The sequence below is a fragment of the Arthrobacter sp. H20 genome, from assembly GCF_000520515.1.
Lineage (GTDB): Bacteria > Actinomycetota > Actinomycetes > Actinomycetales > Micrococcaceae > Arthrobacter_D.
This window is the reverse complement of the sequence record NZ_KI914718.1, coordinates 9,732-67,402: the sequence shown is the minus strand read 5'-3', so window position 1 is coordinate 67,402 and position 57,671 is coordinate 9,732. Positions and strand designations below refer to the sequence as shown.

Sequence of the window (57,671 nt, the reverse complement as noted above, 5' to 3'; positions counted from 1 at the left end):
TCCCTCCCCCATCCTCGTCGCGCCGATGGCCGGAGGGGTGTCTACCCCTGCCCTTGTCACAGCCGTCGCCCGGGGCGGTGGCCTCGGTTTCCTCGCTGCAGGCTATAAACCGGTGGCGGCCATACAGTCCGAGATTTCCGAGGTAAGAGCAAATGGACTGGCCTTCGGAGTCAACCTGTTCGTTCCCGGGCCGCCGACGATCGATACGGTTGCGCTCCAGGCCTACCGGACCAGTCTGGGCGCCATGGCAGCCCGTTTAGGCGTCGCTCTCCCCGAGCCTACGTACGACGACGACGCCTGGGGCGCCAAGATCGATTTTCTGCTGGCTGAGCCGGTGCCATTCGTGAGCCTGACGTTCGGCCTTCCTGACCGTGAAATCATCCGGGCGCTCAAGGAACGTGGCACGGTGGTGATCGCGACAGTGACCCGCCACTCGGAACTCCTCAGTGCCCAGGATTACGGGGTGGATGCTGCGGTGCTGCAGCACAGTGCAGCAGGGGGTCACAGCGCAGCCTTTGCTCCTGACGCTCCGCCCGGCGCCCCCTTCACCGATGTTGCAGCCCTAACGTCTGAGCTCTTCCCCCACTCAACGATTCCACTCATCGCAGCGGGCGGACTGACCGGTGCCTCGGACATCAACGAAGCACTCGCAGCCGGCGCTGCAGCGGTTCAGCTCGGGACTCTTTTGGTCCGCACCCACGAGAGCGGCGCACCTCAGCTGCATAAGGATGCGCTCGCCTCCCCAACCTTTCAGGGAACCGCACTGACCCGGGCGTTTAGCGGACGGCCGGCACGGGGGCTTGAGAACCAGTTCATGCGCGACCATCGTGACGCTCCGGCGGGCTATCCTGAGCTGCACCACGTGACGTCACCGCTACGGGCGGCAGCAGCGACAGCGGGCGATCCTGACGCAATGGCCCTGTGGGCGGGGACCGGGTATCGCGCTGCTCCATCAATGCCGGCAGCGGAACTGGTCAGCCAGCTGGTGGCCGGTCTTGACCGATAGGGTGGAGGTCAACCGCCGTCGTTCACGAGGAAGTGGCTTGACCATGGCTGAAGAGGCCCCACCGGATCCAGCAGCCACCACCACGCGCCCCCGCGACCCGCTGGTACTCGATCAGACTGACCAACTGATTCTCAGGGAGCTGGTAGCCGACGCACGGATGACCAATGCGCAGCTGGCCGAACGGATCGGGGTAGCGCCATCAACTGCCCTTTTACGGACCCGGCAGCTCGTTGAGCGCGGAGTGATCAGTGGATATCACGCGCAGCTGGACTTCGGAGCGGTGGGACGGGCAGTGCAGGCAATGGTTTCGGTCCAGCTCAAGGGACATAACCGCGAAGAGATCGACCGTTTCACGGCCCGGGTGCCCAATCTCCCCGAAGTGGTTTCAACCTTCCATGTTGCGGGGTCGGTGGATTATCTTCTGCACCTAGCGGTGCCGAGTACCGACGTACTCCGAGACTGGGTGCTTGACCATCTGACGACAGACCCGGTTGTGGGCCACACCGAAACCACCCTCGTGTTCAACCACCTGCCGGGTAACACCGGCGTGCTGCCGTAACACCGCACCGCGTCGCCACCGTTCCGGAGAAATCCTCCACCGCGGTGATGACGCGCAACTCAGGGCCACAGGCCCGAGTGCCGGGCGGCGGCGAGATCCCTCCGCCTCTCGTCATGGGCGAGCACTGCCTCACTGTAGCGGGCATGTTCTCGAGCCAGCCGCTCTCCGGTGGAGACCAGACGGCGGCCCACCAGGATGAGCAGGGCGTCAAAACCCGTGGGGCGGATGGACGGGGAATACGTGGCGAAGGTGGTCATGGTTCTTTCTTTTCTTCTTCATGCGACTCGGGTGGAGCCGAGGATTGCTGATGGTGCACGGGCGTATCAAATTGCCCCTGCAGGATTGGGAAGGCATTGAGGTGCATCTGAACGGCGCGCGCGGCCGGGTCCGTGGCAGCGCCATCGCGGTATGGTGCGAGAAGTGCTCTGGCATGGCTGAGCATCTCCTCGGTGATGTGGGCCAACTGTTCCGCAGTCAATCGCGCATTCAACGTAGCGATCACCGAGCCTTCGAACCACTCTTGCGGGAGGTAGTCGTAGCCCTGTTCCATGAAGTCCTGCAACAGCACGGCCCGGTGGTGCTCAAACTCCCGGTTGACTATCTTCGAAGCGTGCAGGGCCGCTGGGTCCGAGGCGAGATCGCTGGAAAAGAGACTGAGGGCGCCAGGGGGACGCTCCCACCATCGCTCCCTCGCCGATCCCCTTCCTTCAACCTCCCGGACCAAAGAATGTTTGGCCAGTTGCCGAAGGTGATAGCTCGTGGCCCCGCTCGATTCCCCGAGCCGTGCCGCGAGCGAGCTAGCGGTTTGGGGACCAAGTTGGGATAGCTGTTCCAGCAACTGGATTCTCAGTGGATGGGACAGCGCCTTGAGCCCGGCCAGATCAAGAGTGCGGTCAGCTGATGCGGGGCTGGGCTCAGGATGTGAAGTCATGAGTCAAGGATAAGACTGCAAAGATAACTTTGCAAGCATTTCTTTGCAGAGTTATCTTTGCACTCAGTGGAAGTGAGGTTTCACTTCCCCCGACGCTCAGGCAGCCCGCTTACGACATGCCTAGATCGACTGAGAACGAAGCGCGCGGCGCAGGTTCAGCACAGCCAGCCCGAGACTGGCGAGCGCGATCAAGCCCGCGAAACCCGCCACCGATTGGTCCAGCCCCCAGATCTGCGCCGCAGCACCAAGCCCTACAACGGGGAGAGTGCTCCCCAGATACGTAAGGACGTAGAGGGTGCTGATGATCTGGGCATGTTGTGATGCCTCTACCCGCAGCGAGACCTCGTTGAAGACCGTGCGAAACGCCATTCCTTGCCCTGCACCGGCGGCAGCGCAAGCGAGCACTAGGAGTGGAACACTGTTCAACGCCCCCGCGACCGGAATCAGGGCTACCCCCAGGCCGAGCACGGCCAGCCCCGACCCTACGACATGCTTTCCGCGTACCCTCATTAATTGGCTGAGTGCGGACGATGCCAGGACCAGCGCGGCCAGCACGCCAATCAGCGGCCGCGAGTCGGTGTCAGCAAGTGAGGCAAAGTACGTCGGCGCAAGACTGAGGGTGAATCCGAAAACAGCGAAGCTAAGAAATCCGACTGCAGATGCGTTCCAGAATGCTCGCCCCGCAGCCCGCGACACGGCGGGACGCCGTGGTTTCAAAGCGTTCATCGGCGAGGACTGGTCGGCTAACCGGATGGCCGGCCTGGCCCTCAGCACTAACAGGGGAATCAGTTGCATCAGCAAGATCACCGAGTACAGGGCGAACGGCGTGCGGGTCGGGTCTGGCAGGAGGGAGAGCAAACCACCGATGATCGGCCCCGCGGCGACACCTCCCGCCGACGCCAACAAAGTAAACCGTGAGGCCCAATCCGGCCGATGGGGCAACAGATCCCGTAGCGCCGCAGAGCTTGCTCCGGTCGCCAGTGCAACCGATGCCCCCTGGAGGCAACGCCCGAGCACCAGCATGGGCAACGAGGACGCCGCTCCGAATACTCCTGCACCAGCGAAACCAATCACAATTGCCAGGACAAGCGCTGCGCGCCGCCCAACGTGATCGGACCAGTGCCCCACCAAAAGCAACCCGACCACGAGCGTCACCACGTAGGCAGAGAATGCCACAGTGACTTCCAATGACGAGATACCGAGTTCAGCCTGCAGCAGGGGATACAGCGGCGTCGCCAGATTGGCGCCGATCAGCAGGGAGGAAATCACTGTTGCGGCAAGAATCAGCCGACTCTTCAGCGACGCGTCCCAACTCCAGCGATCCTTATCCGAAGGTTTCATCCGCAGCTCGCTGAGAAAACTCACGCTGCCTCCATACAATAGACCAGACAGCACATATCCCCATTATTCTCCGTCCCAAAGGGGTGTTGGGAACATCTGTGACAGTAAACTTGATCAAAATGAGCAAATTCGGACTCTCCTATTGAAAGGAAGTGCACGTGATGAGCAAGTTGGACGGCGTCGACATCCGGCTCTTACTGGAACTGGTCCGCGATCCGCGAGCGCAAATCGGTGAGCTCAGCGACCAGCTGGGCGTTGCCCGCAATACAGCACAGTCCCGAATCCGACGGCTCCTGCGGTCCGGGACCCTTCGATCCGGTGGCCGCGAACTCGATCTCGAAGCCCTCAACTATGACGTAGCCGCCTTCGTTACCATTGAGGTAACCCACCGCGAACTCGATGGAGTTATTGCTGGTCTGCGCCGCCTCTATCAGGTACTTGAGGTTCATGAGATCTCCGGCCGCGGCGATATCTGGTGCCGCGTCACCGCAACTGACACTCATCATCTCCAGTCGGCACTCCGATCGATTCTTCGAATCAAGGGAGTCATCCGCACCGAGACAGTGCTTGCTCTTCACGAGCACATCCCGTATCGAACTGAACCGCTGCTACGTTCCCTCGCCGAGGAGCACTGAAATTCCTTCCGAGCTCTCATGTGCATCTCGTTTTTAGGGGAGATACTTAGGAGATAGGATCCTCTCGCTCCATCTGTGGCTAGTGGGCGGCGTGTGCGTAAGCGGTGCGGTAGCCGCCGGCGTAGGCCTGATGGGATCCCTGGCAGATCCAGTCCCAGGGGATTTGGGCTCATCGTTTACCGAATCTGTAATTCCTTCCAGGGAAACCGGGCCCGTCCCAGCGTCCTCCCCGTCCGGCACGGGAGCGACCACCGATCCCAGTCCAGAACCGGAGAGAACCCCCGACGTTCCCCTCCAGCCTGCTGAAGTGGTACCTCAGCTCCCTCCCGTCCCAGGAGGCGTCGATGATGACGACGGCCTGGAACTGGACGACGACGGTGACGACGACCATGACCTGGAACTGGACAACGGCGGGGCGACGACGACGGCATGGACGATGGCTAGACCTCCGCATAGCCAGGGCACTGACCTCATTCGCTCCTCCACCGGGGCCACCAACGATCATCTGTCGCGCCAGCCTGCCGCTGTCCGCAGCCGCCCCGGCGCCCGCACGCGCAGCGCAGGAGACCGAAGAGCCGGACACCTTAAGGCCTGTCGACGTCGAGCCTTCGCGAGCCGCTGAAGGCCAGCGCCGCCGCTGGCAGCGGATTTCCTCGGCGCTGCGCGGCTATTGGACGGTCAGAACGCGTGTGCTCGGGGCGGTCCTCGCCCTCTCTGCTCTGGGACTAGTCGTGGCAGGATCTGCTGCTATGCGCGGCAGCAAAGCGATATCAACGCTGACATGGACAACTCGCTGGAACGAAACTTTCTCGAATTCGAGTCGCTTCTCGACACCGGGATCGATCCGACGACCCGCGAGGACTTCACCGAGGCGCAGGAACTGATCTTCGTTGCAATGCAGCGCACACTTCCGGCGCCCAACGAGGGCATGCTGGGGATGAGCGACGGCGAGGCGGTTCTGCTCGCTAACCCAGCCGTGCAACTGAGGCTCGAGGACGACGCCGAGCTAGTGGGCTACGTAGCTACCCAGGCAGATCCTTCACGGGTCAGCATCACAAGCATCGCCACAAATGAGACCACCTACCGGGCGCTGATAGTACCCGTCCAGTTGTCAGCAGATGCCTCACCCAGCCAGTATGTTTTGGCCTATGACGCTCGCGCTGAACACGGTCAGCTCAACGAGACCTTCACAGCCTTTGCGTTGATCAGTTTCGGCACCCTCGTGTTCATCGGCGTCGTTGGCTGGCTGCTGGTCGGAAACCTTCTCATGCCGATCCGGCTGCTGCGCAACACCGCTCAGCACATTGGGGATTCCGATCTGTCCGAACGGATACCAGTGTCAGAAAACGACGACCTTTCCGACCTCACCCGGACCGTCGACGCGATGCTCGAACGGCAGGAGGAGTCCTTCACCTCACAACGTCAGCTGCTGGACGACGTCGGGCATGAGTTGCGGACCCCTATCACTATCGTGCAGGGACACCTGGAACTTCAGGACTCAACTGATCAGGCCGACGTCGCAACGGTACGCGGTATTGCCTTGGACGAACTGGACCGAATGCGCCTGCTGGTTGACGACTTGGTAACCCTGGCGGGCATCACCCGGCCCGGCTTTGTGAGACCTGAGCTGGTGGCGGTTGGACGGCTGACCGATGAGGTTCTGGATAAGGCACGTCCACTGGGAGCCCGACGCTGGACCATTGATGCGCGAGCCGAGTCCACCTGCCTGCTTGACCAGCGTCGATTCACTCAGGCCTGGCTACAGCTGGTCGTCAACGCAGTGAAATTCTCAGGGGAGGACTCCACCATAGCTGTCGGTTCTCGGATGGATCGCACCGGGTTGTCGCTCTGGGTCCGGGACGAGGAAATCGGTGTGCCCGCTGAGGATCAGGACCGCATCTTTGATCGTTTTGTCCGGGGTGCCCACGGACAGAGAACCGAAGGCTCGGGCCTTGGCCTGACGATTGTCAATGCAATTGTGGGTGCCCACGGCGGCACGGTGAGCCTCAAGTCTTCGCTGGGCAGGAGACTTCGAGCTCATCGTGCTCGACCTGGGCCTCCCGGACCAGGATGGATTCACTGTGCTCCGGCGCCTCCGCGAGTCGAGGAACACCACACCGGTCATCATTCTGTCTGCGCGAAACTCAATCGACGACACGGTAGCGGGTCTGGAAGGTGGTGCTGACGACTATATGGCCAAGCCCTTCCGCTTCGAGGAACTCCTCGCCCGGGTCCAACTTCGTCTCCGGCAGGACGCCCCCACCACCGACAGCTCGGTCCTGGTTCACCAGGACCTGCAGCTGGACCTGAGAACCCGTCGCGCGGCGGTCAGCGGCAGGGAAGTGGATCGTTCGGCGCGTGAATTTGCGCTAGGCGAGACGTTTCTGCGGAACCCCGGCCAGGTGCTGAACCGTGAACAGCTGCTATCCCGGGTCTGGGGCTACGATTTTGATCCAGGATCAAATGTGGTGGACGTGTATGTGCGCTATCTGCGGAACAAACTCGGAGCACAACGGTTCACAACTGTCCGCGGCATGGGATACCGATTGGCGTCCGACGAGTCCTGACCCCATGAGACGAGGAAGCGGCGGGATTCCGGAGTGTCTGGGGGAATACTCCGGAATCCCGGCTGATAGGAGCGCTCCCGGGCTGGGAACCAACCGCGGGTGTGGCTAGTCACCGCTGGCGGCGCTGGGGGCCGACACGACGCTGGGGGCCGAATAGCCCGAATCCGCTGGCCCACCCGGGGGCGGCATAGGGCCTGGAGCAGGGACCACGGCGGGCGTCGGAGGAGGTGCTGGGGGTGTCGAAGCGGACGCGGAGCGAACCGGTGGCAATCCAGATGTTTCGCTTCTGCATGGTGGGGCCTTTCACGATCAGCGGAAGTGGTTGGACTACCCACTCTGCTCCGCGTTTGTGAGATGGAAAGGAGCTGATTATGAGAGACGTCTCATAATCGACTAGCTATCGAGTGCCTCCGCTTCTTCGACAAGATTCTCGGCGATCGCTAGTCGCTGCAGGGCATCGGACCGCCAGGATGTCCGGTCCTCTGCAGTGGCTCTGTGCTTTGCACCTGCCACAAGGGTCAGGGCAACCCCTGCAGCGCGGCCTCGGAGCGCTGCGGGGTGTACCTGGTGGTCAAACACACTGAGGAAGCGGTGCAGCGCCGCTGGGACATGGACGTACCGACTATCGAGGGCAGGCAGGACGGCGAGATGTCCGATAAAGCAGGCCAGATCGTCGACCAGATGTCCCGGGCCGAGCGCATCGACATCCAGCAGCCCTGAGACCTGGTCACCGGCGACCAGCAGGTTTGCCTCGTAAAAGTCACCATGTGAGGGAACCCTGGGACCCGCGTCAACCGAGGACACCACCCGGTACACCTTTTCCGCCAACGCCGAGATCCTCTGCTTCTCTTCGGGCAGGGCGGCGGCGGCTCCCTTGGCATAGTCCCACACCCGTACAGCCCACGCCTGATGCTCAGGCAACAACATGGACTCGGCGGGAAGCCGCTGTAACAGGTCCACAAGGGTTCGTGGATCCAACGCCTGCGCCCCATCCCTCATGAGTTGTTCGGCGAGAGGCGTACCCGCCGCTGGATGCATGGCGAGGACGTCCTGCGCTGGCACATCGATCAGGACCGGCGCAGGGATCCCGGCGTCCGTCAGCAGACGATGACGCTCAGCCAGGTGGGCTCCCTGACCACCACGCAGCACCTTGAGGTAGCGGCGCTCCCCGCGAAAGTCGGCAGTGATCACAGCCCGCCTCAGCGGGCGATAGCTGACGGTCGCCAGCACTGGTGCCGCATTATCCGCCGGGTCTGCCCGCTGGGAGTCGGTGAAGAGAGCCTGACCGACCTGGAACGCATCACAGGCCCAGGGTAAACCCGGCAGCAGTGGATCGTTGGGGTGCTGCCACACGGTCAGAATAGTTCCATCAGCGCTGCGCCGCTGCACTGTCGCTGGAGTACTTTCCGGCAGGTTAACCGTGCTGATGCAGAGGAACTCGGTGCTTTGGTCACCATTCTCGGCGTCGACCTGCACCTGATAGATCCCAGTCGCGCCGGCGCCCGGTCGGTGATGTACCTGGACCACCGACCAGCTGACAGGTCGTCTTCCGAAGGTAGCTAGTGCGAGGCGGATCGGCTCGGCAACGCCATCGCTTTCCAGCAACCTCAGCTGAGCTGTTTCAGCCCCCGGGCCGGGTGCTTCGGGGTCAGGCCCGGCGACGCTGCAGGACGTCATCGAGGTTCATCCTGCCGGTTGTGGGATTGCTGGCAGGGCTGGGGCCCGATGACGTGTCGGGGCTTTCAATTACCGGCGGAACCGCGCCCTGCTTGAGGGAGGTCCCGGCCTGTGCCTTCGGAGCATCGGGGAGTTCCAGTGGGGCTGGCGCCTGCCGCTCGGCTTTCGCTGCCGCAACGTACATGGGCTTGGGCACCTCGACTGGCTGCCAGGTTCCTGATGGTTCCGGAACCGTCTCCGGGACGGTAAGAGAAGGCTTGGCAGCTGATGGACCAGCGGATGGGGCTGCAGCACTCGCTGCGACGGCAAGCGCCGCCTGGCGTAGGTCGGTGGCTGTGAGAGTAGGCGCAGCAGATGTCGGGTGGTCCCCGACCGGAGAGCCCTCGTCGTTGGCGGGGACCGAGGTTTCTGCATCGAAAAGCCTGGTCTCCCGTCGTGGACCGGGCACGGCTGGAGCTCTGGGAGTCACGGCGGCGGGGCGGGAAGAGGAAATGGCGTCGGCGAATGCCGCATCAACTTCACGCCGCCGGTCCCGGATGGCAAGGCGGCGCAGGCCAGCCACGGCCAGCAGGGACACGACGAACGCCCCCAGCGGCAACAGCGCCGGGACGACTGATAGCGCAGCGAGGGGAACACAGATAACTGCTGCAATCAGCGCTACAGCACCGACCGCCGCTATTGATGTACGGCCGCGCCGAATGGTGGGTCGTTCAGTACCCGGCTGGATCCCGCTGGATGATCCAACGGTCCGGGTATCGGAGGCGCCATTGCTGTGACCGGACATTTCCATAATGCTCCCCTGAGAGACTCGGCTCTCGGCTCTTGCGGGTGGGACTAGGGCAGAGGTGGCAACCGTTTCGGCCAACACTGCTGGCCTGCGGATACGTAGAACATACGGGCCAACCCAGATCAGCCAGAGTCCGACGATCGCGGCAAGTACCACCGAGCTGTTCATAGAGAAGTCCACGTCTAAAACGGTAGGTCGTCCACGCTGATCAGGGCAGTATTACGGGCGGTGTGTCGTCAGCGGGTTGCCCGGTGGCCGTGTCGTTGCGCCTCAGTGCCACCTGTTCCTGCCAGCGCACCAAGAGGCCTTGAGGAGCCTCCTCGCGGGTGAGCGCAAAACTCAGGTGGTCAGCCCACTCTCCGGCGATGTGGAGATAGTTCCGGCGTAAGCCTTCATTCCTGAAACCGAGTTTCTCAACGACCCGAAGGCTTGCTGCATTCTCGGGACGGATATTGATTTCCATCCGGTGCAAACCCAGGCTCTGAAAACAGTAGTCAGTCGCCAAAGCCACGGCGGTCGGAGCGATACCACGCCCGGCACGCTCGCGGTCCACCCAATAGCCAAGCGTCGCGCTCATCGCTGACCCCCAGACAATTGTCGATACCGTCAGTTGGCCCACGATGGCTGTCGCCCGGAGATGGGCACTGCGTTCAGTAATCAGAAAGGGTAGCCCCGTTGCTCCCCGTGCCTGTTTTCTGAGCGACCTGACCATCTCCGGGTAGCTGGGGAGGTATCCGCCTGGCGCCGGGTTGGAGGCCTCCCATGGGGCAAGCCACTGGGCGTTGCGCTGTCGGACGGCCGACCATTCCTTCTTGTCCCGGAGACGCACTGGCCGGAGGACCAGATTGTCCGTCTCCAGAGTCACCGGCCAACTGAAGTGCCCGCTCACTTGCTCAGGCTAGCCGTCGAGGCTGTGGGTGAAGCTCTTCAGCCACGCCTGAAGGTCGGGTCCCAAGTCATCCCGTTCCGACGCGAGGGTGACCACGGCTTTGATGTAGCTCAGCTTGTCACCGGTGTCATAGCGTCGTCCGCGGAAGACTACGCCGTACACGCCCGATCCCTCCCCATCAGCTGACGCAAGGGTCTGCAGCGCATCGGTGAGCTGGATTTCCCCACCTCGCCCCGGTCCGGTTGTTTCCAGGACGTCGAAAACGCGTGGGTGCAGCACGTAGCGTCCGATGACGGCCAGGTTGGACGGCGCCTCATCGACGGCTGGCTTCTCGACCAGCTCACTGACCTGAACATAGTTTTCGCCGTCGATCGGAGAGATGTCAGCACACCCGTACGCGCTGATCTGGTCTGGATCAACCTCGATCAAGGCAATCACCGACCCGCCGGTCTTTTCCTGTACCTCGATCATGGTCTTCAGGAGGACATCCCGCTCGTCGATGAGGTCATCGCCGAGCAGGACGGCAAACGGCTCATTGCCTACGTGCAGCTTCGCCCGCAGCACAGCGTGTCCGAGACCCTTTGGGTCGCCCTGCCGGAGGTAGTGGATATCTCCTAGTTCCGATGGCCGACGGACCGCGGCGAGCTTCTCGTGATCGCCCTTTGCCTCGAGTGTCTGCTCGATGAATGGGACCCGGTCGAAATGGTCCTCGAGCGAGCGCTTGTTTCGACCGGTGATCATCAGGATGTCTGTCATCCCGGCGCTGACTGCCTCTTCGACCACGTACTGGATCGCTGGCTTGTCCACCACTGGGAGCATCTCTTTGGGCATCGCCTTAGTGGCGGGAAGAAAGCGCGTGCCAAGTCCCGCAGCGGGGATGACAGCCTTGTTCACTCGTGAAGTCATGGCACCACACTACATAACAGCAGTGCCCTTACAACGCCACAGCGGAATCCACACACCTTGGCGCGCTCAGCTTCGGTACAGTGTGCCGGTATGGGACCGATGTCGATTGCGGCGAGCAAAGAGGAAGCCAGGGCACACTTTCGCGCCCAACGGCAGGCAATGCCGCCGGCCGTGCGCGCCCGTGCGGCTGACGGACTGCGCACGCAGGTCCGACAGTGGCTGCGTGACCAGCGGGGACCGGCCGACGGCGAGTTGGTCGCCGCGTACCTGTCAATGGACCCTGAGCCCGGAACCACCGGACTCCTCGAGTCCCTCACCCGAGATGGGTACGAAGTAGTAGTACCCATCTGCGAGCCGGACTATCAACTGTCCTGGTGCAGGTGGCACACCGATAGTGAGCTGCGCCGGAGCGTCCGCGCGCCGTTGCTGGAACCCGTGGGACAGCGCTCCCACTTTTCGGAGCTCCTCGATCACCACGGAGCCTTCTCCCTTGTGCTGGTGCCGGGCCTCGCTGTTGATCGCAGCGGCACCCGCCTCGGCCAGGGTGGCGGCTACTATGACCGATTCCTTGCGCAGCTGCGGACAATAGTGCCGGACGTCCCAGCCGCCGCTTATGTCTATGACCATGAGCTGTTGCCGGGACTGTCTCTAGGGAGGACGGAGCTGGATATGCCGCAGACCGGAGTCTTCACCCCGTCCGCGTTCCACCTGCTCCATCCGGGCGGTGAGGCGGTGTAGACTTGGCACTCGGGACCCTAGAGTGCCAGTCGAACCGGCTTGGGTGATCAGGCCCCAAGAATAGAGCTTGTCCAGGAGGATTCCCTTTGCCTACATATGCCTACGCCTGCAAGACCTGCGACCACGCTTTCGACATCCACCAGGCTTTTTCTGATGACTCGCTCACCGTGTGCCCGGAATGCGAGGGGTCGCTGCGGAAGAAGTTCAACAGCGTAGGGGTTGTCTTCAAGGGATCAGGCTTCTACCGCAACGATTCCCGTGACAGCAAGAAGTCGGTTGACGTTGGCGCCAGCGGTTCAGCCGCGCCAGCCGGCACCAGCACTGAATCGTCAGCCGGTAGTTCCGGCCAGGGAGGCAGTTCCGCTCCTGCCAGTAAGGACACCGCCGCTGCCGCGAAGAAACCTGCAGCGACGCCAAAGACCACAGCGGCTGCAAGCTAGAGACTTCCCCTCCACCTCTTGCGGCCATGAGGCACCTTCTCCACATAGGCGCCTCCCATGTCCCAAGGCCCCCACTGCGGACCTAGCGTTGGTAAATGGTTTCCGCAACGAGCCCGCAGCAGCGCGCCAGACCCTCGCAGCGCGCCAGCCGCTTCCTGTTCCGTAACCGCAGGTTGTTGGCAGCTCTGTTGTTCTGCCTGGCCTCGGCGACGGCCGTCGAGGCGTTGATCCCGCCCGACCCAACCCGTGTCAACCTGGTAGCGGCCGCGATCGATCTGCCGGTCGGGACAGTCCTGACCGCCGAGAAGGTCATCATGACAGACCTGCCGCCAGAAGCGGCCCCCTCGAGATCGTTCGCTGACCTGAGGGAGGTACTCGGGGAGCAGCTTGCCACTCCCCTGGTTCGCGGGGACATCCTCACCGAGTCGTTCTTCGTCGGATCGGGGCTGCTCGCCGGGGCTCCCCCTGACACGGTAGCCGTGCCGGTGCGCCCGGCAGATCCCTCAACCGTCCAGCTCGTCTCACCGGGTCAGCATGTGGAGGTGGTCCTCAGCGCCGGGAACGGTTTCGACCAGCCGGCCAAGACAACTGTTCTCGCCAGGGGGCTGCCGGTGCTGTGGACGTCAGCGTCGTCGGGCGGCGGAGCCAGCGGATCCTGGCCGGGCGCCGTCGACAGCGACGGACTGGTGGTGGTCGCCGCAGATCCAGCCGACGCTGCAGCTCTGGCCGGGGCGTCCAGCAGCGGAAGTGTTCACCTTGTCCTCACCGGAGCACCGCCTTAGCACATCAGCTGAACACCACCACTGCTGTGCGCAGGGGTGGTGTTCATCCCCAAGGCAGTCAGTTCCAGTGCGGCGGACGCTGCTCTTTCAACCACGCCTCATGGGAGTCCTCAGTTTCGCCCCACGAGCCCGCCTCATCCTCGGCAGCGCGCTTCGGCAGCACACTCTCGGACGAGGAAGCTCCTGCGACCACTGGCTGCGCTGGCGCGTCCTTCAGATCCGGCTCAAGGCCCTGGCTGCCTGGTGAGCTCATGCCCGTCCTGCTCTGCGAGTCTGAATGTCGACCGCGCCCAGAAACCTCGGCGAGTCCAAGATAGCTACCGATCAAGTCGGCGCACCCGTTGGGGTCGGTGAACACCTCAATAGTCCACAGGGGCATGTAACGCCAGCCCATCCGTTCCAGCAGCTGGGGGCGGAGCCTGCTTCGCTCCCTGACTGTCATCGTCCGGTACCTGTCGGTCCCGTCCGATTCGATGGCCATCGGCGGTATCTGCGCTTCTGGGCCTGACTCGGCGCCCGCGGAAGCAGCGATAGCTGTGGTTCCAGGTCCGGCTGTGGCAACGATGTCGAGGACCCCGTCGTAATGATCCAGCACGTGCGCACCCCGATCGCGGAGTCGGTTCACCAGATCAGCTACCAGCGGATCGGTATTCGCCGTCGCCGATGGCACAACGGGCTGAGGCTCGGTCACCTGCTCCGGCGGTTGTTCTCCAAGCTCACGCTCGAGCAGGCCATAGAAATCGAGTGCCCCGTTATCCAGTCGGGTGGGGTCCAGATCGCTGGGCAGGAAGCAGGTCACCACGTGAAGCCGATGGCGCGCCCGTGTCATAGCAGTCACAAAACGGCCACGGCCATCGGGGCCGGACAACTGCCCAAAGTTGTGCAGGGCCCTGCCGTGGGGAGTGCGTCCGAACCCAAGGGAAAAGATCACGCAATCGCGGGTGAGCCCCGCCGCGCGTTCCACCGGGACCACACGGAATGACTCTCTTCCGGGAGCGAAGAAGTCGGCGGCCCAGGGTAGGTCAGCCATCCGCTGTCTGATGGCCTGACCCACGCGCCCGGCGTGCCGGGCACTGGCCGTTACCACTGCCAGTGAGCTGCTGGGCCGGCGGCGAATGTGTTCGAACACAAGATCCACTACCCTGCCAACCTCGGCGGCAACACTCTCCACGCCCGCCTGATCGGCGCTGGGCATCCCGGTTCCGTCGGGCAGATACTCGACAGTGAGTGCCCGTCCTGTGCTGGCGATTTCGGAGCCATGCGGCAGCCGCGAGAGCCGACCATCATAGAAAGCGTCGCTGAGGTAGCCGGTGAGGGCCTTATCGACGCCGCGATAGACCTCGTTCAACGAGATGGTCGGCAGGATGGCGGACAGAGCCCGGTAGGCACTGGTCAGCTGATCAGGTTCCTGCGGTAGCTCAGCCCCCGCCCCGACGCTGAAGCCCTGGGGGCCACCCAGGCGGTCATCCCCAAACGCGATGACCTGGGTCGCCCGCGCCAGGGCAGGAACAGCCGACTGCAGGGAAATCGAGTCCGCGTCGAGGACGATCACCGCGTCGAAGGTCCTGTCCACGGGTAACACCGTGGGCAGCATGAGCGGGCTGGCAGCCCAGACCGGCACAAGTGCCGTCACCAGGTCGTCATCCTGGGCACTGAGCCCCGCAAGATCGAGGGTTCCTGTCCGCAGGAGCTCCCGCAGCTGCTCTGCCTCTGCCGGGTGCGCGGCGAGCGCTGAGCGCCACCGCTCAGCCAGGGCAAACCGGAGCCTGCCCGGGCCGGATGCGATGTGGGCGTTGTCAGCCAGACGGTAGTCAGCCTCCAACCGCCGCAGGCTTCCGCCGTCGGACATGGCAAGATAATCGTCACCGCTGATCATCGCGTCGAGGGCCGACTGCCACCAGGCGAGTTCAAGTTCGGCGCCCACTTGTCGCGGACTCACTTCGCGGCGGGCCAGGTCATCGAGGAGTTCGCCCAGCCCGTGCTCCCGCATCTCGTCGAGCAAGAGGGTGCGTTCCGGCAGGGTAGCGAGGGTCTGCTTGTCTCTGGCGAGCTCGGCCAAACGGTTGCCGAGCTCCTCCAATGGCATGGCAGCAAGGTCTACCTGGCGCGGTGTGCTGGCGAGGACCTGAGTGAGTTCGTTCAGCTCCCGCCCGATCTTGTGGTGGAAGCTATTGATCTCGGCGAGACCGGTGGGCACTGAGGGGTGGCGTTCGGTGGTCGCGTACTGGGTCCACAGCGTCCGCTGTTGCTGCACTTCCGCCAGGGAGGTGTGCAGGTCGGCGATATGAACCCCCGGGCGCACATACTCCTTGGCTACCCTGCGCAGTCGCGAACGGGTCATCGAGCTCATCTCGATTGCCCGTTCCCGGCGCCAGGAGGCTGAAGCGGTGGCAGTGATCAGGTCAGTGACCGGCCGGTCGAAAATATCAGGCGTGAACTTGTCAAGACTTGCCCGGACTGCGGCAAGGAGTTCCAGTTGCTCTCCCCACTCAGAGAACGAGCCCCCGAGACTGATCTGGGAATGCTCGGCCACCCGCAGCACTTTTTCACGCAGGAGCGGGATATCCCGGGCCAGACCGACGGCCAGCTCGTGAGCGTGCTCGGTTTCCTTGCGGTTCAGCAGCTTCGCGCCGTACCAGGGACTCTCGACGGCTGAAGCGCTGAAGCTGCCCAGCTCGGCTGCCCTGCGGAGCCGCCCAGTGAGTTCAGCGCGGTCGGGGATGTTGTCCATTACGCTGCGCAACAGACGCACAGTTGTCGCAGGCGCGGGGTTCAGCGAGGTGAGGTCAGCGAGGGACTGCATGGCCTGGTAGGGAGAGCAGCCCCAGCGGCTTCGGACGTTGTGCAGGGACTTCACATGGTCCTGCAGCTGATGGCGGTGGTCGACAAGCGTCTGGTGCAGGCCGGCCAGCTCGGGCCGGGTTGCTTTCTCGTTCCGCACGATAGCGCGGATCAGTTGATCCTTGAGCTGTTGTTCGTTGATGTTGGCATTGAGCTGCAGCATCAGGGAGCCAAGGTTGAGCGAGTCGAGTTCCCGCACCATCTCGTTGAGGGTGCCGCGGCGCTCCGCTACCACCAGCACGCTCTTGCCCTGTTCGGTGAGCGCTGCGACAGCGTTCAGCGCCGTCTGGGTTTGGCCTGATCCCGGGGGGGCTGACACAACAAGTGAGTGTCCCTGAGCAATCTGGTCCAGAACCAGTTGCTGGGAGGAATCAGCATCTTTGATCAACAGCTCATCAGCTGGGAGCCGGTCGTCAACTGGCGTTCCGGGGTCGAGAGTCTGGGTTGCTGCGGGCGCCGATTGTCCATCTTTTGCGGCATTCATCAGAGCGGCCAGCACTGGGTGATCCGCCCGGATCGCCGGATCGTCGGCGACGTCGGCGAGATCGGCGAAGGTGGAGACCAGAAGATGATGCTCTATCGCCATCCCCCGGACACCGTCAGTCAGCGCGCGGAGCCGATCCAGTACCGGCAGCGGATCAAACCTGGCCGTGCCGTACGCGAGTTTGGCGACAGCTCCGGCGTCGATCGCCACGCCTTGCGCGGAGCGCAAGTGGCGGACCAGGGCAGGATTCAGGCGTGCGTGCTCGGTGAGCTGCAGTTCATAGTCGTCCTGTGACGCGTGCACAGTCAGGGACACTGCCGTCAGGAGCACTGGCGCGGTGAGCGATTCGGGCCGCCCATCATCGTCAACGCTGCGCCAGGCGGCGGTGCCAGCGGCCAAGTAGCCGACGTCGATCCCTCGTTCGGTGCCGAGTTCGTAGATTTTTGCTCGGAGTACCCGGGCCGCCTTCATGGCCGCCGCGTACTGGCCCGGGTCGCGGAGGAGTGTGGACAGGCGGGTGCGGCGGCCGGCGAGGAGCTGGGCCAGACCCGAGGGGTGGGCATGGGTGAGATCGATAATGTTGGTAGAGGCCGGCGAAAAGTGGAGCAGGGTGTCTGTGCCCGCGTGAGCACCAAGCTGCTTGAGCCACGGCAGCAGAAAGTTCCCAGCGGAGTCCCCGGGATCCTGCACTGACACGATGGTCTCCTTTTCTGCGGTTATTTTCGACACTCTCGACCAGATGGGCATGTCTTCCAAGCTATCCGACAAGGGACCTTCGGGTGCTCCCGCAACACCGGGAACAGGTAAATACCCGTTCCCGTCCGATGGTCGGTTACTCCCACTCGATGGTGCCGGGAGGCTTGCTGGTGATGTCCAGCACCACCCGGTTTACTTCCTCGACCTCGTTGGTGATCCGGTTCGAAATCCGGGCCAGCAGGTCAAACGGCAGCCGCGACCAGTCGGCCGTCATTGCGTCTTCACTCGATACTGGGCGCAGCACAATCGGATGGCCGTAGGTGCGGCCATCACCCTGGACCCCGACACTGCGGACATCCGCGAGCAGGACCACTGGCATCTGCCAGACTTCGTCGTCCAGTCCTGCGGCGGTCAGCTCTGCTCGCGCGATGGCATCAGCGCGGCGCAGCAGGTCCAACCGCTCCTGAGTGATGTCGCCGACAATCCTGATTCCCAGACCGGGGCCGGGGAAGGGCTGACGGCCAACAATTTCGGCGGGGAGCCCCAGCTGCGCTCCAACCGCACGGACCTCGTCCTTGAACAATGCACGGAGGGGCTCCACCAGTTCAAACTGCAGATCCTCGGGAAGGCCTCCCACATTGTGATGGCTTTTGATGTTCGCAGCACCTTCGCCACCACCGGATTCGACGACGTCCGGGTAGAGCGTCCCCTGCACCAGAAACCTGATCTTCTCCCCGTGGGCTTGTGCTTGGGCGATGATCGCCCGTTCGGCTTCCTCGAACGCGCGGATGAACTCGCGGCCGATAATCTTTCGCTTGGTCTCCGGGTCGCTGACTCCAGCGAGCGCGTCGAGGAAACGCTTCTGTTCGTTGGCAACATACAGGTTAACCCCGGTTGCTGCGACGAAGTCGCGCTCCACCTGCTCAGCTTCGCCCTCGCGCAGGAGTCCATGGTCAACGAAGACACAGGTGAGCTGGTCCCCCACTGCGCGCTGCACCAGCGCGGCGGCGACCGCCGAGTCCACACCGCCCGAGAGCCCGCAGATCACACGTGCGTCACCAACCTGCGCACGGATGCGTTCGACCTGCTCCTCGACGATGTTGCCGGTGGTCCAATTGGCGTCAAGGCGGGCTCCCTTGAACAGAAAGTTCTCCAGGACTTGCTGTCCATGGCCAGAGTGCTTCACCTCGGGGTGCCACTGCACTCCATAGAGACGGCGGTCTTCGTCGGCGAACGCGGCAACCGGTGCGCCCGCTGTGCTCGCCAGTACCTCAAACCCGGCCGGTGCTGCCTGCACACTGTCTCCGTGGCTCATCCACGCGTTCTGGTGCTCCGGGACGCCGTCAAGTAGTGATCCACTGTCGCCCGTCGCGACGACGTCAGTTGAGCCGTACTCCCTGAGCCCGGTCTTGGCGACTGTCCCACCGAGCGCTGAGGCCATCGCCTGGAAGCCGTAGCAGATACCCAGAACCGGCACGCCAGCTGAGAACAGGTCAGGGTCCACCCGCGGGGCCCCCTCAGCGTAGACGCTTGACGGTCCGCCGGACAGGATGATCGCTACCGGATTCTTGGCCAGCAAGTCAGCTGTGGTAAGAGTGTGCGGCACTACTTCTGAATACACATCTGCGTCGCGGACACGGCGGGCAATGAGCTGGGCGTATTGGGCACCGTAGTCCACCACCAGCACTGGCCGGTGGCCTGTCTCGGAGCTCCCCTCGACTGAGGCAGTGGTGGAGTCGGCTTGGCCTGAAATTCCGGGTCCGGGTGCGGGAATAGTCACCCCCCAACAATAGTCGCCGCAGGCACCCGACCGCACATTAGGACCAGCTGAGGGCCGCTAGTACCTCGAGGCCGCCTCGGGGTGGGCAGCGAGTTCGCTCTCCACCTGCCGGTGGATCCGGCGTTCAACGATAAAGGACAGCAACGGCACCACTCCTCCCAGTGCCATGACCAGGAACTGCTTGAACGGCCAGCGCATCATTTGCCACAACCGGAAGTCGGCGATCAGATACACCACATACATCCACCCATGGACGATCAAGACAGTGGTGGAGAAATTGAATCCCTCTGCGGTGTCCGAGAAGTCCTTATCCGTCAGCGATAGCAGCCCCTCGGGTCCCCCGATCATAATGTGGGAGTGCATGCCGTAGGCGGCAATCATTTCCACCACCACCAGGAGCAGCATGAACCCTGTGGCGTACGCCAGCACCTTGTAGAACGTCACCGCCGAGAGGATCTGGGCGTGGGTGCCACCGAACCGCCGTCTGGTTTTCTTCGCGGCACCAGGGGCGCCGGCGGCTGGTTTGTTGACATCTGGCGTGCTCACTGTCGTACCTCATTCGTAGTTGTTTCGGGCTGGGGAGAGTCAGCATCGTCGGCATCAGCATCTTCTGCGCCTTCTGCATCTTCTGCATCTTCTGCATCTTCTGCATCTTCAAGCGAACGCCGGTGATCGTCGGCAACCAGGCGCCACCACAGGAAGAAGGCGAATCCTGCGAAGACAAACCATTCGATTGCGTAAAAGATGTTCAGCCAGTTCAGTGGGGTGTCCTGCGGCTGGGGCCCCACGGTGACGACCTCCAACGGGGCCTGAGGGACAAGCTCGGCACCGTCGGCCGTGGTCGAGGATGACACGATAAAGCCCGCATAGATCGGGCTGTCCCAGCGATTGGTGAGGTCCGACGTCGCCAGCGTCGGGATCTGACCCTCCACCGGGCGTTCGGCCAAAGGACCCTCTGAAGGCAGCAGGCGCCCCACCACAACCGCCGGCCCCACCGGTTCGGGGACTTCGGCAGCTGCTGCCGGATCAGGAACCCAGCCGTGCACTACCGGGATGACCGTCGGGACGTCGGACCCCGGTGGCACCTCGCCGCCGTCGACGGCGAAAGCTGATAGGAGCCAGAACCCCTGCCTATCATTCTGGAGCCGATCCTTGACCAACACGGCGGTATCCGCCAGAAATTCGCCGTCCATGGTGATCATTTGGTCTGCAATCGGCGCAGTCATCGGAACGCCCGGGCTGAACACGTCAGTCAGCGGTCGCACCCTCTCGGTGCTGCTCGGCGGCGGCGGTGCGTCGTCCTGCGAGCTGGAAAACTGCCATTGGCTCAAGAGCACAAAGACTGCCGCAATCACCATGGCGAGGATCAGTGAGAGGATCCAACGGGGTTTAAGCGCGGTTTTGAGCACCCCTTAACGGTACTTCGTCACGGTGTAGAAAACCGAATGCCCGTTTGAGCCGCCCGCGTCAGGACCCGGCATGGACCAGTGATTGGGAGTTGTCTATCACTTTGCCCTGAAGGGGCTAGGATGGTTGATCGTGCGCGCGTATCCCTATCCCGACCCCGGCCCCCCAGACCTCCGATCACCTTCCCGGTATCTACTCTGGCTGGCATCGAAGCAAAAGGCGACGCTGTTGGCCGGTGTGCTCTTCGGCACCGTCTGGATGGTCGCCCAGGCAGTGATGCCCTACGTGCTGGGACGGGCCATCGACGAAGGGGTGGTAGGCGGAGACTTTGACCGCCTCTTTTTGTGGGTGGGCGTCCTGATCGGCCTGACTGTCCTTCAGGCAGGTGCAGGCACGCTGGAACACCGCACGGCGATCAGCGGCTGGCTGCAGGCGGCTTTCCACTCCATCCGCCTGATCGGATACAAGGTGACACGCACCGGTGACGCACTCCCACGGAAGCTCTCCACCGGCGAGGTGGTGTCCACTGCGGCATCTGATGCCACCCGGCTCGGGGAAATTTACGCGGTGTCGGCCCGCCTGGCCGGCTCGATCGTTGCGTGGCTGGTGGTGTGCGTGTTGATCGCCCAGACGTCGCTGCTGCTCGGCATTATTGTCCTGGTCGGTGTGCCGGCCTGTTGCGCCCTGCTCCTCTTCGTGGTACGCCCCTTGCAGGCGCGTCAACGTGAGCAACGGGAAGCGTCAGGAAAGATGACAGCGGTGGGGGCAGACACGGTCGCCGGGCTTCGTGTACTCAGGGGAATCGGCGGCGAGCACATCTTTGTGAACCGCTACCGTGAACGGTCCGCCACAACCCGGGACTCGGGCATCCGGGTGGCCTACTCCCTGGCAGACCTTGAGGCTTCGCAGGTGTTCATTGCCGGCGCCTTCAGCGTGCTGTTTACCTGGGTCGGCGCGAACCTTGCCCTCTCCGGAGACATCGAGCCCGGCCAGCTGGTGGCGCTGTATGGGTACTCGATCTTTCTGATGACCCCGATTCGGGCAGCAGCTGACAGCGTGGCCCGGTTCATCAGGGCGCACGTCGGGGCACGCAAAATCATAGCTGTCCTTGTCGTTGAGCCTGACGTTTCCGATCAGGGCTCGACGGCGCCCGCCCCACCCCCCGGGTCAGTCCTGCACGATGCTCGCACCGGCACCCTCATCCACCCGGGCCGGATGACAGCTGTGGTGTCAGTGGACACCGCCGCTTCGGCCGAGCTGGCAACGAGGCTGGGACGCTTCGAGGACGAGGTTCTCGACCAGGCCGAAGTCCGCTGGGGGCCCGTTCCGTTACACAACATCGCGCTCGCGGATATTCGCCGTCGAATTGTGGTCAGCGAAGCGAACCCGCAGTTGTTCACCGGCTCACTGCGCTCTCAGCTGGACCCTCAGTCGACCCATGATGACTCACTGATACTCGCCGCCCTCGACGCGTCAAGCGCCCTGGACATCCTGGACGGCGTCGACGACGGTCTCGATCACGAGGTGACTGAGCGCGGCCGCGGCTTCTCCGGCGGGCAACGCCAGCGGCTGGTCCTCGCCCGGGCTCTCCTGACCGAGGCCGAAACCCTGGTGCTGATAGAACCGACCAGCGCCGTGGACGCCCATACCGAATCCAGGATCGCTACCCGCCTGAAAGGCATGCGAGGAGGAAGTGATCAGACGACCGTGGTGGTCACCGCCAGTCCCCTGATGCTGGGCGTCATGGATCACGTTGTCTATCTCGAGGATGGCCAGGTGGTAGCCGAAGGCACCCACCAGGATCTGCTGTCCAGCCAACCCGCCTACCGAAACGTGGTTATCCGAAGTGAGTGAAACAACTGTCGGCACCGACACCTCCGGGAAGCTCCCGGTCGCTGAGCCGTCGCAGGTGCGCGCCGAGGCTTCTCAGCTGATCAGGCACCACCGCGGCGGACTGTCACGGGTCGTCGCCCTCTATGTTGGTTCGGCGATAGCAGGTCTGGTGGGCCCGGTATTGCTCGGGCGCGTGGTGGACGCCGTCGTCGAGGGAACAACCTCCGACTACATAGCGACAGTTTCCCTCATCATGCTCGCGTTCCTGATCGTTCAGGCACTCCTCCGCCGCCTGGCGGTCCGCGCCGGAATGGTCTTCGGTGAAACGGTCTTCGCCGAACTGCGCGAAGACTTCATGGAACGGGTCACCTCCCTGCCGCTGTCCACAGTGGAGAAGGCAGGCACCGGGGATCTGGTCTCACGTACCACCAACGACGTCGACGCCGTCTCGCATACCGTGCGGTTCGGCGTACCGCAGGTGGTCGTGTCGCTTGTGACCATCCTGCTGACCATCGGCGCCGCAGTCATCACCTCGCCGGTGCTGGCTTTGGCGCTACTGGTGGGCCTTCCCGTCCTCTATCCAGTGACCCGGTGGTACCTCAAGCGGAGCTCGGCTGGCTACCAGAAGGAGCGGGAGACCTACGCCGTCGTCAACGGTTCGATCACCGAGACCATCGAGGGCGCCCGGACTGTCGACGCCCTCGGACTCGGCGCGCTGCGCCGTGATCGTATCGATGGAGCGTTGAGCGGCAGTTACCGGGCCGAGCGGTACACCCTCTGGCTCCGCACCATTCTCTTCCCGGCAGCCGACTTCGCCTTCTGGCTGCCCGTGGCGGGAGTGCTCCTGTGGGGTGGCTGGCTGGCATCGCAAGACGTCGTCACACCGGGAGTGGTTGCAACAGTGGCCTTGTTTGCTGTGCGACTCATCGACCCAGTGGATCTGCTGATCATGTGGACTGACGAGATCCAGGTGGGCGCGGCATCGCTGGCGCGCATCGTCGGCATCAAAGAGGTCAAGCCGGATCGGCAGGCGACCGACCATGAGCCGTTGAACGACGACATTCTGGTGTCCACGGCACGGTACGCCTACCGCCCCGGTCACGATGTTCTGCACGGCGTCGATCTTGAGCTGCGCCGCGGGGAGCGACTGGCAATGGTCGGCCCATCCGGCGCCGGCAAATCGACGCTTGGACGGCTCATCGCTGGAATTCATCCACCCACCGCGGGCTCGGTCACTGTCGGTGGGGTACCACTGGTCGACCGTCCGCTCAACGCCCTGCGCCGTGAAGTGGCCCTGGTCACTCAGGAACACCACGTGTTCGTCGGCTCGTTGGCTGACAATATCCGGCTGGGCAAGGATGATGCGACTGAGGCAGAGTTGAAGCAGGCACTCGACGACGTCGGCGCTCTAGGCTGGGCCCACGCTTTGCCGCTTGGCCTTGAGACCGAGGTCGGATCGGGTGCCCACGAGCTGACACCAGCCCAGGCGCAGGAGCTCGCGCTGGCGCGGCTGGTCCTCGCTGACCCGCACACCCTGGTGCTGGATGAGGCGACATCGCTCATCGATCCGCAAGCCGCACGTGATCTGGAACGCTCACTCAATGCGGTTCTGGAGGGGCGCACGGTAGTTGCTATTGCCCACCGACTGCATACCGCCCACGACGCCGACCGGGTAGCCGTGGTTGAGAACGGCAACATTACGGAGCTCGGCTCCCACGACGAACTGCTCGCTCTGGACGGCTCCTATGCGGCGCTGTGGAGGTCCTGGCGCTCCGAATACTGATTGGCGAAGAGCCGAACTCTGGTCAATCAGTGATCGAGAACAAGCTCTGGTGGTGAGCAATCCGGACCGCCGAGGTCAACCTGAACCGTTGGGAGGGATAGGCGTAGCTTGCCCACCGATGTCAAGTTACTCATCGACCCGGCGACGGCGTGCTGGCGCCGACGGCAGCGGGTGTCCCCGACGATAACGGGCCTCCCTCACCGACGAGGGGCATCAGTGGTCGAAAAACACCAGTGTCGAGTTGATCAGCTCGGCAATCACCTCGGTGTCGTGGGCACGCCTGAGAGATTCCCTGAAATTTTCCTTGAACAGGGAACGCGCCAGGGTGGCCAGCACCTCAAGGTGCTCGGAGAAAGACTGCGACGGGGTGGCGATCAGCAGGACAAGGGTCGCCGGCCCGTCGACCGCGCCGAAGTCAAGACTGTGACCGTACTTCGTGACACCCACCGCAATGCTGGTCTGGGTGACATACTCGCTGCGCGCATGCGGCAACCCGACCCCGCCGGGCAAACCCGTGGCCATTTGGTGTTCGCGTGAATTGACCTGTGCCAGAAATCCATCGAGTTGCGAGATCCGCCCGTTCTCGAACAGCTTCCCGGCAAGCTGTGCCGCAGCCTCTTCCTTACTATCGGCTACCATCTCAAGAATCACCAGTTCAGGTGTCGTCAGAATGGCATCGTGCAATTCCATGGAACGCTCGGTCACGGTAGACCTCTCGCGGGTTGCGTTGGACAGGTGGCGCGGCGTCCAGACCGCAGTTCTAGCTTAGCGGCACAATATCTTCGACTCCCATTCGGGCACTGTCCGCCAGTACGTCGTCGGGCTGCTCCTGGCTCAATCGCTCGGCCTCGACGCGGGCGAGGTAGTGCTTGACCTCACGGTCAACCTGCGCGTCACTCCACTCAAGGAACGGCGCCATCAGCGCTGCGACCACCGGCGCTGCCGACACCCCGCGGTCCCATGACTCGATGGAGATCCTGGTGCGCCGGGTCAGCACGTCATCCACATGGCGCGCGTTCTCGTGGGTGACTGCGTACACCACCTCTGCCCCAAGGTAGTCATCTGCCCCCGGCAGAGGCTCACCCAGCGACCTGTCCTCGCGGATCAGCGCAAGGATGTCCTCGGCGTGGCTTCCGTAGCGCTGGAGGAGGTGCTCCACCCTGGCGACGTGAACTCCTGAGCTTTCAGCCATCCTGGCCCTCTTGTTCCAGGCTGCTTTGTATCCTTCAGCTCCCAGCAGCGGGACCGTCTCGGTGCAGCTGGCGGGGACCCTTTCATCAAGGGCCCTGGTCGCCTCATCCACCGCGTCCTTGGCCATCACCCGGTAGGTGGTCCATTTACCCCCGGCCACTACCACCAGGCCTGGCACAGGGTGCGCCACCACATGCTCCCGGGAGAGCTTGGCGGTGGAGTCACTCTCTCCGGCCAGCAAGGGGCGAAGCCCGGCATAAACACCCTCTACGTCCTCCCGTGTGAGAGGCCGGCGCAGCACTTTATTGACGTGCTCGAGCACGTAGTCGATGTCTTTTGACGACGCGGCCGGGTGCGCTTTGTCCAGTTCCCAGTCCGTGTCAGTAGTTCCGATGATCCAGTGGCGCCCCCAAGGAATCACGAACAGCACAGACTTCTCGGTGCGCAGAATCAATCCAACAGTGGACTGGAAACGGTCCCGCGGGACAACCAGGTGGATGCCCTTCGACGCCCTGACTTTCATCTGACCCCGGTCGGTGACCATGGCCTGGGTTTCGTCGGTCCAGACTCCTGTCGCATTGATGACCTGCTTGGCGCGAATATCGAACAGGTCGCCGGTTTCCTGGTCCTTCACGCGGGCACCAACCACCCGTTCCCCCTCGCGAAGGAAATCAACCACAGCGACCCGGTTAGCCACCCTGGCCCCGTAGTGATCCGCGGTGCGCACCATGTTCACTACATACCGCGCGTCATCAACCTGGGCGTCGTAATAGCGGATCGAACCGACCATTGCGTCCTCTTTCAGGCTCGGGGCAGCCCGGAGGGTCCCACGCCGGGAGAGGTGCTTGTGCATGGGGACCCCGCGCGAGTTGCCTGATGTCATGCCCATCGTGTCGTACAGCAGGATGCCGGCGCCCACGTAGGGTCGCTCGACGAAGCGCTTGGTCAGTGGATAGAGGAAGGGCACCGGACGGACCAGGTGTGGGGCGATCCGCTGAATCAGGAGACCGCGCTCCTTCAAGGCCTCCTGTACCAGGGCAAAGTCGAGCATCTCCAGGTACCGCAGACCACCGTGGATCAGCTTGGACGACCGGGACGAGGTGCCCGAAGACCAGTCACGGGCCTCGACCATACCCACCTCAAGTCCACGGGTCGCAGCGTCGAGCGCCGAACCTGCACCGACGACGCCGCCGCCGACAACCAGGATATCCAGCTCCTTGCCGGACTCCGAGGTGGCTTTCAACGCTGCGAGCGCGTCTTCACGGTTCTGGGGGCTAAGTGCACCTGATGACATGGCGGCGATCCTTCGTCGGTCCGATACTACGTTCCCCAACCTTAGCAATCAGCCGTTGGAAAGGTAGGGGGAAAGGACCACTTCCACCCGCTGGAACTCCTTCAGATCCGAGTAACCGGTGGTGGCCATCGCCCGGCGCAGGGCTCCGATCACGTTGGAGGTTCCATCAGTGTGGTGGGAGGGCCCCCACAGCACCTCCCTGAGCGGGCCAACCGTCCCGATATTCACCCGGTCACCCCGGGGCAGCTCATCATGGTGGGCTTCCTGCCCCCAGTGCCAGCCCTGACCGGGCGCTTCGTCGGCGCGGGCGAGCGCCGAACCGAGCATGACGGCGTCGGCGCCCATGGCAATCGCCTTGACAATGTCGCCGCTGGCGCCCATTCCGCCGTCGGCGATCACGTGCACGTAGCGGCCGCCTGACTCGTCCATATAGTCACGCCGGGCGGTTGCCACGTCGGAGATGGCCGAGGCCAAAGGCGCATGGATCCCCAAGGCTCGCCGCGTCGTCGTCGTCGCTCCCCCGCCGAACCCAACCAGCACCCCTGCCGCACCAGTGCGCATCAGGTGAAGGGCTGGGGTGTAGCCGGCTGCCCCGCCGACGATGACCGGGACATCGAGTTCATAGATGAACTGTTTGAGGTTCAGCGGCTGGTCGTTCTTCGAGACGTGCTCGGCGGAGACAGTGGTGCCTCGGATCACGAAAATGTCAACCCCTGCGGCCAGGACTGTCTTGTAGAACTGCTGGGTGCGCTGCGGTGTCAGCGAGCCCGCCACCGTAACACCGGCCTCCCGGATTTCGGCAAGCCTGCTGGTGATTAGGCCTTCCTGGATCGGGGCGCTGTAGATTTCCTGCATCCGTCGGGTCGCCGCCGGGCTGAAGTTCTCCGTGCTAAGACCCGCAATCTCGTCGAGGACTGGCTGGGGATCCTCATACCGGGTCCATAGGCCCTCAAGGTTGAGCACACCGAGACCGCCGAGGCGGCCAATGGCGATGGCAGTTGACGGGGACATGACTGAATCCATGGGCGCAGCAATCACCGGCATCTCAAACTGGTACGCATCGATCTGCCACTGCACTGACACATCATGCGGATCACGGGTGCGCCGCGACGGGACCACCGCCACGTCATCGAGTGAGTATGCCCTGCGTCCGCGCTTGCCTCGGCCAATTTCTATCTCGTTAGTCACGCTTCAAGGTTATCCCAGCGGCGCGGGCAAGGACTCCGCGGCGGTCCGCTCCAAGCTGACTGCGCTGTCTGGGGAGGCCATCGGGCGACTTAGACTGAGAACTCCGACTGACCACAGGTGGTAAGCGTGCTTTCTTTTCCCGTCCCGAGGGGACTAAAGTGGATGGCAGCCTAGGACAGGAGCCTGCACGGTCCGAGTTCCACCGATCTTCACCAGTGAAGGAAGTGTTGACATGCAGGAGCTGGAGCAATGGCCCACCGGGAGGCTATTGACCACTGCGGCGCGTTTGGTTGATCATGCCTGGAACGCGGGCTTGAGTGATCTCGGCCTCACCCATGCTGGTTTTACAGCACTACGGGTGCTGCAGGATAACGGCCCCATCAATCAGACCAAACTTGCCCAGCTGATTCGTGTGCAGAACCAGACCATGGGCAAGACCATTGAGAAGTTACAGGTTAACGGCTATGTGGAGCGCGCCCGTGGCGAGGTGGATCAGCGGATCCAGATGGTCTCGGTCTCCGAGTCCGGCAGGACTGCGTTGGCGAGGGCGCAGAAGATAGAACAGTCACTCGTTGCCGGGGGCGGTCTCCTCTCCGAAACCCTGCGCACCGAGCTGAGGAACCTGATCGACGAGTTGGGTGCGGGGCGTACCGGTGGGCCCCAAACCGCAGGCTGAACTTCGGCACAGCTTTCGCCGTAGAGTTGATCCTGCAGGAATTGTTCGAACACTCTCCTCGAAAGGCACTGGGCTATGGGTAATAAGAGCAGGCTTTCTCCGGAAAAATCATTTCCGGCGGACTTGGCACCCCTGGAGGACAGCCAGGTGGAAATACTGAACAGCAAGGTTCATCGCCAGCTGGACCATGAATACACCCAGGATTACGAGCCCGACCCGGAAACCGAGTCCCGTCATGAGGAGTTGCGCGCAGAGCTTGACTACCGCGCAACCGGAGGCAACGAATCGCCTACCGACGGGCGGGACGCCCAGGAGTCGTCAATTCAGGAGCCGCAGGACACGGCAACAGCCTAAATCCCGTGCCTAGACACCTGCGGCAGGGTTTGGGTCGAGGCCCAGCTGGCTCTCGAACATCCTGAAGTACCGTCCCCGACGGTTCACCAGCTCGTCATGGGTACCGGTCTCCGCTATTCGTCCGTCCTCCAGCATGTAGATCACGTCGGACTTTTCAATTGTCGCAAGCCGGTGACTGATGGCAATGATTGTGTGTTCCTTGTCCGCAAAGAGTCGGCTAAAGATCCGGTGTTCGGCCAGGGCATCGATCGCCGATGTGGGCTCGTCCATCACAATGAATGGCGCGCCCCGGTAGAAGTTGCGTGCCATGGCGAGGCGCTGCCATTGCCCGCCTGACAACCCACTCCCTTTGCGTCCCCTCGGGTCTTCCATCCAGTTGCTGACGTGGTTTTCAAACCCCTGAGGGAGGCTGGAGATGAAGTCGCTGGCCTCGGCGTCCTGGGCTGCCCGCTGCATCCGCGCATCGTCCCTCGGCAGGGAAACGTCGCCGAAGTAGATGTTGTTGGCCGCAGTCGCAAACTCGTACTTCAGGAAATCCTGCGACATGACCGCCAGGCGTTGATGCCAGGATCTGATGTCCACTGTCCTGAGGTCCTGCCCATCGAGGAGTACCTGGCCGGACTCCGGTTGGTACAACCCGGCAAGAATCCGAATGAGCGTCGATTTTCCGGCGCCGTTCTCCCCAACGATAGCGATGTGCTGGCCCGCCCTGATGGTCAGGGAAATACCCTGTAGCACCTGAGTGCTGCCGCCCGTGTACGTATAGGTGATGTCCGACAGTCGCACCTCGGCTGGCGCCTCCGCCAGGACCGCCCCACCACCGACGGCCGTCGGATACTTCATGAACTCCTCATAGTCCTTCAGGTTGGCTAGATCCTCATCAATGGAGCTTAGCGAACTGACCAGCGAATTGGCGGTTGAGAGCGCCCTGCTCACGATCTGCTGGATGTAGAGGAACTGCCCGACGGGCTGCGCCCTTGAAATGATCTGGCCCACCACCCAGATCAGCGCTACCACCTCGGCGCCGTACTGGAGTGCATCGGCGAGCAGCTGTTTAGAGATGTAGCGCTTCTGGAACTCCAGCCGGCGCAGTTCGTCAGCGTCTCGCAGCCGGGAACGCAGGTCCATCAGGTACTTCACAATGCCGTAGAGCCTCATCTCGGCAATGTGCTGAGGGCGGATCAGGTTCGTCTCGATCAGCCGTCTCTGCCGTCGCGAATCCACTTGCGTATTCCAGTGAGCCATCTGTTCACGGGACAGCTTGAACTGCAGATAGACACTGGGAATGATAGCGATCAGGACAACCAAAGCAACCCACCCAGCTGACCAGGAGCAGCGCCCCGATTGCCAGAATCACCGATACCAGCTGGGTGAAAATAGCCGCTATCCGGTCGAGGACCCGCGCATATGAGTCCGAGAAGCGTTTGGCCCGGTCATAGAGGTCAACAGTTTCCTTGTCGTCATACCGCCAAAAGTCCAGTGCGAGAAACCGCTCGTACATCAGGTCGCCAACCACCGCACCCACCCTGAAGCTCATCACTTGCTGGATGTACCGGTCCACGCTGCTAAAGGCACCCCAGAGCAGACCCAGCCCAGCAGTGATCAGCACGTACACCACCGCCTGCGCTCCGGCGTCGGGGTTTCCGGCGTATGCCTCGGCCAGGGCAGTGGTGGTCAGGGCAGCGAAGTAGGTGGTGACCAGCGGGAGGACTGCGGCAATCAGCGATCCGATGACCTTCATGATGACCGCACCCGGCGAAGCCTCGAAGCTGACCTGAAGGACCTGCCCAACCGCACGCGCATAGGGTCCAAGCGAGAGCCTCGGCCGGGGCTCCCGCGGCGGTCGAAGCTCGCTATCAGACATGGGGTCCGTCAGTCATCGATTCCCGGTTCGCGTCGACCCAGACTTCTGGTGCTACTTGGTGCCGTAGTTGGGTGCCTCGACAGTCATCTGGACGTCGTGAGGATGTGATTCCTTGAGCCCGGCGGCGGTAACCCGGACAAATTTTCCCTTCGCCTTCAGCTCTCCGATGGTTCGCGCACCCGTGTAGAACATGGTCTGCCGCAGGCCCCCGACAAGCTGGTAGGCAACCGATACCAGCGGTCCCCGATAGGCAACCCGGCCCTCCACGCCCTCGGGGATCAGCTTGTCGTCACCTGTGACATCGGCTTGGAAGTAACGATCCTTCGAGTAGGAGGTGTTCTTGCCGCGGGTCTGCATGGCGCCAAGGGATCCCATGCCGCGATAGGTTTTGTACTGCTTTCCGTTCACGAAAATCAGTTCCCCGGGCGCTTCGGCAGAGCCAGCCAGCAGGGAACCGAGCATTACGGTGTCGGCGCCGGCGACGAGGGCCTTGCCGATGTCACCCGAGTACTGGAGACCGCCGTCGGCAATCACTGGGACACCAGCCGGAATCGCTGCTTTGGCTGACTCGTAGATGGCGGTGACCTGGGGCACCCCAACTCCCGCCACCACCCGGGTGGTGCAAATGGAGCCCGGGCCCACCCCCACCTTGATGCCGTCGGCGCCGGCGTCGATCAGTGCCTGTGCGCCTTCGCGCGTTGCTGCCTGGCCGCCAATAATGTCCACGTGGTCAACCGACCGTTCGGCTTTGAGGCGGGCGATCATCTCCAGCACACCGGCGCTGTGTCCGTTGGCGGTGTCGACGAAGAGCGCGTCAACTCCAGCATCAACGAGGGTCATGGCTCGCTCCCAGCCGTCCCCGAAGAAGCCGATTGCAGCGCCGACACGCAACCGGCCCTCGTCGTCCTTGGTGGACAGGGGGTACTGCTCCGCTTTAGTGAAGTCCTTAACAGTTATCAGTCCGCGCAGTACACCGTCGCTGTCGACGAGCGGAAGCTTCTCAATCTTGTTCTTGGCCAGCAATCCGATGGCTTCTTCACCGCTGATACCGACCTGGCCGGTCACCAGCGGCATGGGAGTCATGACCGCACTGACCAGTCGGTGTGGCCATTCATGTTCGGAGACGAACCGGGTGTCCCTGTTCGTGACGATGCCGAGCAGTCGGCCGGCGGCGTCGACCACTGGGAGCCCGGAAACCCGGTAATGCCCGCACAGCTCGTCGAGTTCAGCAAGAGTGGCGTCGGGACCAATGGTGACCGGGTGAGTGATCATCCCAGATTCGCTGCGCTTCACCCGGTCCACCTGTTCAGCCTGGTCCTGGATGGACAGGTTCCGGTGAATGACGCCAAGGCCGCCCTGACGGGCCATCGCGACAGCCATCCGGGCTTCGGTCACGGTGTCCATGGCGCTGGACAATAGCGGGGTCTGGACGGTTATGCGCTTGGAGACACGCGAACTGGTATCGGCTTCCGACGGGATCACATCGGTGAGGCCGGGCAGGAGCAGGACGTCGTCGTACGTCAGGCCAACGAATCCGAATGGGTCGTGGGTTTCGTCGCGCTGGGACGGGTGGCTCACTGCGTCGCCTCTTTCTCAGATGGGTCTGTGGTTAGAAGCCGGCCGAGGAATGATCGGGCTGCCGGACTCTAATCCTAAAACGATTGCAGGGTGCGCCCTATTCCACGAGCGTGGAGTTGGACACATCACCAGCAGATCAGCCGTGGAGAGCACCATCGATCTGGTGGGCGATCACCCGCTAGCTGAAGTTAGCCCTGACCGTCGCGTTGTTGATGAGCAGTTCGCTGTCCCGCTGCACCCCTGAAACATTTCATGAACCTCAGCATCCTGCGATGGGGAGAACTGCCCACCACATGAGCGCACCCCCGGTCCGAGGACCGGGGGTGCGCTCATGTGGTCTAGTCCGTGTGGGGACTAGTGGCTGTGACCTTCTTCGTCAGTCTCGGGCTTCTCGACCACCAGTGTTTCGGTGGTCAGAATCAGGGCCGCGATTGAGGCAGCGTTCCGCAGCGCTGAGCGGGTGACCTTGACGGGGTCGATGATGCCGGCGTCGACCAGGTTCTCGTAGTCGCCGGTAACGGCGTTGAAGCCATGCCCGGGCTCTAGTTCCTCGACGCGGTGCACCACAACGTAGCCTTCGTGGCCGGCGTTCTCCGCAATCCAGCGCAGTGGCTGGGCCAGGGCCCGACGCACCAGGTTGATGGCGGTTGCAGCATCGCCTTCGAGAGCGAGCACCGATGCATCGGTGTCCAGCGCCTTGGAGGCGTGAATCAGGGCAGCGCCGCCACCGGCGACGATTCCCTCATCGAGAGCAGCACGTGTTGCCGACACGGCGTCCTCGATGCGGTGCTTCTTTTCCTTGAGCTCAACCTCGGTAGCTGCGCCAACCTTGATGACTCCGATGCCGCCGGCCAGCTTGGCCAGACGTTCCTGAAGCTTCTCGCGGTCCCAATCGGAATCGGTGCGCTCAACCTCGGCACGGATCTGGGCTACGCGGTCAGCAACATCGGACTCGCTGCCAATGCCGTCAACGATCGTGGTGGTGTCCTTGGTGACGGTAATCCGGCGTGCGGAACCCAGCACCTCCAGGCCCACCTGGTCCAGCTTGAGGCCGAGGTCAGGTGAAACAACCTGGGCACCGGTCAGCGTGGCGATGTCCTGCAGCATTGCCTTGCGGCGGTCGCCGAAGCCTGGCGCCTTGACGGCAACCACGTTCAGGGTGCCGCGGATCTTGTTGACCACGAGGGTGGACAGCGCTTCGCCGTCGATATCCTCAGCAATGATGAAGAGGGGCTTGCCTGCCTGCAGTGCCTTCTCCAGCAGCGGCAGGAATTCCTGCAGCGAGGAGATTTTGCCTGAGTTGATCAGGATCAGTGCGTCTTCGAGCACTGCTTCCTGGCGTTCGGCATCGGTGATGAAGTAGGGGCTGAGGAAGCCCTTGTCGAACTGCATGCCCTCAGTGAGCACGAGTTCGGTCTGGGTGCTGGAGGACTCCTCGATGGTGATGACCCCATCTTTGCCGACCTTCTCGAAGGCTTCAGCGATGAGCTCGCCGACCTCGGAGCTCTGCGCGGAGATGGAGGCAACGCTGGCGGTCTGCTGACCGACAACTTCGCGGGCATTCTCGAGCAGGCGGGCGGCAACGGCCTCGATGGAGACCTCAATGCCACGCTTCAGCTGTGATGGTGCCGCGCCGGCTGCGACATTCCGCAGGCCTTCTGTGACCAGTGCCTGTGCCAGCACCGTCGCGGTGGTGGTGCCGTCGCCGGCGATGTCGTTGGTCTTGGTGGCCACTTCCTTGGCGAACTGCGCACCAAGGTTCTCGAACGGGTCGTCCAGTTCGATCTCCCGGGCGATGGTCACGCCGTCGTTGGTGATCGTGGGGGCGCCCCACTTCTTGTCCAGCACGACGTTGCGGCCGCGGGGGCCGAGCGTCACCTTGACGGTGTCAGCCAACTTGTTGACTCCCGCTTCCAGCGCGCGGCGTGCAGCGTCGTCAAACTTCAACTGCTTTGCCATGATGTGTTTCCTCTTCCATTGTGCAAATCCTGCAATATGCAATACCTGGTATTGCATGTGGTCTTTCGTGCGTGTTCCCGCACCGACGAGAGAACCCCGGCCTGTGCGGCCGGGGTTCTCTCGAGGATTACTACTTAACTACGATCGCCAGGACGTCGCGGGCGGAGAGTACGAGGTACTCGGCGCCCGCGTGCTTGACTTCGGTTCCGCCGTACTTGGAGTAGATGACAATGTCGCCCTCGGCTACATCGACAGGTACGCGGTTTCCGTTATCGTCGACGCGGCCTGGGCCTACTGCAACAACTTCGCCCTCCTGGGGCTTTTCCTTGGCAGTATCCGGGATAACCAGACCCGAGGCAGTAGTCTGCTCGGCTTCCAGTGGGCGGACAACAATACGATCCTCAAGAGGCTTAATAGAGACCGACACGCGGACCTCTCCTTCGCTTGGGTGACAAATGGAATTAAGGCCTTCGGATGGCGCTGACCGTCGTCGCGGTGCCGGCTCACGCTTCCCTGAAGGAGTTAGCACCCTCATGGTGAGAGTGCCAACTCCGACTTTATGCATTGGTTAGCACTCGGTCAAGGCGAGTGCTAAATTGCGCTCGCAGCGCAGCCCGATGTCCGGCCCAGATGACTCACGGATTAACGTTCCGGAGGATCGACGCACGGCCAAGTCCTGCGGCAATGCCGACGACGGCGGCGAGGATCGCCGGGAACGCCGGGCCCGTCCCCGGAAGTACCAGGGCTGTCGTAGCAGCTGCCAGGCCAGCGGACACTATTGCGAAGGCAGTCACGTGGCCCCACTGGTTGAGCACCTGCCGCAACAGCAGGCTCAGCACCAGCGCCAGCGGCGCTCCGACCAAGATGGCGACCAAAAGGCTGACCCAGAGCGCAATCCCCCAGACCACCAGTGCTCCCGAATTCTGGCCAATGATCTCGCTTGCCGTACTCACGAGGAGGGTCGAGACAGACCAGATACCGAAGGTCACCAGCCAGCCCTTCAGGAAGGCGCGGGGGCCGATGACCACCCGGCCACCCTTTGAGCTCCGGCTTGTCTCCATACCGCCGCCGCAGCATGGCTGAGTTGTCGGGTCGCTCGTACCGGCGCTGGTCCTCCCCAAAATCCATTGTCGAACACTATCCCCTCCCGCATGCTCACCCATGAAATCTGCCTCCTTGGGCTCTGCCCGTTAGACTGGGGAACTGGCCATCAATGGCATTCCCACCATCTTTCGAAAGCAGTTTCGTGACCCAGCAGGCACAGGCCTCCACCCGCAGCCACAGTGGCATCGCCCAGGAGGCGTCCCGCCGTCGGACGTTCGCAGTCATTTCTCACCCCGACGCCGGCAAATCGACCCTGACCGAAGCACTGGCCCTTCACGCACGGGTGATCGGCACAGCTGGAGCCACCAACGGCAAGGAGAACCGGCGAGAGACGGTCTCCGACTGGATGCAGATGGAGAAGGACCGCGGCATTTCCATCAGCTCCACGGCGCTGCAGTTCTCCTACCGCGATACAGTCATCAACCTGCTCGACACCCCAGGCCACTCGGACTTCTCCGAGGACACCTACCGGGTGCTTGCAGCAGTGGACTGCGCAGTCATGCTGATCGACGCAGCCAAAGGGCTCGAGACCCAGACAATGAAGCTGTTCGAAGTTTGTCGCCAACGCAACATCCCCATCATTACTGTGATCAACAAGTGGGACCGTCCGGGGCTGGATACCCTGGCCCTGATGGATGAGATCACCGACCGCACCGGGCTGATCCCGATGCCACTGACCTGGGCCGTCGGCATCGCCGGGGACTTCCGTGGCGTGTGGGACCTCAAACGCGACGAATTTGTCAGGTTCACCCGCAAAAACGCTGGTGCCTCCCTCGCTACCGAGGAACACCTGAGCCCCGACGAAGCGCTGGCCCAGGAGGGCGACGTCTGGACTGACGCCCTCGATGAAGCGTCGCTCGTGATCGAGTCAAACTCACCGTTCGACAGGGAAAGCTTTCACGCGGGAACCGGCACTCCCGTCCTGTTTTCGTCAGCAGTCCTGAACTTCGGCGTCCAGCACATTCTCGATGCCCTGGTCGATCTGGCACCACCGGCTGGACCACGCAAGGACGTTGATGGCAACCCCCGCCCCGTCGACGCACCGTTCTCGGGATTCGTCTTCAAGGTGCAGGCTGGAATGAACCGGGCCCACCGTGACCACGTCGCGTTCATCAGGGTCTGTTCGGGTGTCTTCGAGCGCGGCATGGTGGTAACCCACGCCAACTCAGGCAAAACCTTCGCCACCAAGTACGCCCAGCAGCTCTTCGGTCGCGAACGGGAAGTCATCGACGAAGCGTGGCCAGGCGACGTCGTCGGGCTGGTCAACGCCTCTGCCCTCCGCATGGGCGACAGTCTCTACATCGAGGAACCGGTAGAGTTCCCGCCGATTCCCCTGTTTAGCCCCGAGCACTTCCGGGTTGCCCGGTCCAAGGATGCCGGTCGCTTCAAGCAGTTCAGGCGCGGGATAGAGCAGCTCGGCCATGAGGGAATCATCCAGGTGTTGCGCTCGGATCTCCGTGGTGACCAGGCACCGGTCCTGGCCGCCGTCGGCCCCATGCAGTTCGAGGTGGTCGCGGACCGGATGGAACACGATTTCGGCGCACCGATGCGGATGGAGCCGCTGCAGTATTCGCTGGCCCGGCTCACCACCCATGACGCGCAGGCAGCGCTGAGCGCCATTCGCGGCACCGAGGTGCTGATCAGGTCCGACGGCGAATACCTGGCGTTGTTCAACGACATCTGGGCGCTGCGCCGCGTCGAGAAGAACTCGCCGGAGATTTCGCTGAGCACCATCGGCACCGATGCCGGGGACGCCAGGGGCTACTGAGATGGCCCCCGACGCCGCGACTGACCTGATTGCGCCGCTCCTGACCCCTGCCGGGTGGGAGCTCCTGAATTCCCTGGAACCCTACGACGAAGCTGACACCCTCCGCCTGAGCACCACACTTCGCAGGGCAGGGCACGACCCCCTGGTCATCTCGGCCGCTCTCACCCAGTCCCGGCTCCGGGCCAAGGCGGAAACGAAGTTCGGGCCATTCGCCGCCCGGATGCTGTTCACCGCCGCAGGGTTGGAGCAGGCCACCCGCCTGGGGGTGGCCGCCCGGCACGCCGAACGCTACGTCACGGCCCGTCTGGAGCGGGTGGCCGATCTCGGCTGCGGCATCGGAGCCGACGCGATAGCCCTCGCTAGCCTGGACCGCCAGGTGACAGCCGTGGAGATCGACGAAACGACAGCAGCTGCAGCCACCATGAACCTCATGCCCTGGCCCAATGCCACTGTGGTCGGCGGCGATGCCGAGTCATTCGACCTCACCGGTTACGACGGCGTCTGGCTGGACCCGGCGCGCCGGACCACCACCACATCGGGCACCACCCGGCTCTTCGATCCGGAAGCATTCTCCCCTCCCCTGTCCTTCGTGGAGCGGCTCGCCGACAGCGGCACACCTCTCGGGGTGAAGCTCGGCCCGGGGATCCCACACGAGGCGGTGCCTGCCGGCTGCGAGGCGCAGTGGGTTTCGGTCGATGGGGACGTCACAGAGTTGACCCTCTGGTTCAATTCCCTGAGGCGGGACGACGTCCGCCGGTCTGCGCTGGTGATCAGCTCTCACGGTGCCGCTGAGCTCAATAGTGCCGCCGATTTCGACGACGAGACCCGCCCGCCCATGGGCGCCCCCGAGGGATACCTGTATGAACCGGACGGCGCGGTAATCCGAGCAGGTCTGGTGGCCGACGTCGCGCGGGGATTGGCTGGACACCTGTTGGACCCGAGGATCGCCTACATCTGCGCCCCGACGCTGCAGGACACACCGTTCGCCCGGGCCTACAGGGTGCTGAGCGTGATGCCGTTCAACGTCAAGGCCCTGAGGGCCTGGGTCCGAGAGAACGGCATCGGCGTCCTGGACATCAAGAAACGTGGCACCTCGGTCACTCCTGAAGAGCTCCGCAAGCAGCTTCTCGCCGGGGCAGGCAAGTCCGCCGGAAAGAAGAAGGCCACGTTGGTCCTGACCCGGATCGGTGAGGACCGGGTGGCAATCGTCGTCGAGCCTGTCGTCTCCGCCGAAAAGTGTCAGTGCTGGATGGAACAGTTAGGCCATGGAAGCGGACACTCCTCATATTAATGGCATTTTGCGTTCGTTCTTTGAGGACGAAAGTGTGGGCCGAAGCTACTACGTCGGCGCGCGGTACTACCGGGTGATGGCCCACCTGTGCCACTACCTCGAGTCGGTCGACGCCGCCACCGTACTCGGCCCCGAATCCGGAACCCTACTCGCAGCCGAACGGGAGCTGAACCCGCGCGGTGCCTTTCTTCGGCTGTTCACCGCCCATGATCTGGTTCACTGCCTGCCTGGCTTTCTCGAGAGCCGATGGTTGCTAAGGAACCACATGGATGCGCGCACCCAGATCAGCCTCACAGATAGGTTATTGCGCTGGATCCGGCACCATTACCCCGATGACATGCACCACTGCGCTGGCGGAATCAACAAGTGCACCGAGGCGATCAGACGCGCGCGGGCCACACAACTGTGGTAGCCGACGTCCCTGGCATACCGGTCACCGGGCCGAAGACAGAAAACCGCTGGTAGCCTCGGCGAGGCTCTGGCGGGCGGCCGCGTCAGAAATGGTCGGGTCACCGTCGCCGAAGATGGACCGATAGGAGCCGAACTGGCTGTGTTCCATCCCATCGATCTCGACGACGTCGGAGGGGATTCCAGCCTGCTCAAGACGCTCCCGAACTACCTCGGTGGGAACTATCTCGTCGCGACTACCGGTCACCGCCAGAACCTCGAGTCCTGGGATGTCCACCAGGACAACCTCTTCCTCCGGGAAGGCGGCCCAGAGCAGCAATCCCTCGAAATCCTGATGGTCGTCAGCGTAGCGGGCAGCGGTAATTCCGCCGAGTGAATGACCGCCGATCCACCATGAGCCCACCGACGGCTCCGCAGCGATGATGTCCCCGGCCGCGTCGTCCCGGAGGGAAGCAAAACCGAACGGCATCTCGGCAAGATACACGGCCATTCCGGTGGCTTTGACGATCGGCGCCCAGGACGGCAAGTAGGCCTCGGCGACGGTCCGCGCCCCCGGGTAGAAGATCATCCCGGTCCCCGTGGACCCTTCGGCTGGAAGCAAGGCAAGGTACCCATCGTTCTCGACCACCCGCAGCGCCGGGTCGGCCCGGACCGCCGCGACCTCGGCCTCTTCGACCGGAGACGGGGTGAGCAGCACCGCAGCTGAAGTACCCAGCACGACGACGATTCCCAGCAGCGTTGCCAGGAGCACGCGGCGAAGCCGTCTAAACTTCGACGAGCGCGCGGGATGCGACATTGTCCAAGAGTACGCTCGAACGTCCTGCCGAGCCGAGCGTCAGCACCCGGTTCCGGCGTCGTACCCCGCCGCTTCTACCGGAAGCCGTCCCGGCGCTGGAGCGGTCCCACTTAGGACAGCAACCACGGCGGCAAAGGCGCCCGGCGTGTTTCCGTAGGCAGCAACTTCCACCGGAGCATCAACCGACTCCAGCCACCAGGGAGCATCTAGCGCGACGGCGATCTCGGCCGGCGCGGCACCGTTGCCGCCGGCGCCGACCAAGGAAACAGTTGTGCCGCCGGGGCCCACGGCGACTCCCGCCGCCTCAGCGGCCTCGGTGAAGCGCTGCACATCAGCCTCAGTCCCTCCCACGACTGAGGCTGTGCCGTTCAACAGGTCCCCCTTGCACTGCCCGGTGAGCACGGTGATGGCTGCAGCTGACGCGGCAGCACTTGCCTCGGTCTGGGTCCCTGGCTCGGCGGGCTCCGCATCGGCGGATAGTTCTGCCTGCCACAGCATCAGGGTGACCACCCTGGTGGCGGCCTCGACCAACCGCTCGTCGGCGAGGTTGCCGTCGTCGACGGCGGCCACAATCGCCGCGTGCGCCGCGTATGAGTCAGTGGGCATCAGGAGGAGGTCCGCGCCGGCTGCGAGCGCGCGTGGAGCCGACTGTCCGGCCGGGTACAACTGCTCCACGGCCGCCATGTTCAGCGCGTCGGTGACGATTACGCCGTCGAAACCCAACCCACGCAACGCCTCGTAGTTGGGGGCCGAGACCGACGACGGCACTCCCGGGTCGAGGGCCTCCACTGCGATATGGCCCATCATCATGACCGGCACACCCGAATCCGCTGCGGCCTTGAACGGCGCCCAGTCGCGGGCTTGAAGGTCTTCCAATGAGCCAGACTGCACCGGCAGCTCCAGGTGGGAATCGACCGGCACAGAGCCGTGGCCCGGGAAATGCTTCACGCTGGGCAGCACACCGGCCTTTAACATGCCGGTGACCGCGGCGGTGCCGAGCTCGCCGACGAGGCCGGGATCATCCGAGTAGGCGCGGGCACCAATCGTTGGGTCGCCGGCTCCGGTTGTGACGTCGATCGACGGAGCGTGGTTCATGGTGAATCCGAGTCCCGCCAGCTCGGAGTTCATTGCCGTCATGGCTGTCTCCAGAAGCGCCGGGGCCCCGGCGGCTCCGTAGGTCATTGGGGTAGGCCAGGCCGTCACTGGCGGACCGAGCCGGGCAACCTGTCCGCCCTCCTGGTCCACTGAGATGACTGCTGGCCAGGTCCTGCCATTGTCAGCTACTGCCTCGGTCAGGCCGGCGGTCACGGCCGCTATTGCGTCGGCATCGACCGTACCGTCCGCGGCGAGCGGCACATTGTCTCCCATGATGATGCTGCCCGCGAGGTGCAGGTCGCGGATGGCCTGTTGCTGGCCGGCCGGATCGGTGCCCGCATAGAATCCCACGATGACCTGCCCTGCCTGCTCTGCAGTGGTCATCTCAGCGACGGCAGCGGCGGCGTCGTCGTAATGGCGAGCGTCGGGGCCCCAGGACAACCGGGAGTCGTCAGTCGCTGACGGCGCGGGGGCCGACGACGTCGTCGGCGGGCTGTCGGACGAGGGTGCGCTACCGCCGTTTCCGGCCGATGTGCAGCCCGCCACGAGCAGAAGGGTGAGAATGGCTAGTCCTGCCTGGGGTAAGCCTCGACGGCGTGAGAGATTCCCAGTGTTCGCCCGGTGGGCTGCGCTTTTCACCCTATCGATGCTACTCCTGCTCTAATATTGGGACAGTTCTCTTCCGCGGATGACGCGATACCGAGGCAGAATTTTCCAGCAGTCCGGTACCGGTCAGGAGCCAACCACATGAAGATCGATTTCGCGCAGTCAGCACAGTCAACACTTGGGGTCGAGTGGGAACTCGCGCTGGTGGACCGCTATAACGGTGACCTGGTCTCGGTAGCCAATCAGGTGCTGCGGGGGGTAGCTGCAAATCATCCCGAGCTGCAGGAGGACGAGGAGCACCCGCACATCAAGCAGGAGCTATTGCTCAACACCGTGGAGCTGGTGACCGGAATCTGCACCACAGTCGCCGAGGCTAAGGCTGACTTGTCCCGCTCCCTGGCAGCCGTCCGCGAGGTCACCGACCCGATGGGTGTGGAACTCTTCTCCGCCGGCTCGCACCCGTTCAGCGTGCCCCGGTCCCAGCCAGTGACCGACAAGGAACGCTACTACAAGCTGATTGACCGCACCCAGTGGTGGGGTCAACAGATGGTCATTTACGGTGTGCATGTGCACGTGGGGCTGGACCACCGTGACAAGGCAATGCCGGTTCTCGACGGTCTGGTGAACTATGTGCCCCATTTCCAGGCGCTGTCAGCGTCATCGCCGTTCTGGGGTGGCGAGGATACCGGGTATGCGTCGCAGCGTGCGCTGATGTTCCAGCAGCTGCCGACGGCCGGGTTGCCCTTCCAGTTTCCCAACTGGACCGAGTATGAGTCCTATGTGCAGGACATGTTCACCACCGGCGTGATTGACGCCGTGAACGAGATCCGGTGGGATGTGCGCCCCGTGGGGAACCTCGGAACCATCGAGATGCGGGTCTGCGACGGGCTGTCAACGCTCCAGGACGTCGGGGCGATCGCCGCGCTGACCCAGTGCCTGGTCGACGAGTTCTCCACCACACTGGACAACGGTGGAACCATCCCGACAATGCCGCCGTGGCACGTCCAGGAGAACAAGTGGCGGGCGGCCCGGTACGGGATGGAAGCCATCATCATCCTGGACGCCAAGGGTAACGAGCAGCTGGTCACCGACCATCTGCTCGAGGTGCTGGATCGGCTGCAACCGGTAGCGAAGAAGCTGGGCTGTGTCGAGGAGCTCGGCGACGTGGAGAAGATCCTGGCCCGCGGCGCCGGGTACCAGCGGCAGCGCCGGATTGCTTCAGAGCACGACGGCGACCTCAGCGCCGTCGTGCTCGACATGGTGGCGCAGCTCCGCGAGTAGCCCCCGCCCCTACCCCCACGCGGTCCGGTGTGGGTGGATGGGTCAGCTGTACACGCTGGTCACAGGCAGCGAGGAGTCAGTGGCGAAGCGCAACCCGGTGGGCTCACCGCCGTTCATCACGATCTGCGCCCCCAGCGCCGCGACCATCGCACCGTTGTCGGTGCACAGGGACGGCTGAGGCACTGTCAGGGTGATGCCAGCGGCAGCACACCGTTGGGCGGTGAGGGCCCGCAGCCGGGAGTTGGCCGCCACCCCTCCGCCGAGCAGCAGGTTGGTGATTCCGTGCTCGCGGCATGCCAGGACGGCCTTGGACGTGATGACGTCCACCACTGCCTCCTGGAAAGACGCAGCAATGTCGGCCACCGGGAGGTCGGCGACGCTGTCAGCCTCGTACTGCTCGACGCAGCGGGCTACAGCGGTTTTTAGCCCGCTGAACGAAAAATCGTACCGGTGCGGTCCGGGTTGCTCAGCCGTGCCCAGGTACTTGGGCTGGGTAAGCCCCCGGGGGAAGCGGATCGCTTTCGGGTTACCCTCCGCCGCGAGCCGGTCAATCGCCGGCCCCCCCGGATAACCGAGTCCGAGGATGCGTGCCACCTTGTCGTACGCTTCACCAGCGGCATCGTCGATGGTACAGCCCAGTAGCTCGACGTCGGAGGCGAGACTGTTCACCCGGAGGATCTCAGTGTGGCCGCCCGAAACCAGCAGGGCGCCGAGATTCGGGGGAAGACCGTCAGGGAACCTGGAGTCCAGCACCCCCACCCCAACGTGCGCGACGAGATGGTTGACCGCGAACAGGGGTTTACCGGTGGCGAGCGCAAGGGCCTTCGCGGCCGAGACACCCACCATCAGCGCGCCCGACAGCCCGGGGCCCGAGGTCACGGCGATGGCGTCGATCTCAGGCAGCGTGACTCCAGCCTCGGCGAGCGCCTGCCGGAGGGTTGGAACAAACGCGTCCAGGTGCGCACGGGATGCAATCTCGGGGATCACTCCCCCAAACCTGACATGTTCGTCCATCGATGAGGAAACGGTATTGGTGAGTAACTGCGTCCCGCGCACTATTCCGACGCCGGTCTCGTCGCAGGACGACTCAATGCCGAGGACCAGCGGATTGTCACGGTTCACAGGATCAGCCTCATCACCCAGGCGTCGACGCCGTCGCGGTAGTACTTACGCCGGGTATGGATATGCTCGAAACCGGTCAGCGTATACAGATTCTGCGCCCTGGGGTTGTCAGCCCGAACTTCGAGGAGCACCTCAGCGGCGCCGCGGTGACGGGCCTCGGCCAACAGCTCGGTCAACATCGCCGTACCGATCCCGCGCCCCTCGAACCCGGGCAGCACACCGATCGTCTGGATGTCAGCTGTTGCGTCAATGCACATCACCCCGGCGTAGCCCACCAGCCGGCCCTCGCTCTCGCTCTCGGCCAGAAGATAGCGGCGTGTCTCGGTCTGGGACACCTCAGCCAGAAACATCTCCAGCGGCCAGGCGTCAACAGGAAACAGCTCAACTTCCAGTTGCGCGACAGCTGGGACGTCGTGCAGCAGGAGATCGCGCAGTGAGAAGCTCATGCGGTAGCCCGCTTTCGGGGGCCGGGGACGCGCGCGTCGGACTCCCTAAGATAGAGCGGAGCGGTGTCCAGCAGGTCCAGCCCGGCGCACAGCCGACGGTAGGCCGAGCACCCCAGCGCCGCGGCGGAGGGATGGACCTCGGTGAAGCCCTCAACCCCGGCCAGCGAGTCCGGGTAGAGTCCTGCGCCCTTCCCATAGACCGGGAGTGGAGGGAGGGACGCCGGTGGCCCTACCAGTGGCCCCTCCACCAGTTCTGGGCGGCCGACGTCGGCCCGGTACCGGGCCCAGTAGACCTCTTGACGGCGGGCGTCGGTGGCTACCAGAAACTCCCCCGACCCCACCCGCACCGCAGCATCCTCGGCGATCGAGTCAAGACTCATCACTCCGTGCAGTGGCAGGTCCCAGACGAAGGCGAGGGTCCTGGCAGTGGCCAGCCCGGCCCGCAGCCCGGTGAAGGGCCCCGGCCCCACCCCCACCACAATCGCGTCAAGATCGACTCCGTCGATCCCCGCAGCAGCCAACAGGTCGGCGACGGCGGGTGCGAGCACCTCCGCGTGGGACCTGGTGTCCTCGGTGGCGAAACTCCCGGTCACGACGCCGTCCCGCACCAGGGCGGCACTTGCAGCGGCGGAGGTATCGAGGGACAAAATCAGCATCCTGCCAGCCTAATCCAGCGTGAGGACGGCTGGCGGCGTATTCGCCCAGCGCTGACCGTAGCCTTCGATGAGCACCCGCCGGGGTTCATCGTCGTCGTCGGGGTCGGAGGGGACTGTGGCGATCCGGGGTCGGTCGAGCTGAATCTCCAGGCGGCTCGCCGCCAGATGCTCCACCCGCCCGGCGCCCCACTCAACGACCGTAACGCTCGAATCCATTGTGGATTCCAGATCAAGATCATCAATGTCGGCGGCGGACTCGAGCCGGTAGGCGTCGGCGTGCACCAGCGCGGGCCCAGCGGCGAGCGGCGGGTGCACCCGGACCAGCACAAAGGTGGGCGAAATGATGCCCGGGCGGACGCTAAGTCCCTGCCCCAGGCCCTGGGTGAAGGTTGTCTTGCCGGCCCCGAGGCCGCCGGAGAGGATCAGTAGGTCCCCGGGAACGAGGTCGGCACCGAGCGCTGCGGCGAACCGCTGCAGCTCAGCCGCCGACCGGACAGTGAAGTTGTGGGTCCACTGCAGGCCGTCAGTGCCGCTACTGGGATTCACTGGTGAGCGTCTCATTCAGGTAGGTGCGGGGCACGCGGCCGCTGATCCGCGTGACAATCTCGTAGTTGATTGATCCGCTGGCGTCGGCCCAGTCGTCGGCAGCCGGCTCAGATTCGTGCCCGCCAAAGAGGACTGCCGGCCGCCCCAGGACACTCCTGTCGGTGCCGACGATCCCGGTGGTCTGCAGGTCGATCACCAGCTGGTCCATGGCGATCCGGCCAACCACCGGATACTGACGCCCGTCCACCAGCACTGGCGCTCCGGTGGCGACGCGGGGAACACCGTCCGCGTAACCCACCGGAATCAGTGCCAGGGTGGTGGCCTTGTCAGTGCGGTAGGTGAGGCCGTAGGAGACGCCCTGGCCGGCAGGAACCTCCTTGCAACTGGCCACCGAGGTGACGAACCGCATCGCCGGTCGCAGTCCAAGACCTGCCGAACTCTGGCCGTGAAACGGCGACAACCCGTAGATGCCTAGCCCCACCCTCACCAGATCGAAGTGCGTGTCGGGTCGGGACAGTGCACCGGGGGTGTTGGCGAGGTGCCTGAGTTCGACGTCCACGCCGGCGTGCTCGGCGGCTGCCACCGCGTCCCGGAACCGGCTGATCTGTTCGTCAGTTTCCTGCCGGTCCGGTTCATCGGCCACGGCAAGGTGGGAGAAAATTCCTACCACCCGCAGCAGCCCCTCGTCCTGCTGTTTCAGGGCGCGGCCAACGAACGCGTCCCACTGCTCAGGAGGACACCCGTTGCGTCCCAGCCCGGTATCGATCTTCAGCTGGACCCGCGCGGGCCGTTCCTGGCGACGGGCGGCGGCCACCACATACTCCAGCTCCCAGCCGGACACGCCAATGTCGATCCCGTTCCGGATGGCCGCGCCAAAGTCGGATTCCACCGTGTGGAGCCAGGCGAGGATGGGGGCCCCGATGCCAGCCCCACGAAGGTCGAGGGCCTCGGAGATATGGGCGACCCCCAGCCAGGTGGCCCCCGATTCCAGGGCGGCGCGCGCGACCTGCCGCGCACCGTGCCCGTAGCCGTCGGCCTTGACTACAGCCATCAGACGGGCCGGGCTGACGACGTCGGCAATGTGCCTGACGTTGTGGCGCACCGCGTCCAGATCGATCTCTACCCGCCGTTCAACGGGCGGGGGATCATAAAGGTAACTCACTAGTCCATTCTGTCATTCCTCGGCAGCGCGCGGCGCCGCGCCGGCCGCACTCTGGCCCGGCAATGGTCACGCGTCGGACTGCCGTGCGATGGTCGCTGACGCCCGGCGGACAGCCTCCAGCGGAACCCCGGAGACCATTTCCTCAAGGAACTCGTAGCGTCTCAACCACTGCTTGCGCACTCTGTCGCGGGATTCACTCATCCGGTGCCACCAGTCGGCGATATCTCCCCACCCCGGTGCCGCGAGGGAGCCACCGACCTGCTGCACAGACAGCGCGGCACACAGGTTGGCGAACCGCAGCCGGTCGGCCAGCGAAAACCCTGCGAGGTCACCCATGACGAACGCCGCACCAAAGCAATCACCGGCACCAGTTGGGTCGTAGGCCTTCACCGGCAGGGCCGGAACCCATTCCTCTTCCCCCGTCAGAGAGTCGATGGCGATGGCACCCTGCTGTCCTATGGTCACCACTGCAACCGGCACCCGGTCGGCGAGCGCGTACAGTGCCGCCCACGGATCATCGGTGCGCGTGTAGGCCATTGCCTCACTGTCGTTGGGCAGGAACGCGTGGAAGTACTTGAGGGTGTCCAGGGCGCTCCCCGACCACTGCCCGGTGGGATCCCACCCCACGTCCCCGAAGAGTTTGGTTCCCTTGGCCTGGGCTGCGAGGGCCCAGGGTTCCAGCTCTGGTTCGACGCTTACGACGGCGGCGCGGCACCGTGGGGGCACCTCACCTAACAGCTCGGTCGCTGACACCGGCGAAGGGTGGCCGTGGGTGACCATCGACCGGTCCCGCTGCACCGACAGGGACACTGTGACCGGTGAGTGCCAGTTCTCGAAGGTTCGCGACCGGGACAGGTCAACATGCTCCTGATCCCGGAGGATTCCCCTGTTGTAATCGCCGTAGCCGTCGTCGCCAAAGGCCGCGGAAACAGTGGTGTGCAGCCCGAGCCTGCTCGCTGCGATCGCCTGGTTGGCCACGCCACCCGGGCAGGATCCCATCCCGTCAGCCCACACCTCGGTACCCGGAGACGGCAGGTGTTCAAGCCCGGTAAAGACGATGTCGAGGAAAACCGACCCGCTCAGCAACAGGTCAAACTCCGGGTCAGACGCAGAGCGGGTCTTGGCCAAAGGATCGAAACGATGCGCGGTACCCATGTACGGCACAATACTCTTAGGCTTCCGGCGCGCGGCACAGGTGTGACGCTAAACGCTGAAGAAATGCACCACCGACACCGTGGAGGATGAATGAAACTGGTCATTGTGGGCGGCGGCGGTTTCCGGGTTCCGTTGGTGTATCGGGCCCTGTCGACGGGACAGTTCGCCGGCGTCATTGACCGGGTGGTCCTGCACGATGCGGACCCTGGCCGGCTGACGGCAATTGCCCGCGTCCTGCAGACCATGCCGCTCCCTGCTGGGTCCGGCCCGCCGCACCTGGTCACCGAGCTAAGCCTCGACGCTGCCCTGCCCGGGGCCGACGTCGTGTTCGCCGCCATCCGCAGCGGCGGCGCCGCGGGTAGGGTGCTCGACGAGCGCGTCGCCCTGGACGAGGGCCTGCTGGGCCAGGAAACTGTGGGTGCCGGCGGCATCTCCTACGCGCTACGGTCGGTGCCCCAGATGCTGGTGGTGGCCGAGTCCATGCGGCGCGTGTGCCCCGACGCCTGGCTGATTAATTTCACCAACCCAGCGGGAATGGTGACCCGGGCGGTGCAGACTGTGCTCGGCGACCGGGCACTCGGGATCTGCGACTCGGCGTCGGGGCTGGTGTCTCGGGCTGCCGCGGCGGCCGGTGTTCCCCTGGCCGAGGGATCACTTGCTGGCGTTGACTATGTCGGTCTGAATCATCTGGGCTGGCTACGGGGTCTGACGCACGATGGCGTCGACCGCTTGCCGGCGCTGCTGGCGGACCCGCAGCGTCTTACCTCCTTCGAGGAGGGCCGGGTGTTCGGTCCGGACCTGCCACGGCTCCTGCGGTCGGTGCCCAACGAATACCTGTTCTACTACTACTTCCACCGTGAAGCAGTGCGATCCCTGGCCGGCGCCACCGAGACCCGCGGCGCGTTTCTGCACCGCCAGCAGGACCAGCTCTACACCGAGTTGCTCACTGCTCCGGAGCCGTTCGCCGTGTGGGAGGGTGCACGGCGTGCCCGGGAAGAGGGGTACCTTGCCGAGGCTCGCCCTGATGCCGGGGATCGTGACGAGTCGGATCTGGCCGGCGGCGGTTACGAACGGATTGCGCTCGCGGCGATGCGCGCCCTCCTGACCGGCCAACCAGCAGAGTTGATCGTCAATGTGCGCAACGGGAGTGCGCTGCCCACGCTGCCGGCCGACGCCGTCGTTGAGCTTCCGGCCCGCCTCGACCGGGCGGGGGCGATACCGCTCGCCGCTGGGCCCCCAACCTCCCACCAGCTGGGCTTGATGGCGCAGGTGCTGGCGGTGGAGGAAGCTGTAGTCAATGCCGCTGTCCACGCAGACCGGGACTCGGCGCTGCGGGCATTCGTGCTGCACCCGCTGATCGACTCCGCGCACGCCGCCTCGCGTCTTCTGCTTGGTTATGAGCACGCGTTCCCCGACCTGGCGGCGTTCTGGAAGTAGCCCCTAGAGCTCCCGGAACATGATGTGCAACCCCACAAAACCTTCAGCCGGATGCCTGAACGCACCGGGAGCCGTCGCGAGCGTGCGAAATCCCAATGACTGCCACAACCGCACTGCCCTGGTGTTCGTCTCCACCACTGCGTTGAACTGCATGGCACGGTAGCCCTGCTCGCGGGCCTCAGCCAGCACATGGCGGGCCAGCAGGCGCCCCACGCCCCGGCCGCCCGCGTTCCCAGCCACCATGAAACTGGCGTTAGCTACGTGCGACCCACCACCGGCGCGGTTCGCATGCAGCTGCGCAGTCCCGACGACGGCACCGACGGCAGCACCGACCGAGCCTGGTCCAGGGGTTTCCTCTGCAACGAAGACGCACATTGTGCGGTCAGCGGGAGCCAGCCACTCGGTCCGGGCCTGGGCCTCGGAGAGGCAGGTATCCCAGCAGTAGGTCTCTCCGACCCGCACCACCGGTTCCATGATGGCCCAGAGTGCTGGCCAGTCGGCGTCGGTGGCGCGCCGGATACCGAGGACCCCGGCGTCGGACATCTGATGGCGCCCTACGCGTCCAGGGCTTTGGCCCACAGGTTGATGTCCGATTCGACAGCAAACTCATCGATGGCGGTGAGCTCGTCCAGGCTGAACTTGAGATTCTTCACAGCAGCAAGGCTGTTGTCCAACTGGCTCACGCTCGAGGCGCCGATCAGGGCAGACGTAATGGCGCTGCCCTTTGACTGTTCACGCAGGATCCAGGCAATCGCCATCTGCGCCAGTGACTGTCCGCGGTCCTGGGCAATGGTGTTCAGGCCGCGCACCCGGCGCAGGTTATCCTCCGAGAGGTGGTCCTCGGACAGCGATTTGTTCGACGCCGCGCGGGAGCCCGCCGGAACGCCGTCGAGGTAGCGGTCGGTCAGCAATCCCTGGGCCAGGGGTGAAAAAGCGATCGATCCGACCCCCTCCTGCTGGAGCACCTCGGGGAGGTTGGGCGTGCCGTTTTCGACCCAGCGGTTCAGCATCGAATAGGAGGGCTGGTGGATGAGCAGTGGCGTGCCGAGATCCCTGAGGATGGCCGCCGCTTCGACCGTCTTCTCCGGCGAGTAGGACGAGATGCCGGCGTACAGGGCACGGCCGGAGCGCACGGCTGTATCCAGTGCCCCCATGGTTTCTTCCAGCGGGGTGTTCGGGTCAGGGCGGTGACTGTAGAAGATGTCCACGTAGTCCAACCCCATCCTGTTCAGCGACTGGTCGAGGCTGGCCAGCAGGTACTTGCGTGATCCCCATTCACCGTACGGTCCGGGCCACATGTCGTAGCCAGCTTTGCTGGAGATGACGAGTTCGTCGCGGAATGGCGCGAAATCGTCCTTGAGGTGCCGGCCAAAGTTCGTTTCGGCGCTACCGGCCGGCGGGCCGTAGTTGTTGGCCAGGTCAAAGTGAGTAACCCCCAGGTCGAAGGCACGACGCAGAATGGCACGCTGGTCAGCGAACGGCTTGTCATCCCCGAAGTTGTGCCAGAGCCCAAGCGACACGGCGGGTAGCTGCAGGCCGCTGCGCCCCACCCGGCGGTAGGGCATGGATTCGTAACGGTCGTCAGCTGGGTGATACGTCATGGGTCTCTCCTGGGTCTGGTGATTATGTCGAGCTGAGTCAGCGGAGGGCTGGCTCAGCCGAGGATTGCCGATCCGCGGGCGGGCAGGCTCAGGCGCCCGGCCTCAAGGGTTTCGCCCGGGACTGTGGATAGCAGGACCCGCGACGCGTCCACGTCAATGGAGCGTTCCTCGTCGGCTAGATTGACGACGACGACGCTTCCTCCGCGGCGGATCGCCAACCACTTTTCGGGTTCGCTGAACTTCACTGACACGGCGGTGAAATCAGGGTCCATCAGGTCGGGGGTGTTCCGGCGGAGCCGGATCAGACGGCGGTAGAGGTCCAGGAGGCGGGAGTGGTCACCCGTTTCAATCTCGGCCCAGTTGAGCTTTGCCGAGGCGAACGTGGCGGGATCCTGAGGGTTGGGTACCGTGTCGGCGTCCCAGCCCATCCGCTCGAACTCACGCAGACGCCCCTCAGCTGTGGCCTTGCCCAGTTCGGGCTCGGGGTGTGAGGTGAAGAAGGGCCACGGGGTGGACGCCGCGTACTCCTCACCCATGAATAGCATCGGGGTGAACGGTCCGGCGAGGTTCAGGACGGCTGCCTGCGCCAACTGCGCGTAGCCGACAGTTGCACCCATGCGGTCGCCCGCCGCCCGGTTACCGATCTGGTCATGGTTCTGGGTGCAGACCACCAGCTGGTGGGCGGTGATGTGGGCCGGATCGATGGGCCGCCCGTGGCCTCGTTCCCTGAAGGACGAGTAGGTTCCGTTGTGGAAAAAGCCGTCCTCCATCACCTTGGCCAGCGCGGAGACCGAATCGAAATCCTCGTAGTAGCCGGTGGTTTCCCCGGTGACGTTGACGTGCACTGCGTGATGGAAATCGTCGCTCCACTGCCCTGCGAGGCCGTAACCTCCGGTGGCGCGGGAGGTAATGAGCCGTGGATTGTTCAGATCGGATTCGGCGATGAGGAACAGGGGCTTGCCCAGCTCGTTCGCGCACCTGTCGGTCGCCGCAGCGAATTCCTCGAGGATATGGGTGGCCCGCTCGTCGTGGAGGGCATGAACTGCATCGAGGCGCAGTCCGTCCACATGATAGTCCCTGAACCACATAAGGATGTTGTCCAGGACGTAGCGTCGGACCTCATCGGAGTGTGGCCCGTCGAGGTTCAGGGAGTCGCCCCAGGTGTTGGCCTTGCCCTCGGTCAGGTACGGGGCGAACTGGCCAAGGTAGTTGCCGCTGGGGCCCAGATGGTTATGGACCACATCCTGGATCACGCCGAGGCCCCGCTGATGCGCCGCGTCGACGAAACGCTGGTACCCGGCGGGCCCGCCATACGTCTCCTGGACTGCGAACCAGAGGACGCCGTCGTACCCCCAGTTGTGGGTGCCGTTGAACGCGTTCACCGGGAGCAGTTCCACGTGCTGGATGCCGAGCTCGACCAGGTAGTCGAGCTTTCCGATCGCCGCGTCAAAGGTGCCCTCGGGGGTGAACGTCCCGATGTGCAGTTCGTAGATCACTCCCCCGCCCAGTCCGGGCGAGACCCATGAGCTGTCCTGCCAGGAGTAGGCGCCGGGGTCGAATGTCTGCGAGAGACCGTGTACGCCGTCGGGCTGGCGCCGGGACCGCGGGTCGGGGATCGGCGTCTCGGCGCCGTCCACCAGGTATCCGTAGTCGGTAACTCCGGACTCGGCCGGCTGGGTGTCGACTGCCCACCAGCCGTCGTCGCCCCTGCTCATGGCTGAGTCCGCGCCCCCTGCCATGAGTGAGAGGGTGGTGGCCTTAGGTGCCCAGACATCAAATCGGTTCCTCATGATGCGTCCTTCCTGACCAGCAGTGCCACTGGGTAGGTCTCAAAGAGCGTACCGGCCGGCACTGGGCCGCCGGAGAATGATGCGCCGGTGATAGCGCAGCTGTACTGGCCGTCCGGAAGGATGACGGCGGTGTCCCGCCAGCCGCCCCGGCGTTCAAGACCCAGCGGCTGCCGGGTCACCAGGGTAAGCGCTCCACCTCGATCGAACGCGAAGATGTGCTCAGCTGCCGCACCGGTGGTGGTGACGGCGGTGTACCCAGCGAACAGTTCAGGACGGTCCCGGCGCAGCTTCAGCGCTCGGGAGACGACGAGGAGCTTGGCCACCGCAGACTCATCGACAGCGGGCAGCGCGCCGAAGGCCAGGTCAACCAGGGACTGCTTCCGGGCCTCGAAGTCCACTGGGCGCCGGTTGTCAGGGTCCACCAGCGAGTCTTCCCAGAATTCCGATCCCTGATACACGTCGGGCACCCCGGGCATGGTCAGCTGCAGCAGCTTGGCGCTGAGCGAATTGGACCAGCCGTGGCCCTTGATCTTCGCCACCATGTCAGTCACGAGAGCGTTGACCGCCGGATTGTCATAGGCAGCGTCGACCGCCGCGTGCATGAGTTCCTCAAAGGCCTCGTTTGGGGCGGTCCAGTGGGTGCTTGAATCGGCTTCACGGGATGCTTTTTCCACATAGGCGTGGGCGCGTTCGCGGCTCAGCGGCCAGGCCCCAACCATCGCCTGCCAGAGCAGTGAGGAGAACGCAGGGTCCCCAAGGGGCGCTGCGTTCTCAAGCTGACCGAGCACAGCGGCCCAGTCCTCGGCCATCTCGGAGAGCACGCTGATCCTGGCGCGGGTGTCCTCGCTGCGTTTGGTGTCGTGAGTGCTCAGCGCTGTCATGGACAGCGGGGTATCACGCTGGCGTCGCAGCAGCCGGTTGTGCATTTCCACCCCGGTGATCGAAAAGATCGAGGGGTCAGCTCCTACCTCGTTGAGGGAGGTCAACCGGTTATACCGGTAGAACGCTGTGTCCTCGACGCCCTTGGCCATCACCATGCCAGATGTCTGCTGGAATCGCGTGGCCAGTTCGGTCATTGGTGCGTCGGGACCGGCCAGATACGGGTTCAACAGCTGGTGCAGCGTGTTGAGCGTGTCAGCGAGCTCAGGGCGGTACACCTGGGCCGCGACGACGGCGTCCTCAAGGTAGCCGGCACCACCGGGCAGGTAGCTCCGATAGACCGGGAAGCAGGCAAGCAACTCGGCGATGGCGTCGGCTGCACTGTCAGCGTCGAGCCCGGCGTCCGCAGGGATCAACCGGTTCAGGCGCAACACCTCGGACCGGAGGATCCCGTCGGCGATACCTCGTTTGGTGCCGTGGATCATGACCTGGAAGTCCTCAGCTGGCGCAGTGCGTTCGAGGGGTGCCTGCCCAGCGGGGTCAACGAACAGGCGATCAATGTCGGCGAGCGCGTCATACCCAGTGGTGCCCTCGCAGGCCCAGTCCGTGGGCAGTTTTTCCCCCGGCTCAAGGATCTTTTCCACAAGAACGTAGGCACCGCCGGTGAGCTCTCGGAGCCGGTCGAGGTAGCCCGCCGGGTCGGCGAGCCCGTCCGGGTGGTCGATCCGGAGTCCGTCCACCAGTGACTCCTCGAACCAGCTGCGGATCTCGCTGTGCGATTCGTCAAATACGCGCGGTACTTCGACTCGCAGACCGGCCAGGGTGTTGACCCCAAAAAAACGACGGTAGTTCAGCTCACTGTCGGCGCGACGCCAATTCACCAGTTCGTAGTGCTGCCGGGCATGCACGGTCTGTGCCGTGTCCCCGGTTTCGTAGCTGCCATCGGCGATGGGGAACCGGTGGTCGTAGTAGCGCAGTTCCCCGTCGTCGAGCTCCAGCGCCGACAGCTCCTCATCCCCGTCGCCAAGAACCGGGAGACGGATTTTCCCGCCCCCGGCTTCCCAGTCGACGTCGAACGCTTCGGCATAGGGTGAGTCCGGCCCGCCCTTGAGCAGGGCCGACCACCACTGATTCTGCGACGGCGTTTGCACACCCAGATGGTTGGGCACGATATCCACCAGTACCCCGAGCCCCGCCGCATGCGCGGCGTCCGAGAGCGCCACAAAGGCGTCCCGTCCGCCGCGCTCCGGGTCAACGGCCGTGGGATCGGTGACATCGTAGCCGTGTCCCGACCCCTGTTCAGCCGTCAGCACCGGCGACAAATACACCCAGTCCACGCCGAGATCCCGCAGATAGGGAACCACCGCGGCGGCCTCCGTGAGGTCAAACTCTGATCGGATCTGCAGCCGGTAGGTCGACTTCGGGGTCCTCATGCATGTACTCCTGAACTGGGTGCTGTGGCGTTGTGCGGGATGCTGCGGTGCCCGGTGCGGCTAGGCGTTGCCCGCCTGGTGGGAGTTGGCCAGGACGGCCAGCGACGCCGCAACCGAGTGATCAAGATCCTCGGTTTCAGCGTGGGCCCGCAAGACCACCATTGACTTGGCGTCGAGCGTGATGGTGACTGCCGCTGGGATGGCTTCCGAGTCGGCGAACTTACCGGCGGTGTCGATAACCTCGTCCCAGGCCGGAGCGTACTCCTGCGGCGGGAGGGTAAAGTCGACCGGCTGGTCGCTGGCGTTGAAGAACAACAGGAAGTTCAGGTCCGTGATCCGCTGCCCGCGGGCATCCCGGCCAGAGATCCCCTGCCCGTTCAGGAACACCCCGATGGAGCGGCCAAACCCGCTGTCCCAGTCCTCCGGCGTCATGATGGTGCCGGCGGTGTCCAGCCAGACGATGTCCGGCAGGGCCTCGCCCTCGCCACGGCGTACGGGCCGTCCGTCAAAGAAGCGGCGACGGCGGAAGGTGGGATGCTCGGACCGCAGCCGGTTCACTGCAGCGGTGAATTCGAGCAGGGGCTGGTCCATCTGGTCCCAGTGCACCCAGCTGAGCTCGGAGTCCTGGCAGTAGGTGTTGTTGTTGCCCTGCTGGGTGCGTCCCAGCTCGTCGCCGTGCAGCAGCATCGGGACACCCTGCGAGAGCAGCAGGGTGGCGATGAAGTTTCGCTGCTGACGGACGCGGAGGGTCTGCACCTCCGGGTTGTCGGTGGGGCCTTCCTCACCGCAGTTCCAGGACCGGTTGTGGGTTTCGCCGTCGTTGTTGTCTTCACCGTTGGCGTCGTTGTGCTTCTCGTTGTAGGACACGAGGTCGCGGATGGTGAACCCGTCGTGGGCGGTGACGAAGTTGATCGACGCGACCGGCCGACGCGCTGACTGTTCGTAGAGATCGGCGGAACCGGTCAGCCTTGAGGCGAACTCGCCGAGTGTTGACGGTTCCCCCCGCCAGAAATCGCGCACCGTGTCGCGGTACTTGCCGTTCCATTCGGTCCACTGTGGCGGGAAGTTACCCACCTGGTAGCCACCCGGGCCAACGTCCCACGGCTCGGCAATGAGCTTGACCTGTGAGACCACGGGGTCCTGCTGGACCAGTTCGAAGAACGCTGACAGGCGGTCCACGTCGTAGAACTCGCGGGCCAGAGTGGAGGCAAGGTCAAACCGGAACCCGTCAACGTGCATTTCGGTCACCCAGTAGCGCAGCGAGTCCATCAGCAACTGCAGGGAGTGGGGGTTGCCGACGTTGAGGGAGTTGCCGGTGCCTGTGTAGTCCATGTAGTACTTCTTGTCGTCTTCGACGAGCCGGTAGTACGCGGAGTTATCGATGCCGCGCATCGACAGGGTGGGGCCCATGTGGTTGCCCTCGGCGGTGTGGTTGTAGACGACGTCGAGGATCACTTCAATGCCGGCCAGGTGGAGCGCACGCACCATCGCCTTGAACTCCTGGACCTGTTCGCCGGTGTCGCCAGCTGAGCCATAGGTGTTGTGCGGGGCGAAGAACCCGATGGTGTTGTAGCCCCAGTAGTTGGTGAGACCCTTTTCCTGCAGCGTGCTGTCATTGACGAACTGGTGCACCGGCATCAGTTCGATAGCGGTGATGCCGAGTTTCTGGAGGTGGGAGATGACTGACGGGTGCGCCACGCCGGCGTAGGTGCCGCGCTGTTCCTCGGGTACCTCGGGGTGCAGCTGGGTGAGGCCCTTCACATGGGCTTCGTAGATGACCGACTGGTGGTAGGGAATCCGCGGTTTCCGGTCGCCGTCCCAGTCGAAAAACGGGTTCACCACGACGCCGAGCATCATGTGGGGTGCCGAGTCGTCGTTGTTGATCGAGTTTTCGTCGCCAAAGTTGTAGCCGAAGAGGGCCGGGTCCCAGTCGATCTGGCCATGGACAGCCTTGGCGTACGGGTCCAGCAGCAACTTGTTCGGGTTGCAGCGGTGGCCCTCTTCAGGTGCATTAGGTCCGTGCACGCGGTACCCGTACTTCTGGCCGGGAACAATCTGCGGCATATACCCATGCCACACATAGCCGTCCACCTCGTGCAGCTCGATACGCGTCTCGGTGCCGTCGTCGGCAATCAGGCAGAGCTCCACCTTGTCAGCAATCTCGCTGTACAACGCGAAGTTGGTGCCGGTGCCATCGTAGGTCGCACCCAAGGGGTACGCTTCGCCGGGCCAAAGTTCCATGTGATCTCCTGAAAGTCGGTAATTCATTGGTCGAAAAGTGAACGGTCCAGCTACCTTCATAGCGTAACCAGGTGACTATTTAGTGAATTGTGTCTTTCAACGGTGGGCCGGTGAGCAAATCAGCGAGGACCGCTCCGACATACCTTGGCAACTCCGAGACCACTACTGGCCCGACGGTAGCTGCTGTGGCGCCAGCCATTCCGTGCACCAACGCTGCCGCTGCCGCGATGGCTGCCCATTTGTCCTGCGCCGGGACCCCGATGCGTTCGGCGGCCGAGCCGCCGTCGTCACCAGCAAGCGTTGCCACCAGAGCACCGAGAATGCCTGAGAGTGTGTCGCCTGACCCGGCGGTGGCCAGCCAGGGCGTCGCTTCGGCCTGGCTGAAAACTGTTCCCGACGGGGACGCCACCACTGTGACTGGGCCTTTGAGGAGCACTGTCGCGCCGGTGAGTTCCGCCGCTTTCAGCGCGTAGGTGGCGGGGGCCGCCTCGATATCACTTCGGGTCACGCTGACCCGCCGGTTCGCCAGCACCTGCTGGAGCTCGCCGGCGTGGGGCGTAAGGATTACCTGCGGCCCTAGCCTGCGCGGCAGCAGTGGCAGCGCGCCGGCGTCGACCACCGCGGGCAGCCCGGAGGACATGGCATCGCGGGCCCGCCGCCGCTGGTCC

Annotated in this window: 49 protein-coding genes and 3 pseudogenes (1 of these 52 only partly in view); 18 read left to right on the top strand and 34 right to left on the bottom strand. The window is 63.9% G+C overall.

Annotated elements, in window-relative coordinates:
* Window positions 1-1,006 carry the 3' portion of a nitronate monooxygenase gene (locus Y703_RS0105580; protein WP_035763970.1) on the top strand. 23 nt of this gene lie to the left of the window's left edge, so only the last 1,006 of its 1,029 coding nucleotides appear in the window; its start codon lies beyond the left edge, outside the window; its stop codon occupies window positions 1,004-1,006.
* A 43-nt stretch (window positions 1,007-1,049) separates the two neighbouring features.
* The gene (locus tag Y703_RS0105575) at window positions 1,050-1,565 is read left to right on the top strand and encodes an Lrp/AsnC family transcriptional regulator (protein WP_026551921.1); all 516 of its coding nucleotides are present in this window, start codon (window positions 1,050-1,052) and stop codon (window positions 1,563-1,565) included.
* 59 nt (window positions 1,566-1,624) lie between these two features.
* Here the strand turns inward: Y703_RS0105575 and Y703_RS0105570 are convergent, their stop codons facing one another.
* The 3 genes from Y703_RS0105570 to Y703_RS0105560 form a co-directional block, all read right to left on the bottom strand.
* Window positions 1,625-1,822, bottom strand: a complete 198-nt coding sequence (locus tag Y703_RS0105570; RefSeq protein ID WP_026551920.1) for a hypothetical protein — start codon at window positions 1,820-1,822, stop codon at window positions 1,625-1,627.
* A complete protein-coding gene (locus Y703_RS20730; protein WP_051427337.1) occupies window positions 1,819-2,496 on the bottom strand; it encodes an ArsR/SmtB family transcription factor in 678 nt (225 codons plus the stop codon). Before Y703_RS20730 ends, Y703_RS0105570 begins: the two co-directional genes overlap by 4 nt.
* A 120-nt stretch (window positions 2,497-2,616) precedes the next feature.
* On the bottom strand, window positions 2,617-3,861 hold the full coding sequence (locus Y703_RS0105560) for an MFS transporter (protein ID WP_026551919.1): 1,245 nt from the start codon (window positions 3,859-3,861) through the stop codon (window positions 2,617-2,619).
* Window positions 3,862-3,998: 137 nt separating this feature from the next.
* On the opposite strand from Y703_RS0105560, the gene Y703_RS0105555 reads away from it, so the two are divergent.
* The 4 genes and pseudogenes from Y703_RS0105555 to Y703_RS18165 all read left to right on the top strand — a co-directional run.
* The gene (locus Y703_RS0105555) at window positions 3,999-4,472 is read left to right on the top strand and encodes an Lrp/AsnC family transcriptional regulator (protein WP_026551918.1); all 474 of its coding nucleotides are present in this window, start codon (window positions 3,999-4,001) and stop codon (window positions 4,470-4,472) included.
* A 307-nt stretch (window positions 4,473-4,779) separates the two neighbouring features.
* A complete protein-coding gene (locus Y703_RS21940) occupies window positions 4,780-5,094 on the top strand; it encodes a hypothetical protein (RefSeq protein ID WP_155849420.1) in 315 nt (104 codons plus the stop codon).
* Between the two features lie 159 nt (window positions 5,095-5,253).
* A pseudogene (locus Y703_RS22915) lies at window positions 5,254-6,438 on the top strand (ATP-binding protein); the annotation flags it as partial.
* Window positions 6,439-6,496: 58 nt separating this feature from the next.
* Window positions 6,497-7,039 (top strand): annotated as a pseudogene (locus tag Y703_RS18165) (response regulator transcription factor); the annotation flags it as partial.
* A gap of 109 nt (window positions 7,040-7,148) precedes the next feature.
* Here Y703_RS18165 and Y703_RS21935 read toward each other — a convergent pair.
* From Y703_RS21935 to galU, 5 genes are all read right to left on the bottom strand, one after another.
* Window positions 7,149-7,331, bottom strand: a complete 183-nt coding sequence (locus Y703_RS21935) for a hypothetical protein (RefSeq protein WP_155849419.1) — start codon at window positions 7,329-7,331, stop codon at window positions 7,149-7,151.
* Between the two features lie 101 nt (window positions 7,332-7,432).
* Window positions 7,433-8,716 carry an aminoglycoside phosphotransferase family protein gene (locus Y703_RS0105540; RefSeq protein WP_253907948.1) on the bottom strand — a complete coding sequence of 428 codons (1,284 nt, stop codon included), beginning with the start codon at window positions 8,714-8,716 and terminating at the stop codon, window positions 7,433-7,435.
* Window positions 8,688-9,683: a hypothetical protein gene (locus tag Y703_RS0105535; RefSeq protein WP_026551916.1), complete on the bottom strand. Its 996-nt coding sequence runs from the start codon at window positions 9,681-9,683 to the stop codon at window positions 8,688-8,690. Before Y703_RS0105535 ends, Y703_RS0105540 begins: the two co-directional genes overlap by 29 nt.
* A 28-nt stretch (window positions 9,684-9,711) precedes the next feature.
* Window positions 9,712-10,392, bottom strand: a complete 681-nt coding sequence (locus Y703_RS0105530) for a GNAT family N-acetyltransferase (protein ID WP_026551915.1) — start codon at window positions 10,390-10,392, stop codon at window positions 9,712-9,714.
* A gap of 9 nt (window positions 10,393-10,401) precedes the next feature.
* The gene (gene galU / locus Y703_RS0105525) at window positions 10,402-11,298 is read right to left on the bottom strand and encodes a UTP--glucose-1-phosphate uridylyltransferase GalU (protein WP_026551914.1); all 897 of its coding nucleotides are present in this window, start codon (window positions 11,296-11,298) and stop codon (window positions 10,402-10,404) included.
* A 90-nt stretch (window positions 11,299-11,388) separates the two neighbouring features.
* On the opposite strand from galU, the gene Y703_RS18160 reads away from it, so the two are divergent.
* The 3 genes from Y703_RS18160 to cpaB all read left to right on the top strand — a co-directional run bounded on the left by Y703_RS18160 (window position 11,389) and on the right by cpaB (window position 13,258).
* Window positions 11,389-12,036 (top strand): 5-formyltetrahydrofolate cyclo-ligase, encoded by a 648-nt coding sequence (locus tag Y703_RS18160; protein ID WP_081743406.1) that lies wholly within the window; start codon window positions 11,389-11,391, stop codon window positions 12,034-12,036.
* Between the two features lie 86 nt (window positions 12,037-12,122).
* On the top strand, window positions 12,123-12,476 hold the full coding sequence (locus Y703_RS0105515) for an FmdB family zinc ribbon protein (protein ID WP_026551913.1): 354 nt from the start codon (window positions 12,123-12,125) through the stop codon (window positions 12,474-12,476).
* A 95-nt stretch (window positions 12,477-12,571) separates the two neighbouring features.
* Window positions 12,572-13,258 (top strand): Flp pilus assembly protein CpaB, encoded by a 687-nt coding sequence (cpaB, locus tag Y703_RS0105510; protein ID WP_051427333.1) that lies wholly within the window; start codon window positions 12,572-12,574, stop codon window positions 13,256-13,258.
* A 58-nt stretch (window positions 13,259-13,316) separates the two neighbouring features.
* Here the strand turns inward: cpaB and Y703_RS0105505 are convergent, their stop codons facing one another.
* From Y703_RS0105505 to Y703_RS0105490, 4 genes are all read right to left on the bottom strand, one after another.
* Complete coding sequence (locus Y703_RS0105505; RefSeq protein WP_026551911.1) at window positions 13,317-17,330, bottom strand: DUF4011 domain-containing protein; 4,014 nt, start codon at window positions 17,328-17,330, stop codon at window positions 13,317-13,319.
* A gap of 85 nt (window positions 17,331-17,415) precedes the next feature.
* Entirely contained in the window at window positions 17,416-18,966 is a 1,551-nt protein-coding gene (gene guaA, locus Y703_RS0105500) for a glutamine-hydrolyzing GMP synthase (protein ID WP_026551910.1), read from the bottom strand.
* 150 nt (window positions 18,967-19,116) lie between these two features.
* A complete protein-coding gene (locus tag Y703_RS0105495; RefSeq protein WP_026551909.1) occupies window positions 19,117-19,605 on the bottom strand; it encodes a DUF3817 domain-containing protein in 489 nt (162 codons plus the stop codon).
* Window positions 19,602-20,468 (bottom strand): SURF1 family protein, encoded by an 867-nt coding sequence (locus Y703_RS0105490; RefSeq protein ID WP_026551908.1) that lies wholly within the window; start codon window positions 20,466-20,468, stop codon window positions 19,602-19,604. The genes Y703_RS0105495 and Y703_RS0105490 overlap by 4 nt, the downstream gene beginning before the upstream one ends.
* Window positions 20,469-20,598: 130 nt before the next feature.
* On the opposite strand from Y703_RS0105490, the gene Y703_RS0105485 reads away from it, so the two are divergent.
* Window positions 20,599-22,320, top strand: a complete 1,722-nt coding sequence (locus Y703_RS0105485) for an ABC transporter ATP-binding protein (RefSeq protein WP_026551907.1) — start codon at window positions 20,599-20,601, stop codon at window positions 22,318-22,320.
* Window positions 22,313-24,082: an ABC transporter ATP-binding protein gene (locus Y703_RS0105480; RefSeq protein WP_051427332.1), complete on the top strand. Its 1,770-nt coding sequence runs from the start codon at window positions 22,313-22,315 to the stop codon at window positions 24,080-24,082. The genes Y703_RS0105485 and Y703_RS0105480 overlap by 8 nt, the downstream gene beginning before the upstream one ends.
* A 213-nt stretch (window positions 24,083-24,295) precedes the next feature.
* Here the strand turns inward: Y703_RS0105480 and Y703_RS0105475 are convergent, their stop codons facing one another.
* The 3 genes from Y703_RS0105475 to Y703_RS0105465 all read right to left on the bottom strand — a co-directional run bounded on the left by Y703_RS0105475 (window position 24,296) and on the right by Y703_RS0105465 (window position 27,755).
* Window positions 24,296-24,772 (bottom strand): PTS sugar transporter subunit IIA, encoded by a 477-nt coding sequence (locus Y703_RS0105475; protein WP_035763976.1) that lies wholly within the window; start codon window positions 24,770-24,772, stop codon window positions 24,296-24,298.
* Window positions 24,773-24,842: 70 nt separating this feature from the next.
* Complete coding sequence (locus Y703_RS0105470) at window positions 24,843-26,567, bottom strand: glycerol-3-phosphate dehydrogenase/oxidase (RefSeq protein WP_026551904.1); 1,725 nt, start codon at window positions 26,565-26,567, stop codon at window positions 24,843-24,845.
* Between the two features lie 48 nt (window positions 26,568-26,615).
* The gene (locus Y703_RS0105465; RefSeq protein WP_026551903.1) at window positions 26,616-27,755 is read right to left on the bottom strand and encodes a GuaB3 family IMP dehydrogenase-related protein; all 1,140 of its coding nucleotides are present in this window, start codon (window positions 27,753-27,755) and stop codon (window positions 26,616-26,618) included.
* A gap of 232 nt (window positions 27,756-27,987) precedes the next feature.
* Here Y703_RS0105465 and Y703_RS0105460 point away from each other — a divergent pair, with 232 nt between their 5' ends.
* Window positions 27,988-28,431: a MarR family winged helix-turn-helix transcriptional regulator gene (locus Y703_RS0105460; RefSeq protein WP_026551902.1), complete on the top strand. Its 444-nt coding sequence runs from the start codon at window positions 27,988-27,990 to the stop codon at window positions 28,429-28,431.
* Window positions 28,432-28,578: 147 nt separating this feature from the next.
* The gene (locus Y703_RS18155) at window positions 28,579-28,785 is read left to right on the top strand and encodes a hypothetical protein (protein WP_253907947.1); all 207 of its coding nucleotides are present in this window, start codon (window positions 28,579-28,581) and stop codon (window positions 28,783-28,785) included.
* Window positions 28,786-28,794: 9 nt separating this feature from the next.
* Here the strand turns inward: Y703_RS18155 and Y703_RS18150 are convergent.
* From Y703_RS18150 to Y703_RS0105425, 5 genes and pseudogenes are all read right to left on the bottom strand, one after another.
* Window positions 28,795-30,649: pseudogene (locus tag Y703_RS18150) on the bottom strand (ABC transporter ATP-binding protein).
* Window positions 30,650-30,700: 51 nt separating this feature from the next.
* A complete protein-coding gene (gene guaB / locus Y703_RS0105445; RefSeq protein ID WP_026551901.1) occupies window positions 30,701-32,227 on the bottom strand; it encodes an IMP dehydrogenase in 1,527 nt (508 codons plus the stop codon).
* Between the two features lie 354 nt (window positions 32,228-32,581).
* A complete protein-coding gene (groL, locus tag Y703_RS0105435; protein WP_026551899.1) occupies window positions 32,582-34,186 on the bottom strand; it encodes a chaperonin GroEL in 1,605 nt (534 codons plus the stop codon).
* Between the two features lie 130 nt (window positions 34,187-34,316).
* Window positions 34,317-34,613 carry a co-chaperone GroES gene (groES, locus tag Y703_RS0105430; RefSeq protein WP_026551898.1) on the bottom strand — a complete coding sequence of 99 codons (297 nt, stop codon included), beginning with the start codon at window positions 34,611-34,613 and terminating at the stop codon, window positions 34,317-34,319.
* A 208-nt stretch (window positions 34,614-34,821) separates the two neighbouring features.
* Window positions 34,822-35,247: a hypothetical protein gene (locus Y703_RS0105425; RefSeq protein WP_155849418.1), complete on the bottom strand. Its 426-nt coding sequence runs from the start codon at window positions 35,245-35,247 to the stop codon at window positions 34,822-34,824.
* Between the two features lie 185 nt (window positions 35,248-35,432).
* Here Y703_RS0105425 and Y703_RS0105420 point away from each other — a divergent pair, with 185 nt between their 5' ends.
* From Y703_RS0105420 to Y703_RS0105410, 3 genes are read left to right on the top strand one after another with little or no spacing between them, the layout of a single operon-like run.
* The gene (locus Y703_RS0105420) at window positions 35,433-37,058 is read left to right on the top strand and encodes a peptide chain release factor 3 (RefSeq protein ID WP_026551896.1); all 1,626 of its coding nucleotides are present in this window, start codon (window positions 35,433-35,435) and stop codon (window positions 37,056-37,058) included.
* A gap of 1 nt (window position 37,059) precedes the next feature.
* Window positions 37,060-38,349, top strand: a complete 1,290-nt coding sequence (locus Y703_RS18145) for a class I SAM-dependent methyltransferase (RefSeq protein WP_253907946.1) — start codon at window positions 37,060-37,062, stop codon at window positions 38,347-38,349.
* Window positions 38,324-38,761, top strand: a complete 438-nt coding sequence (locus tag Y703_RS0105410) for a hypothetical protein (protein ID WP_155849416.1) — start codon at window positions 38,324-38,326, stop codon at window positions 38,759-38,761. The genes Y703_RS18145 and Y703_RS0105410 overlap by 26 nt, the downstream gene beginning before the upstream one ends.
* Window positions 38,762-38,782: 21 nt before the next feature.
* On the opposite strand, the gene Y703_RS18140 is transcribed toward Y703_RS0105410, so the two are convergent.
* Both Y703_RS18140 and Y703_RS0105400 read right to left on the bottom strand, forming a co-directional pair.
* Complete coding sequence (locus tag Y703_RS18140) at window positions 38,783-39,553, bottom strand: alpha/beta hydrolase (RefSeq protein WP_081743405.1); 771 nt, start codon at window positions 39,551-39,553, stop codon at window positions 38,783-38,785.
* A gap of 39 nt (window positions 39,554-39,592) precedes the next feature.
* On the bottom strand, window positions 39,593-41,287 hold the full coding sequence (locus Y703_RS0105400) for a glycoside hydrolase family 3 N-terminal domain-containing protein (protein WP_343212873.1): 1,695 nt from the start codon (window positions 41,285-41,287) through the stop codon (window positions 39,593-39,595).
* Between the two features lie 108 nt (window positions 41,288-41,395).
* Here Y703_RS0105400 and Y703_RS0105395 point away from each other — a divergent pair, with 108 nt between their 5' ends.
* Window positions 41,396-42,535: a glutamate--cysteine ligase gene (locus Y703_RS0105395; protein ID WP_026551893.1), complete on the top strand. Its 1,140-nt coding sequence runs from the start codon at window positions 41,396-41,398 to the stop codon at window positions 42,533-42,535.
* Between the two features lie 42 nt (window positions 42,536-42,577).
* Here Y703_RS0105395 and tsaD read toward each other — a convergent pair whose 3' ends face one another.
* The 6 genes from tsaD to Y703_RS0105365 all read right to left on the bottom strand — a co-directional run bounded on the left by tsaD (window position 42,578) and on the right by Y703_RS0105365 (window position 47,622).
* Window positions 42,578-43,657 (bottom strand): tRNA (adenosine(37)-N6)-threonylcarbamoyltransferase complex transferase subunit TsaD, encoded by a 1,080-nt coding sequence (gene tsaD / locus Y703_RS0105390; RefSeq protein WP_026551892.1) that lies wholly within the window; start codon window positions 43,655-43,657, stop codon window positions 42,578-42,580.
* Window positions 43,654-44,103, bottom strand: coding sequence for a ribosomal protein S18-alanine N-acetyltransferase (gene rimI / locus Y703_RS0105385; protein ID WP_026551891.1), 450 nt, complete (start codon window positions 44,101-44,103; stop codon window positions 43,654-43,656). Before rimI ends, tsaD begins: the two co-directional genes overlap by 4 nt.
* On the bottom strand, window positions 44,100-44,759 hold the full coding sequence (gene tsaB, locus Y703_RS0105380; protein WP_026551890.1) for a tRNA (adenosine(37)-N6)-threonylcarbamoyltransferase complex dimerization subunit type 1 TsaB: 660 nt from the start codon (window positions 44,757-44,759) through the stop codon (window positions 44,100-44,102). Before tsaB ends, rimI begins: the two co-directional genes overlap by 4 nt.
* Window positions 44,760-44,768: 9 nt before the next feature.
* Complete coding sequence (gene tsaE, locus Y703_RS0105375; RefSeq protein ID WP_026551889.1) at window positions 44,769-45,278, bottom strand: tRNA (adenosine(37)-N6)-threonylcarbamoyltransferase complex ATPase subunit type 1 TsaE; 510 nt, start codon at window positions 45,276-45,278, stop codon at window positions 44,769-44,771.
* A gap of 13 nt (window positions 45,279-45,291) precedes the next feature.
* The gene (gene alr, locus Y703_RS18135; protein WP_035763965.1) at window positions 45,292-46,467 is read right to left on the bottom strand and encodes an alanine racemase; all 1,176 of its coding nucleotides are present in this window, start codon (window positions 46,465-46,467) and stop codon (window positions 45,292-45,294) included.
* Window positions 46,468-46,533: 66 nt separating this feature from the next.
* Window positions 46,534-47,622, bottom strand: coding sequence for a carbohydrate kinase family protein (locus tag Y703_RS0105365; protein ID WP_026551888.1), 1,089 nt, complete (start codon window positions 47,620-47,622; stop codon window positions 46,534-46,536).
* A 90-nt stretch (window positions 47,623-47,712) separates the two neighbouring features.
* Between Y703_RS0105365 and Y703_RS0105360 the strand changes: the two genes are divergently transcribed.
* A complete protein-coding gene (locus Y703_RS0105360; protein WP_026551887.1) occupies window positions 47,713-49,059 on the top strand; it encodes a family 4 glycosyl hydrolase in 1,347 nt (448 codons plus the stop codon).
* A gap of 3 nt (window positions 49,060-49,062) precedes the next feature.
* Here the strand turns inward: Y703_RS0105360 and Y703_RS0105355 are convergent, their stop codons facing one another.
* The 6 genes from Y703_RS0105355 to Y703_RS18130 all read right to left on the bottom strand — a co-directional run.
* Window positions 49,063-49,602 carry a GNAT family N-acetyltransferase gene (locus Y703_RS0105355; protein ID WP_026551886.1) on the bottom strand — a complete coding sequence of 180 codons (540 nt, stop codon included), beginning with the start codon at window positions 49,600-49,602 and terminating at the stop codon, window positions 49,063-49,065.
* A gap of 11 nt (window positions 49,603-49,613) precedes the next feature.
* Window positions 49,614-50,660, bottom strand: coding sequence for an L-glyceraldehyde 3-phosphate reductase (gene mgrA, locus Y703_RS0105350; RefSeq protein WP_026551885.1), 1,047 nt, complete (start codon window positions 50,658-50,660; stop codon window positions 49,614-49,616).
* A gap of 53 nt (window positions 50,661-50,713) precedes the next feature.
* Entirely contained in the window at window positions 50,714-52,450 is a 1,737-nt protein-coding gene (gene treZ, locus Y703_RS0105345; protein ID WP_026551884.1) for a malto-oligosyltrehalose trehalohydrolase, read from the bottom strand.
* A complete protein-coding gene (gene treY, locus Y703_RS0105340) occupies window positions 52,447-54,762 on the bottom strand; it encodes a malto-oligosyltrehalose synthase (RefSeq protein ID WP_026551883.1) in 2,316 nt (771 codons plus the stop codon). The genes treZ and treY overlap by 4 nt, the downstream gene beginning before the upstream one ends.
* 60 nt (window positions 54,763-54,822) lie before the next feature.
* Window positions 54,823-57,003, bottom strand: a complete 2,181-nt coding sequence (gene glgX / locus Y703_RS0105335) for a glycogen debranching protein GlgX (RefSeq protein WP_026551882.1) — start codon at window positions 57,001-57,003, stop codon at window positions 54,823-54,825.
* A 79-nt stretch (window positions 57,004-57,082) separates the two neighbouring features.
* The coding region (locus tag Y703_RS18130; protein ID WP_035763963.1) for an ADP-dependent NAD(P)H-hydrate dehydratase at window positions 57,083-57,671 on the bottom strand (589 nt) is incomplete at its 5' end.

Bases quoted from the DNA above. Each gene is read 5' to 3' on its own strand.
- Y703_RS0105575 (WP_026551921.1), top strand. From the start codon at position 1,050: ATGGCTGAAGAGGCCCCACCGGATCCAGCAGCCACCACCACGCGCCCC.
- Y703_RS21935 (WP_155849419.1), bottom strand. From the start codon at position 7,331: ATGCAGAAGCGAAACATCTGGATTGCCACCGGTTCGCTCCGCGTCCGC.
- rimI (WP_026551891.1), bottom strand. From the start codon at position 44,103: ATGAGCTTCTCACTGCGCGATCTCCTGCTGCACGACGTCCCAGCTGTC.
- tsaB (WP_026551890.1), bottom strand. From the start codon at position 44,759: ATGCTGATTTTGTCCCTCGATACCTCCGCCGCTGCAAGTGCCGCCCTG.
- Y703_RS0105540 (WP_253907948.1), bottom strand. From the start codon at position 8,716: ATGACGTCCTGCAGCGTCGCCGGGCCTGACCCCGAAGCACCCGGCCCG.
- Y703_RS0105355 (WP_026551886.1), bottom strand. From the start codon at position 49,602: ATGTCCGACGCCGGGGTCCTCGGTATCCGGCGCGCCACCGACGCCGAC.
- Y703_RS0105475 (WP_035763976.1), bottom strand. From the start codon at position 24,772: ATGGAATTGCACGATGCCATTCTGACGACACCTGAACTGGTGATTCTT.
- Y703_RS0105395 (WP_026551893.1), top strand. From the start codon at position 41,396: ATGAAGATCGATTTCGCGCAGTCAGCACAGTCAACACTTGGGGTCGAG.
- glgX (WP_026551882.1), bottom strand. From the start codon at position 57,003: ATGGAACTTTGGCCCGGCGAAGCGTACCCCTTGGGTGCGACCTACGAT.
- Y703_RS0105470 (WP_026551904.1), bottom strand. From the start codon at position 26,567: ATGTCATCAGGTGCACTTAGCCCCCAGAACCGTGAAGACGCGCTCGCA.
- Y703_RS0105505 (WP_026551911.1), bottom strand. From the start codon at position 17,330: ATGCCCATCTGGTCGAGAGTGTCGAAAATAACCGCAGAAAAGGAGACC.
- Y703_RS0105360 (WP_026551887.1), top strand. From the start codon at position 47,713: ATGAAACTGGTCATTGTGGGCGGCGGCGGTTTCCGGGTTCCGTTGGTG.
- treZ (WP_026551884.1), bottom strand. From the start codon at position 52,450: ATGAGGAACCGATTTGATGTCTGGGCACCTAAGGCCACCACCCTCTCA.
- Y703_RS18145 (WP_253907946.1), top strand. From the start codon at position 37,060: ATGGCCCCCGACGCCGCGACTGACCTGATTGCGCCGCTCCTGACCCCT.
- mgrA (WP_026551885.1), bottom strand. From the start codon at position 50,660: ATGACGTATCACCCAGCTGACGACCGTTACGAATCCATGCCCTACCGC.
- Y703_RS20730 (WP_051427337.1), bottom strand. From the start codon at position 2,496: ATGACTTCACATCCTGAGCCCAGCCCCGCATCAGCTGACCGCACTCTT.
- Y703_RS18140 (WP_081743405.1), bottom strand. From the start codon at position 39,553: ATGTCGCATCCCGCGCGCTCGTCGAAGTTTAGACGGCTTCGCCGCGTG.
- Y703_RS0105555 (WP_026551918.1), top strand. From the start codon at position 3,999: ATGAGCAAGTTGGACGGCGTCGACATCCGGCTCTTACTGGAACTGGTC.
- groL (WP_026551899.1), bottom strand. From the start codon at position 34,186: ATGGCAAAGCAGTTGAAGTTTGACGACGCTGCACGCCGCGCGCTGGAA.
- Y703_RS0105365 (WP_026551888.1), bottom strand. From the start codon at position 47,622: ATGGGTACCGCGCATCGTTTCGATCCTTTGGCCAAGACCCGCTCTGCG.
- Y703_RS0105425 (WP_155849418.1), bottom strand. From the start codon at position 35,247: ATGGAGACAAGCCGGAGCTCAAAGGGTGGCCGGGTGGTCATCGGCCCC.
- cpaB (WP_051427333.1), top strand. From the start codon at position 12,572: ATGGTTTCCGCAACGAGCCCGCAGCAGCGCGCCAGACCCTCGCAGCGC.
- Y703_RS18160 (WP_081743406.1), top strand. From the start codon at position 11,389: ATGGGACCGATGTCGATTGCGGCGAGCAAAGAGGAAGCCAGGGCACAC.
- Y703_RS0105410 (WP_155849416.1), top strand. From the start codon at position 38,324: ATGGAAGCGGACACTCCTCATATTAATGGCATTTTGCGTTCGTTCTTT.
- treY (WP_026551883.1), bottom strand. From the start codon at position 54,762: ATGAGGACCCCGAAGTCGACCTACCGGCTGCAGATCCGATCAGAGTTT.
- galU (WP_026551914.1), bottom strand. From the start codon at position 11,298: ATGACTTCACGAGTGAACAAGGCTGTCATCCCCGCTGCGGGACTTGGC.
- Y703_RS0105460 (WP_026551902.1), top strand. From the start codon at position 27,988: ATGCAGGAGCTGGAGCAATGGCCCACCGGGAGGCTATTGACCACTGCG.
- Y703_RS0105570 (WP_026551920.1), bottom strand. From the start codon at position 1,822: ATGACCACCTTCGCCACGTATTCCCCGTCCATCCGCCCCACGGGTTTT.